The sequence below is a fragment of the Saccharicrinis fermentans DSM 9555 = JCM 21142 genome (genome assembly GCF_000517085.1).
GTDB classification, from domain to species: domain Bacteria; phylum Bacteroidota; class Bacteroidia; order Bacteroidales; family Marinilabiliaceae; genus Saccharicrinis; species Saccharicrinis fermentans.
The window spans coordinates 1,565,553-1,623,223 of record NZ_KI912107.1 but is presented as its reverse complement, the minus strand read 5'-3'; the positions used below and the strand labels follow the sequence as shown (position 1 = coordinate 1,623,223).

Annotated in this window: 46 protein-coding genes (2 of these 46 cut by a window edge); 27 read left to right on the top strand and 19 right to left on the bottom strand. The window is 34.9% G+C overall.

Annotated features, from left to right (window positions below):
* Positions 1 to 1,074 carry the 5' portion of an ABC transporter permease gene (locus CYTFE_RS25325; RefSeq protein ID WP_262505575.1) on the bottom strand. 306 nt of this gene lie to the left of the window's left edge, so the window shows 1,074 of its 1,380 coding nt (coding positions 1–1,074); it begins with the start codon at positions 1,072 to 1,074; the stop codon falls past the left edge of the window.
* Between the two features lie 212 nt (positions 1,075 to 1,286).
* Between CYTFE_RS25325 and CYTFE_RS25320 the strand changes: the two genes are divergently transcribed.
* On the top strand, positions 1,287 to 2,594 hold the full coding sequence (locus tag CYTFE_RS25320) for an IS701 family transposase (RefSeq protein WP_027470370.1): 1,308 nt from the start codon (positions 1,287 to 1,289) through the stop codon (positions 2,592 to 2,594).
* Here CYTFE_RS25320 and CYTFE_RS25315 read toward each other — a convergent pair.
* The gene (locus CYTFE_RS25315) at positions 2,583 to 4,313 is read right to left on the bottom strand and encodes an ATP-binding cassette domain-containing protein (protein ID WP_044263104.1); all 1,731 of its coding nucleotides are present in this window, start codon (positions 4,311 to 4,313) and stop codon (positions 2,583 to 2,585) included. The genes CYTFE_RS25320 and CYTFE_RS25315 overlap by 12 nt on opposite strands.
* Before the next feature lie 48 nt (positions 4,314 to 4,361).
* Positions 4,362 to 4,796, bottom strand: coding sequence for a hypothetical protein (locus CYTFE_RS0106515; protein WP_027471158.1), 435 nt, complete (start codon positions 4,794 to 4,796; stop codon positions 4,362 to 4,364).
* A 253-nt stretch (positions 4,797 to 5,049) separates the two neighbouring features.
* Between CYTFE_RS0106515 and CYTFE_RS0106510 the strand changes: the two genes are divergently transcribed.
* The gene (locus tag CYTFE_RS0106510) at positions 5,050 to 7,197 is read left to right on the top strand and encodes a S9 family peptidase (RefSeq protein ID WP_027471157.1); all 2,148 of its coding nucleotides are present in this window, start codon (positions 5,050 to 5,052) and stop codon (positions 7,195 to 7,197) included.
* A gap of 318 nt (positions 7,198 to 7,515) precedes the next feature.
* On the opposite strand, the gene CYTFE_RS0106505 is transcribed toward CYTFE_RS0106510, so the two are convergent.
* The gene (locus CYTFE_RS0106505; RefSeq protein WP_152541812.1) at positions 7,516 to 9,330 is read right to left on the bottom strand and encodes a BamA/TamA family outer membrane protein; all 1,815 of its coding nucleotides are present in this window, start codon (positions 9,328 to 9,330) and stop codon (positions 7,516 to 7,518) included.
* Between the two features lie 279 nt (positions 9,331 to 9,609).
* On the opposite strand from CYTFE_RS0106505, the gene hemN reads away from it, so the two are divergent.
* The 3 genes from hemN to hemH all read left to right on the top strand — a co-directional run bounded on the left by hemN (position 9,610) and on the right by hemH (position 13,657).
* Complete coding sequence (hemN, locus tag CYTFE_RS0106500; protein ID WP_027471155.1) at positions 9,610 to 10,989, top strand: oxygen-independent coproporphyrinogen III oxidase; 1,380 nt, start codon at positions 9,610 to 9,612, stop codon at positions 10,987 to 10,989.
* A gap of 2 nt (positions 10,990 to 10,991) precedes the next feature.
* Entirely contained in the window at positions 10,992 to 12,359 is a 1,368-nt protein-coding gene (hemG, locus tag CYTFE_RS0106495; RefSeq protein ID WP_027471154.1) for a protoporphyrinogen oxidase, read from the top strand.
* Between the two features lie 293 nt (positions 12,360 to 12,652).
* The gene (gene hemH / locus CYTFE_RS0106490) at positions 12,653 to 13,657 is read left to right on the top strand and encodes a ferrochelatase (protein WP_027471153.1); all 1,005 of its coding nucleotides are present in this window, start codon (positions 12,653 to 12,655) and stop codon (positions 13,655 to 13,657) included.
* Between the two features lie 105 nt (positions 13,658 to 13,762).
* Here hemH and CYTFE_RS0106485 read toward each other — a convergent pair whose 3' ends face one another.
* The 3 genes from CYTFE_RS0106485 to CYTFE_RS0106475 form a co-directional block, all read right to left on the bottom strand.
* Entirely contained in the window at positions 13,763 to 15,337 is a 1,575-nt protein-coding gene (locus tag CYTFE_RS0106485; protein WP_154665624.1) for a hypothetical protein, read from the bottom strand.
* Between the two features lie 69 nt (positions 15,338 to 15,406).
* Complete coding sequence (locus tag CYTFE_RS0106480) at positions 15,407 to 16,168, bottom strand: glycosyltransferase family 2 protein (protein ID WP_027471151.1); 762 nt, start codon at positions 16,166 to 16,168, stop codon at positions 15,407 to 15,409.
* Positions 16,169 to 16,327: 159 nt separating this feature from the next.
* Positions 16,328 to 17,539, bottom strand: coding sequence for a hypothetical protein (locus CYTFE_RS0106475; RefSeq protein ID WP_027471150.1), 1,212 nt, complete (start codon positions 17,537 to 17,539; stop codon positions 16,328 to 16,330).
* 235 nt (positions 17,540 to 17,774) lie between these two features.
* On the opposite strand from CYTFE_RS0106475, the gene ald reads away from it, so the two are divergent.
* On the top strand, positions 17,775 to 18,887 hold the full coding sequence (gene ald / locus CYTFE_RS0106470) for an alanine dehydrogenase (RefSeq protein WP_027471149.1): 1,113 nt from the start codon (positions 17,775 to 17,777) through the stop codon (positions 18,885 to 18,887).
* A 274-nt stretch (positions 18,888 to 19,161) separates the two neighbouring features.
* Here ald and CYTFE_RS25310 read toward each other — a convergent pair whose 3' ends face one another.
* The 4 genes from CYTFE_RS25310 to CYTFE_RS0106445 all read right to left on the bottom strand — a co-directional run bounded on the left by CYTFE_RS25310 (position 19,162) and on the right by CYTFE_RS0106445 (position 23,819).
* Positions 19,162 to 19,530, bottom strand: a complete 369-nt coding sequence (locus CYTFE_RS25310) for a response regulator (protein WP_044213599.1) — start codon at positions 19,528 to 19,530, stop codon at positions 19,162 to 19,164.
* On the bottom strand, positions 19,517 to 21,526 hold the full coding sequence (locus tag CYTFE_RS28490; protein WP_052343042.1) for an ATP-binding protein: 2,010 nt from the start codon (positions 21,524 to 21,526) through the stop codon (positions 19,517 to 19,519). The genes CYTFE_RS25310 and CYTFE_RS28490 overlap by 14 nt, the downstream gene beginning before the upstream one ends.
* 34 nt (positions 21,527 to 21,560) lie before the next feature.
* Positions 21,561 to 22,727 carry a ligand-binding sensor domain-containing protein gene (locus CYTFE_RS0106450; RefSeq protein ID WP_027471147.1) on the bottom strand — a complete coding sequence of 389 codons (1,167 nt, stop codon included), beginning with the start codon at positions 22,725 to 22,727 and terminating at the stop codon, positions 21,561 to 21,563.
* A 117-nt stretch (positions 22,728 to 22,844) separates the two neighbouring features.
* Positions 22,845 to 23,819, bottom strand: a complete 975-nt coding sequence (locus CYTFE_RS0106445; protein WP_027471146.1) for a Gfo/Idh/MocA family protein — start codon at positions 23,817 to 23,819, stop codon at positions 22,845 to 22,847.
* 72 nt (positions 23,820 to 23,891) lie between these two features.
* Here CYTFE_RS0106445 and CYTFE_RS0106440 point away from each other — a divergent pair, with 72 nt between their 5' ends.
* From CYTFE_RS0106440 to CYTFE_RS0106430, 3 genes are all read left to right on the top strand, one after another.
* The gene (locus CYTFE_RS0106440; RefSeq protein ID WP_235208255.1) at positions 23,892 to 24,896 is read left to right on the top strand and encodes a metallophosphoesterase; all 1,005 of its coding nucleotides are present in this window, start codon (positions 23,892 to 23,894) and stop codon (positions 24,894 to 24,896) included.
* A 132-nt stretch (positions 24,897 to 25,028) separates the two neighbouring features.
* Complete coding sequence (locus tag CYTFE_RS0106435; protein ID WP_027471144.1) at positions 25,029 to 27,143, top strand: tetratricopeptide repeat protein; 2,115 nt, start codon at positions 25,029 to 25,031, stop codon at positions 27,141 to 27,143.
* Positions 27,144 to 29,150: an ATP-dependent DNA helicase gene (locus CYTFE_RS0106430; RefSeq protein WP_027471143.1), complete on the top strand. Its 2,007-nt coding sequence runs from the start codon at positions 27,144 to 27,146 to the stop codon at positions 29,148 to 29,150. It abuts the gene before it with no gap.
* Between the two features lie 45 nt (positions 29,151 to 29,195).
* Here CYTFE_RS0106430 and CYTFE_RS25300 read toward each other — a convergent pair whose 3' ends face one another.
* The gene (locus CYTFE_RS25300; protein ID WP_052522265.1) at positions 29,196 to 29,813 is read right to left on the bottom strand and encodes an ankyrin repeat domain-containing protein; all 618 of its coding nucleotides are present in this window, start codon (positions 29,811 to 29,813) and stop codon (positions 29,196 to 29,198) included.
* 88 nt (positions 29,814 to 29,901) lie between these two features.
* Between CYTFE_RS25300 and CYTFE_RS0106420 the strand changes: the two genes are divergently transcribed.
* Genes CYTFE_RS0106420 through CYTFE_RS31820 form a run of 4 tightly spaced genes read left to right on the top strand, consistent with a single transcriptional unit; the run spans position 29,902 to position 35,601 of the window.
* Positions 29,902 to 32,373, top strand: a complete 2,472-nt coding sequence (locus CYTFE_RS0106420; protein ID WP_154665623.1) for a GAF domain-containing protein — start codon at positions 29,902 to 29,904, stop codon at positions 32,371 to 32,373.
* 5 nt (positions 32,374 to 32,378) lie between these two features.
* Positions 32,379 to 34,385, top strand: coding sequence for a polyphosphate kinase 1 (gene ppk1 / locus CYTFE_RS0106415; protein WP_161636288.1), 2,007 nt, complete (start codon positions 32,379 to 32,381; stop codon positions 34,383 to 34,385).
* An 11-nt stretch (positions 34,386 to 34,396) separates the two neighbouring features.
* Positions 34,397 to 35,134, top strand: a complete 738-nt coding sequence (locus CYTFE_RS28485; protein ID WP_161636287.1) for an HD domain-containing protein — start codon at positions 34,397 to 34,399, stop codon at positions 35,132 to 35,134.
* 5 nt (positions 35,135 to 35,139) lie between these two features.
* The gene (locus CYTFE_RS31820; protein WP_407689939.1) at positions 35,140 to 35,601 is read left to right on the top strand and encodes a Pycsar system effector family protein; all 462 of its coding nucleotides are present in this window, start codon (positions 35,140 to 35,142) and stop codon (positions 35,599 to 35,601) included.
* An 80-nt stretch (positions 35,602 to 35,681) separates the two neighbouring features.
* On the opposite strand, the gene CYTFE_RS0106405 is transcribed toward CYTFE_RS31820, so the two are convergent.
* From CYTFE_RS0106405 to CYTFE_RS0106385, 5 genes are all read right to left on the bottom strand, one after another.
* Positions 35,682 to 36,260: a YceI family protein gene (locus CYTFE_RS0106405; protein WP_244880314.1), complete on the bottom strand. Its 579-nt coding sequence runs from the start codon at positions 36,258 to 36,260 to the stop codon at positions 35,682 to 35,684.
* 21 nt (positions 36,261 to 36,281) lie between these two features.
* Positions 36,282 to 36,554, bottom strand: a complete 273-nt coding sequence (locus CYTFE_RS28475; RefSeq protein WP_262505051.1) for a pirin family protein — start codon at positions 36,552 to 36,554, stop codon at positions 36,282 to 36,284.
* Between the two features lie 124 nt (positions 36,555 to 36,678).
* A complete protein-coding gene (locus CYTFE_RS31815) occupies positions 36,679 to 36,810 on the bottom strand; it encodes a pirin family protein (protein WP_152541806.1) in 132 nt (43 codons plus the stop codon).
* A gap of 494 nt (positions 36,811 to 37,304) precedes the next feature.
* A complete protein-coding gene (locus CYTFE_RS0106390) occupies positions 37,305 to 37,616 on the bottom strand; it encodes a DUF4907 domain-containing protein (RefSeq protein WP_027471138.1) in 312 nt (103 codons plus the stop codon).
* A complete protein-coding gene (locus tag CYTFE_RS0106385; RefSeq protein ID WP_235208254.1) occupies positions 37,600 to 38,643 on the bottom strand; it encodes a Kelch repeat-containing protein in 1,044 nt (347 codons plus the stop codon). Before CYTFE_RS0106385 ends, CYTFE_RS0106390 begins: the two co-directional genes overlap by 17 nt.
* 342 nt (positions 38,644 to 38,985) lie before the next feature.
* Between CYTFE_RS0106385 and CYTFE_RS0106380 the strand changes: the two genes are divergently transcribed.
* Positions 38,986 to 40,302, top strand: a complete 1,317-nt coding sequence (locus tag CYTFE_RS0106380) for a DUF4270 family protein (protein ID WP_044262623.1) — start codon at positions 38,986 to 38,988, stop codon at positions 40,300 to 40,302.
* 64 nt (positions 40,303 to 40,366) lie between these two features.
* Positions 40,367 to 41,605: a hypothetical protein gene (locus tag CYTFE_RS0106375; protein WP_027471135.1), complete on the top strand. Its 1,239-nt coding sequence runs from the start codon at positions 40,367 to 40,369 to the stop codon at positions 41,603 to 41,605.
* Between the two features lie 100 nt (positions 41,606 to 41,705).
* Here CYTFE_RS0106375 and CYTFE_RS0106370 read toward each other — a convergent pair whose 3' ends face one another.
* Positions 41,706 to 42,989, bottom strand: coding sequence for a replication-associated recombination protein A (locus tag CYTFE_RS0106370; RefSeq protein WP_027471134.1), 1,284 nt, complete (start codon positions 42,987 to 42,989; stop codon positions 41,706 to 41,708).
* 381 nt (positions 42,990 to 43,370) lie between these two features.
* Between CYTFE_RS0106370 and CYTFE_RS31055 the strand changes: the two genes are divergently transcribed.
* From CYTFE_RS31055 to CYTFE_RS0106325, 10 genes are all read left to right on the top strand, one after another.
* Positions 43,371 to 43,544, top strand: coding sequence for a peptide-methionine (S)-S-oxide reductase (locus CYTFE_RS31055; protein ID WP_244880313.1), 174 nt, complete (start codon positions 43,371 to 43,373; stop codon positions 43,542 to 43,544).
* A 19-nt stretch (positions 43,545 to 43,563) separates the two neighbouring features.
* Complete coding sequence (msrA, locus tag CYTFE_RS25285; RefSeq protein ID WP_244880312.1) at positions 43,564 to 43,965, top strand: peptide-methionine (S)-S-oxide reductase MsrA; 402 nt, start codon at positions 43,564 to 43,566, stop codon at positions 43,963 to 43,965.
* A gap of 136 nt (positions 43,966 to 44,101) precedes the next feature.
* The gene (locus CYTFE_RS0106360) at positions 44,102 to 44,575 is read left to right on the top strand and encodes a superoxide dismutase [Ni] (RefSeq protein ID WP_052343038.1); all 474 of its coding nucleotides are present in this window, start codon (positions 44,102 to 44,104) and stop codon (positions 44,573 to 44,575) included.
* A gap of 269 nt (positions 44,576 to 44,844) precedes the next feature.
* Positions 44,845 to 46,845 (top strand): OmpA family protein, encoded by a 2,001-nt coding sequence (locus CYTFE_RS0106355; protein ID WP_044213592.1) that lies wholly within the window; start codon positions 44,845 to 44,847, stop codon positions 46,843 to 46,845.
* Between the two features lie 454 nt (positions 46,846 to 47,299).
* Positions 47,300 to 48,958: a 2-oxoglutarate dehydrogenase, E2 component, dihydrolipoamide succinyltransferase gene (gene sucB, locus CYTFE_RS0106350; RefSeq protein WP_081735923.1), complete on the top strand. Its 1,659-nt coding sequence runs from the start codon at positions 47,300 to 47,302 to the stop codon at positions 48,956 to 48,958.
* 35 nt (positions 48,959 to 48,993) lie between these two features.
* Entirely contained in the window at positions 48,994 to 51,042 is a 2,049-nt protein-coding gene (locus tag CYTFE_RS0106345; RefSeq protein ID WP_027471130.1) for an alpha-ketoacid dehydrogenase subunit alpha/beta, read from the top strand.
* 15 nt (positions 51,043 to 51,057) lie between these two features.
* Positions 51,058 to 51,564 (top strand): flavodoxin, encoded by a 507-nt coding sequence (locus CYTFE_RS0106340; protein WP_027471129.1) that lies wholly within the window; start codon positions 51,058 to 51,060, stop codon positions 51,562 to 51,564.
* Between the two features lie 185 nt (positions 51,565 to 51,749).
* Entirely contained in the window at positions 51,750 to 52,058 is a 309-nt protein-coding gene (locus CYTFE_RS30700; protein ID WP_200871373.1) for a transposase, read from the top strand.
* 1,248 nt (positions 52,059 to 53,306) lie between these two features.
* A complete protein-coding gene (locus CYTFE_RS28470) occupies positions 53,307 to 53,795 on the top strand; it encodes a helix-turn-helix domain-containing protein (protein WP_052343037.1) in 489 nt (162 codons plus the stop codon).
* Between the two features lie 459 nt (positions 53,796 to 54,254).
* The gene (locus tag CYTFE_RS0106325) at positions 54,255 to 55,283 is read left to right on the top strand and encodes a quinone-dependent dihydroorotate dehydrogenase (RefSeq protein WP_027471128.1); all 1,029 of its coding nucleotides are present in this window, start codon (positions 54,255 to 54,257) and stop codon (positions 55,281 to 55,283) included.
* An 80-nt stretch (positions 55,284 to 55,363) separates the two neighbouring features.
* On the opposite strand, the gene CYTFE_RS0106320 is transcribed toward CYTFE_RS0106325, so the two are convergent.
* A complete protein-coding gene (locus CYTFE_RS0106320; protein ID WP_027471127.1) occupies positions 55,364 to 56,524 on the bottom strand; it encodes a hypothetical protein in 1,161 nt (386 codons plus the stop codon).
* 191 nt (positions 56,525 to 56,715) lie between these two features.
* On the opposite strand from CYTFE_RS0106320, the gene CYTFE_RS0106315 reads away from it, so the two are divergent.
* Both CYTFE_RS0106315 and CYTFE_RS25270 read left to right on the top strand, forming a co-directional pair.
* Positions 56,716 to 57,123 carry a hypothetical protein gene (locus tag CYTFE_RS0106315; RefSeq protein ID WP_027471126.1) on the top strand — a complete coding sequence of 136 codons (408 nt, stop codon included), beginning with the start codon at positions 56,716 to 56,718 and terminating at the stop codon, positions 57,121 to 57,123.
* A 52-nt stretch (positions 57,124 to 57,175) separates the two neighbouring features.
* Positions 57,176 to 57,671 carry the start of a lipoprotein N-acyltransferase Lnb domain-containing protein gene (locus tag CYTFE_RS25270; RefSeq protein ID WP_044212304.1) on the top strand. Its footprint extends 668 nt past the window's final position, so 496 of the gene's 1,164 nt are visible here — the first part of the coding sequence; its start codon is at positions 57,176 to 57,178; its stop codon lies beyond the right edge, outside the window.

Below are 57,671 nucleotides of genomic sequence, written 5' to 3'. Positions count from 1 at the left end.
GTGGTAATTCTTTTTTTGTTGATTGAACTGCTGTCTTTTGTGGCTTGTACTGGTTAGTGCTTTCTTTTTTGCGTCCAGCTTGTGATCTATATCGTTGAAAAGCTTACGATAAATAGTTTTTTTCTTGTTAAGATATGCCTTCACTTCATCTAGCGTAGCTTGATTAATTTTATCGTAGCTTAAGTTTTTTGTGAAAGGAATGTCTAATTTTAATAAACCAAAGGTATTTTCATCTGTAATTTCGTGCTTTAGTAATTCAAGGTTATATTTAATTTTTTGCTTTGAGGCTTTTGATTCTAATAATTTTTCGCACATATTTAATTTTACCTGCAGCGCAGGAACCCAATATTCCTTTTTAAAATGAGCTTCACTTTTAATCTTATCATATATATAAAAGTTCTTTTCAAAATCATTGTTTTTAAACTGATGAACTGTTAGGGCTTCAAAGGCCCAGCGGGCAGTTATGATTTCACCATACCAAGGAATTGTATCTGGATTGGAATATTTTGGATTAAGGTGATCGTAACTGATAAATACACCTGATAAAATAATTTGTGGAATAATTAAAAATGGTATGAGTATATAGATATTTACAGCTTGTTTAAAGCTGTCTGATATGTTAAGCCCTAGTATGTTAGCAAAGGTCGAGACGCTAAATAAAACAAGCCAGTACTCAAAAAACATTCCCTTGAGCTCAATAATATAGTTTCCAATGCTAACCAATAAAAAGGTCTGAATGGCAGATATAATAGATAAAATAAAAACTTTTGAAATTAAATAACTGAATCTGCTTAAGTTGAGAAACTCTTCTCGCTTTAGTATTTTACGATCACTGATGATCTCTTCTGAACTAACCGTTAATCCAACAAATAAAGCAATGATCACACACATAATAATGTAAACAACAATATTAGGGTTGTTCTGAAATATATAACCCTCGTTGTTGGTCGCATCTACATTGTAAAACTTGATAATGGAAGCCAATAATAGTGACAATATTGGGGTTTCAAGTAGATTGATTATTAAATACTGACGATTTGATAATTTGGATAGCAAATCGCGCTTTACAAAAATATTAAATTGTCTAATTCTACTTTAACAGATTAAAATGATCACTGAAAAAACGATAATTTAGTATTGTTTTTCTTTCGTAATAAACAGTAAATTAGTATATTGCAATTGAAACAAAGAACAAAACTCAAGTTTGCAATGGGTAACGGGCGAAAAACTTAAAAAAATATACGAATAATGGTAAAACACTGCTAGCGGTCAACAACCGACTTGAAGTGTATTTATCTGAATTTCAGCACCATTTTAAAAATAGAACAAAATCCAACTTCGACAAAGCTACTCAATACGTCGAAGGTCTAGCTTTAAGCGATTTGAAAAACATCGAACGCATCACTGAGACATTAAACGCAGACTACCATAAGATGCAGCATTTTATCACCGAATCCAATTGGGATGCAAGAGCTGTCATCGACCAAATAGCAAATCAGGTAGACCAATCACTCCCAAACCAAAAATTAAAAGGATTACTCATAGACGAAAGCGGATGGGTGAAAAAAGGTGACAAAAGCATTGGTGTTGATCACCAGTATTGCGGGAACGTTGGGAAGACTGCAAACTCGCAGGTTGCAGTTTTTGGTTGCTTGTGCACGGACAAATATGCAGCGTTGGTCGACACGAGACTGTACCTTCCAAGGTCATGGTGTACTAACAACGCCAGGTGTGAAACTGCTGGCATCCCCAAAGAGGACAGGGTTTTCAAGACAAAACCGGAGCTGGCTACAGATATTGTGAAGCACCAACTGGAAATGGGTATCGAGTTCGATTACGTTGGGGGGGATGGACTTTATGGCAATGACCTTGCGTTTACCCGTTCGGTTGAGGATATGGGTTTGGTGTACATGCTTGACATTCATAGCGATCAAAAAATCCACCTTGAAAAACCAGAACTACATATTCCAGAGCGAAAGAGCAATCGTGGGCGCCCACCCAAAAGGCCGAAGGCAAGCACCCCATCGGTAAACGCTAACGAATATATAGAAACGCTTACAAACAAGGACTGGAAAAAGCTTGACATTCGTGATTCTGCCAAGGGAAAGCTGAAGGGATTGTTCCATTTTAAGACAGTTTACATTTGGGATAAGGTTCAGAACATTGTTGAGAAACGGTTGCTGGTCATTTCGAAAAGAAAGACAAAGCAGGGAGTAGAAATAAAATATTCGTTCACTAACGCAGAACTTGCTCAATACACGCATCAGGCGCTGGCATACATGCAGGCACAACGCTTTTTCATTGAGCATAGCTTCAAAGAGCAAAAACAGATAGTAGGCTTGGATCAGTTCCAAACCCGCAAATGGCTGTCATGGCATCACCAAGTAGCCCTCAACTTAATGGTGGGCAGCTTTATGCTGAAAGAAAAACTATTGAATCAAGACGAAGTCCCATTGTTGTCGGCAAGAGACATTATGGATTTTATGGTATACAAATTTTATCGTGAAATGACCGATGAACGGATGCTGGAAAAACTGCAGCAGCGACATGAAAAGCGACAGCGTGACATAGACCTCTGTTATTCAAAGCAATAAATCTGTTAAAGTAGAACTAAGCTTATTGGGGATATTAAAGTTGACCTTAGGAAGGTCCTTATGTTGTTTGGGACTTGCTAATAATTCCTTCTTCTTTTGAGAGTGGAAGCGTTCGTTCCATTCGCGTGGCGATATTTTTCTATTGCTTGTAAATGAACCGTACTCGTCTATTACCTGGGATGTGACAATGTTGAGAATTTGTTCCGGATTTACATTTCCACAGGTATTGCATTCGCTTTCATGACTGTTGGCCTGTTTTATACTTGACTTAAAATAAGTGATGCTTTCCACAGGATCGCCATCATAAATCAGATAACCTCCATGATCTAATACCAGTAGTTGATTAAACATTTTGAATATGTCACTAGAAGGCTGATGAATGATCACAAATACCAGCTTGCCCTTTTGTGCCAATTCTTTCAGTAGATCCATGATGTTGGCCGAATCGCGTGAAGATAAGCCAGAGGTTGGCTCGTCCAGAAATAAGACTGCGGGTTCTCTTATCAGTTCTAAAGCAATATTTAGCCTTTTCCTTTGTCCACCACTGATTTTTTTATTAAGGGGTGATCCAACTCTCATGTCCTTGATGTCACTAAGCCCTAAGGATGATAGCAAATCTAGTACCAGTCGCTTGATTCTAAATTCACTATAATCACCAAAACACAACTTGGCGTTATAGAGCAAGTTTTGATAGACTGTGAGATTTTCCATTAGCAAGTCGTCCTGTGAGACGTAGCCAATAAGTCCTTCTATTTTCTGAGGATTCTTGTGAATATTAATATCGTTGATGAGTACTTCTCCGGAATAAGGTTTATATATTCCACTTAATATATTGGTTAGTGTTGTTTTTCCGGCTCCACTTGAGCCCATAATTCCCACAAGCTTGCCTGATTCGCTATTGAAAGACATGGGTTGAACCCCTATAGCTTTGTTTTTGAATTTGTACGAAATGTTTTTAACCGTAAATGATAGGGGAGCTGTTATATTATCGCTCGTGAATGTTCCAACAATATCACTGTAATAAAGCGGATTAATGCGACTATTACGAATGGAACATCCTGGTGTTAATACATGAATTCGGTCGGGATTCAATAACTGCCCATTTATGCTGATGTCGTTTTTGTTATTAATTTTTAATAAAAATAAACCACCTGATTTAATGCGCAGTATGCAAATTTCATTATCAACGTGCTCCCATCTTAAATGACGTGTTTTGCTGTTTGTGTTTTCTGGTTTACTATCAACTAATAATATATTTTCGTTGTCAATAATATCTTGTGCGCCATTAATCATGAATTGTTCCATTAACACGTACTCCAGATCGTCTATATGAAAAGTTTGTGCAATGGTACTTACAAAATCTCTTTCGAAGTGGCTAATCTCAATCCCGGATTTTAAAAATTCTATTAACTGAATGATTACTATCAGTTTTTGATAGTGCGTCAGTTCTTTGTTGATGGCATTGGAGATACGTAAAGCCTTAACAGAGTTGGCACTGAGGGTCGACCTGGATATTTCACTTTGTTGAAGCTTTGCAAGTTTTGATACGTGTTCTTGGTAATAAGACTCGTATATATCAAGGTACTCATCTACCATCTGTTGATTTAACTGATGGTTCAAAAAGTTCCTGACGATTTGCCTGCGCGATTTATTATCCTTATGAGGAAAGGCTATTAGAGCAAAAAGTTGTATTAAGGCTTTTAATATTCCTTCGCTCATGTTCTTTTTTAGTTAAAGTAACCAGTATAGAATTAATCTTATGTGTCTTTAATTTTCTTCAAGACTTTTAAAGCCAATATACATCATGGCCATCCCAGAGGCTGCTTGTTTGTTATCCAGTTTGGCTTCAATAATGCATTCAACTGATCCTGCAATTTTAAAGTCCCACATGCTGGTTTTATTGTACTCATCATTGGTGAAGAGTAGATTTCTATTGGTATCGTAAACCGAGAATATGATGGATTCATTGTTTGCTGAACATGCAGCAAGCCTATATATACTGCCATTTAAAAATGTAGTATGGAATTCTGCAACTTCATCTCCGGTTAAAAAGGCTCTTAGTGGTTGACCATTGGGTATAAATGGAGCTTTAATTAAACTTGAACAATCTTTTGGCTTTTCATCTTGCGAAGCAATGGATGATGGAGCTAATAAACCACAGGTTATAATAATAATAAAGGTTAAAATAAGTCCTTTTTTCATGAGTTTGAATGTTTTTTATCTATCGAATCTAATGATAGTTCATGTGATTACAAATCTTTTTTATAAACTATTAAACGTCCGGTAGAAATTATATATTGCATGTGATGCACATTTATTTCGATGTATAAAAATAGCTAATTTTATTAAAAAACAGCACAAAATTCGATGTTCCGCTGGAATATTATTCTTTTTTTAGAAAAAAATCACACATATTTAATCAAAAATAATTATTTAATATAGTAAAATAATACTTATGAAAAGGTGTGTCTTTTTGTTGTCAGTAATTATGACAGTGTTTTTGGTTCAAGCTCAAGGACTTAAGGAGTTGAGTTTGGAGGATGTGATTGCCGGTGGCAAAAATTACAGGAATTTTTTGCCTTCGTATGAAAGTTATAAATTTTTAGGAAATTCTGACAATATTGTACAAAATCAATCAGATAGTTTATTTCTGATATCCGGTAAGGGTGAAAAATCATTCTTTTTAGACTTGGATGCTGTTAATAAAAGTTTTGATCGGCAGCATTTACAAGCATTAACTTCATTGTATAATATCAAATGGATCAATAACCACACTTTCTGGGTGGATAATAAAGAGGCAATTGTTGTATACAATATCGATTCTAAAAAAATTGAGTATTTTTTGTCTTATCCTAAAAATGCAAAGCATATTCATTTTAATGACAAAGCATCTGCGATTGTATATTTAGAGGGGTATGATTTATATATTTCGCAGTTAAATAGGGAACCGGTGAAAATAGAAAATGGTTCAAAAGAAGGTATTGTATTGGGGCAGGCTGTTCATAGAAGCGAGTTTGGAATCGTGGATGGCATATTTTGGTCGCCCACAGGTAATTCAGTTGCTTTTTACCGAATGGATGAAACCATGGTTACAGATTATCCATTGGTTAATATCAACAGGAGAGTGGCACAAACGGAAAATATCAAATATCCTATGGCCGGAATGAAAAGTCATGAGGTAACAGTGGGTGTATATGACTTGGATACAGGTGATTTGGTGTATATGCAAACAGGTGAACCCAAAGAAAAATATTTGACAAATGTTGCGTGGAGTGGTGATGAGCAAAATATCTTAATTGCAGTCTTAAATAGAGCACAGAATCATATGAAGATGGAGGTATATGATTCTAAAACCGGACATTTTGTGAAAGAGCTGTTTGAGGAAAAAAGTGATACTTGGGTAGAGCCAGAAAATCCTGCTTTGTTTTTACCTGCTTCACCCAATCAATTTGTTTGGCAAAGTGAAAGAGATGGATATAATCATTTGTATTTGTATGATATCAATAAAGGTTTGAAAAAACAATTGACAGCAGGGCAATGGGTGGTAACCAGTGTGTTAGGATTGGATATAAAAAGTAAATATCTGTTTTTTGAAGCTACTAAAGATGGTGGAGTTCTAAACCGCCACTTATATAAAGTTTCCTTGAGTAACGGACGAATAAGCAGAATTACCTCTGAAATGGGTACGCACGTTACCAGTGTTAGTAAATCAGGAAATAGAGTAATTGATATGTACTCTAACCTAGAAACCCCAAGAATTATTCAGTTGCTGGATGTGAAAAAACGCTCCTCAGTTCAATTACATGAAGCTAAAGATCCTTTTCTTGGTTATAGGATGGGGCGAATAGTGATGGATACCATAAAAGCTGCAGATGGTAAAACAGATTTATACAGCCGTATGATTTTGCCTCCTGATTTTGATGCCTCAAAAAAATATCCTGTAGTGGTTTATGTTTATGGTGGACCTCATGCACAACTTGTTAAAAATAGTTGGCTGGGTGCGGCGAGAATGTGGCAACTTTATATGGCACAGCAAGGTTATATTGCATTCACAATGGATAATAGGGGTACTCCGGATAGAGGATGTGAATTTGAAAAGGTAATTCATCGACAGTTGGGAGAGGTAGAAGCAGCTGATCAGATGCAAGGTGTTAAGTATTTACAATCATTGCCTTATGTGGATGAAAATAGAATTGGTGTGCATGGATGGAGCTTTGGTGGATTTATGACCATTAACTTAATGGAAAAATATCCGGATGTTTTTAAAGTAGGTGTTTCCGGAGGACCTGTAACTGATTGGAAATATTATGAAATTATGTACGGTGAAAGGTATATGGATTTACCGGAAGAGAATAAAAAAGGTTATGAAATGACCAACTTAAATATGCGGACAAAGAATTTAAAAGGTCGTTTATTGGTGATTCATGGAGCCATTGATCCAACAGTTGTTTGGCAACATAGTTTATACTTTATAGAACAATGTATAAAAAACAGAAAGCAGGTTGATTATTTTGTGTATCCAAGACATGAACATAATGTGAGGGGGGCAGACCGTGTACACCTGATGCAAAAAGTAACTAATTATTTTAACGATTTCTTGTAGGTGGATTTTTAAAAGTATGTAGGCTTGTCGTTGATAGTTGACAAGTAATTTTTTTCATAATGCTTCTCCTTGGTTTTATATTTTAACCCGGATAATGTATTAGAACTTCGTAATAGGTTTTCTAATACATTTTCCGGGTTTTTAAGTTAAGGGGAAGTTTGGATTGTACGAATTTTACTGGTGCTAACATCGTTCCAGCTGCAAAGATCTAATTAATCATGTAATATGAATGGGATAGAGATATACACCTTCTTGTTCTATTATTGCCAGATTATCCTTTCCGGAAGAAGCAATCTTTAAATATAATAGAAAGCATTTTTATTTGTAAATATCAACATATGGTTTTTGGGGAGCAAATTGATTAAAGCTATTGGTTTGTTCGCTGGTAAGTCTGTGAGCAAATTCTTTACCGTCTGTGGGTATTCGTGGAAAATAGGCCAGTTGTACCTGAATGGTATTGAATACTAAGTGATCATTGCGGATTCTAAAACCGCCACCTATAGAATAGAATGGTTTGTTGTTGAAATATTTACTGCGATTCGAAATCCAGGCCATATCAAAAAAGGAGAAAAAAGCCATTTTAAATCCCAGTAATTCTTTGCTCGAAAAAAGTATATTTTCATTACTAAAAACAATTTTTTGTGTACCTTTAAGAAGGTGACTGCTATATCCTCTTAAGCCATTGTTTGATTGGTTGATATATATATAGTTAGGATAGCTGTTGTGGTATCCATTGACATAGCTGGCCGAAAGAAAAGAACGTAAGCGATGTACTCCAATACGATTGAGCGAGGAGATAAATTTTGCTTGCAATTTGATGCGGGAATCTTCTGGTTGCCCTTTGTGAAAAAATGATTGTATATCACTACTTATGTACAAATAGCCTTTATTGGGAATGAGTGTTTTTCCGAAGGAAAAGTGTGCCGCAGAATAATACCTGTTTTTTTGGTCGTTTTGATTGTAGCCAAAACTTAAGGAGCCAAGAAAACCATAGGGTACATCCTCCGTTCTTCCATAGTTATAAATAAGTTGATTCTTATAGAAATCTCGCTTGGAAAAGGCAACGGAACCAAAAATGGAGAAGTTAGGCTTATAATGGGGGAATTCCATTAGTGTATCAACCATGTTGTAATAATCCGAAAACATAGTCTGTCCTAGTATGGTAAGATTTGATCTATTGAAGAAATTTTCAGCATTTATTAAATATGATCTGCCAATCCAATAGTCTTGAATAAGATGATCGTGGTTGTTTAAATATTCATTGCCAGTGGATTTGTTTAAGTGATTGATTTTAAAATTCTTAGATATCTTAAAGCCTCCTGCATATTTTATTTCCGGAATAAAAAAATCTTTTTGGGCTCCAATACTTTGTGAATTTGAGTTGTATGTATTGTTGAATTCTGTATCTAAGGTGATAAAACTTCCGTATATATTCTCCCATCTCAAGTGTTCATAAAGACCAATACGACCATCTTCTGTTTTTTGTGTATTGATCTTATGCTCTACTTCTAATCCATATCCCAAGGCATTTTTACTATAAAGTCCAAATTGTGCATTGTTACCAGAAATGGACAGTCGAACACCATAGGGATAGCTATCCTGTGTTATTACTAATACATTTACTAATGAAGTATCAATAATGGCTGGCTCCACAATTATTAAGGCATCTGTAATAAAATTTAGTGAACGTAAAATACGTTCGCTATCCTTGAGTTTCCTCATATTAACAAATTCACCTCTTTTGAAAGTTAAATTACTTTTAATGATACTGGGTTTTGTCTCAAAGCGTAAATCATCCAAATGCTTGCCAACTTTGCTGGTTGAAATTCCAATGGTATCAAGAATACTCTTGGCAAATGGAGATATCTGTTTTATTTTAATGGATCGTATTATTTTATTAGTATACTTTTCATTTTCTTTTTCTAAAGCCGCAAAAATTTCATTTTTGGATATGTTTGAATCCTTTGATACAACAAGCCATTCGTAGAGTTTCTTATGTATGAAGCTATTGTTGGATTGTTGTTTTAGATATTTTTGAATCGAAATCTCTTTTTGTGCGCTTGTGTCTTTTTTGGTGCTGGTGTTTTGTGATTTAATTTTGTGATATGGTAAAAAAAGACCAAATGCTGCCAATAAAAATAATCTTTTACTGTAAAAAAAATAATGTGAATATGTATTGAGTTTTCCCAAAGTAAAAATATTTTTTTTGTTATTGTAGGCAACACTAATATATAAAGAAAATAATAAGCGATACTATGAAACTGCGAACAAATATTACTATTTTTGTCTGTTGGGTGTTCTTGCATGAACGAATGTAATGTACCAATCTATCCTATCTAAGTGAAATGAATGTAGTTATACTAATTTGAACCTTATAACTTCGTATCTGAAGGTTCATAAGTCCTTTACAAAATGAAAGTAGATAAGCAATTACTCAATAAATATAATGTTCCTGTTCCTCGGTATACCAGTTATCCTCCTGCGAATCATTTTACAGATGATTTTAAGGAGAGTGATTTTAAGCATCTTCTGGTAAAGTCAAATGAAGAGCATCCTCATAATATAGCCTTTTATATACATATACCTTTTTGTGCGCAAATTTGCCATTATTGTGGATGTAATGCATTAAAAATGGGTAGAGCTGAAGAAATAAAAAATTATATCGCCGCACTAAAAAAGGAGATTTCTCTTATTATCAGCCATATTAATAAGGATCGTAAGATTTCTCAGATTCATTATGGTGGAGGCACTCCTAATGCCATAAAGGCCAATTATTTAAAAGAGATTAATGATATTTTATTCGAAGCTTTTGATGTAATTGATAATGCGGAAATCGCGATAGAATGTAACCCTGCTCATTTGTCTTATTCGTATCTCGATGAGCTGTTTGAAGCAGGTTTTAATCGTTTTAGTTTTGGAATACAGGATTTTGATGAATGTGTTTTGAAGGATGTTAATCGCAAACCGTCTGCGTTGCCTGTTGGTGATCTGGTTAGGTATGTCAAGACTAAAAATAAGGGTTTTGCAGTGAATCTAGATTTTATCTATGGTTTGCCAGGTCAAACAGCAGAGAGTTTTTGTAAGTCGATACAACAGGCCATTGAAATAAGACCGGATAGATTGGTGACCTTTTCCTATGCACATGTGCCTTGGTTTAAGGAACATCAGAAAATATTGGATGCAAAAGGATTGCCTACGGCAGATGATAAGTTGGATATGTTTTTGTCTGCCTATGACTTACTTTTGAAGGCTGGTTATGTGTCTATTGGTCTCGATCATTATGCCTTACCTGAAGATGAACTTTGTTTGGCTCTTAATAAACATCAGTTGCATAGAAACTTTCAAGGGTATTGTACAAAGCGAACCACCGGACAAGTTTATGCAGTAGGTGTTTCGTCCATTAGTCAACTCTCTGGAGGATATGCCCAAAATACCAAAAGTGTGAAGGAGTATGTTCGATTGATCAATGAAAATATTATTCCAGTAGAAAAGGGAGTGCTGGTTAGTAATGAGCAAAAAATAATTAGAACGGTGATCAATGAACTAATGTGTAATAAATTTATTGATTGGAATATTGTTGCAGAAAATCTTCGGACTAATGTTGCCAGTATTAAAAAACTAATTGCTTATGACCAGTCTCTTTTAGAGCAGTTTAAAGAGGATGGATTCATAGATTATACCGAACAGTCTATAGGAATCACTGAATTAGGTACTATGTTTATTCGAAATATAGTTGCTTCATTTGATCCAGCTCTGCGTACAGGTAATAAAAGATATTCAAATTCACTTTAAGAATGACGGATAAAAAAGTTGATATTGTTGTTATAGGAGCCGGGTTAACTGGATTAACGCTGGCTTTTTATTTAGAGAAAGCAGGTAAGAAAGTGATTCTGCTGGAGAAAAACGAGCGGGTAGGTGGTGTTATCCATACAGAAGAAGAAGATGGTTTTGTATATGAAAAGGGACCTAATACTGGCGTAATTAGTTCCGAAGCCATTGTTCAGTTATTTGATGATTTAAAAGAAAAATGTGAACTGGTAACGCCCAAACCCCAGGCAAAGGAGAGGTGGATCTTGAAAAATGGTAAGTGGGAGCCTATATCATCAGGCCTGATACAAGCTATTACTACACCATTATTTAGGTGGAGAGATAAGGTGAAGATACTTGGTGAGCCTTGGAGAAAAAAAGGTACCAATCCTGACGAATCATTGGCTGAACTTGTGAAACGTAGAATGGGAAAAAGCTTCTTAGATTATGCTGTTGATCCTTTTATTTCAGGTATATATGCTGGCGATGCCACAAAGTTAATTACGCGGTATGCCATGCCAAAACTTTATAATTTAGAGCAAAATTATGGGAGTTTTGTAAAGGGATCCATCAAAAAGAAAAAAGAATCCAAGACAGCTTTACAGAAGCGTGTGAGTCGAGAGATATTCTCAGCTAAAGGAGGGTTGAATAAACTTATTTCTGCACTGGAACAAAGTATTTCGGATGACGCTATTTTTTGTGGGTGTCAACAGATTAAAGTGAAGAAAGAGGAACTTGGCTTTACAACAGAGTTTCATAGTAGGGAGGGAGAACAATTCAGGGTGAGTTCTTCTAGCGTGGTGACTACTTTTGGAGGAAAAGGATTGTTGGATATTTTGCCCTTTGTTCAGAAAAAATGCTTAAACCCCGTGGCAAATATTACATATGCAAAAGTGGTGCAGGTGGTACTGGGTTATAAAAAATGGAATGGAAAAAAAATAAATGCTTTTGGCGGATTGGTACCAAGTGTAGAAAAAAGAAATATTTTGGGGGTGCTGTTTCCTGGTGCATTGTTTGATGGGCGAAATCCTGAACAAGGAGCAATATTGTCGGTCTTTGTTGGAGGAGTGAAAAAACCTGAGATGATTGAAAAATCGGATGATGAAATTCGAAGTATGGTTCTAGATGAAATTAGCTCTACCTTAGAATCTGAAGATCAACCTGACTTGTTTAAAGTGTTCCGGTATGAGAATGCAATTCCTCAGTATGATATAACAACAAAAGAACGATATGAGGCTATATCGCAAATTGAAAATGAGTTTGAAGGTTTGTTTTTATCTGGTAATATTAAGGATGGTATAGGAATGGCAGATAGGGTGAAACAAGCCAGAGAACTTTCTGATAGGTTGTTGTAAAATAATATTATTAATAGGTATGGTCGCGGAATAGATCTTTTTTTTGTGATTTTGCTTACAATGTGGACAACTAGACAGACTTTTACTAAATTATAGGTGGAAACGAGCTATAAGAATTATTTTACACACACGTAGGGCGGATGGTTAGTATCGGCAAACTCCATATGACCATTGAAAAATAAATTTAAACAGATGAAACTGGCATGGCCAGCGCAAATAATTGAACACACAGGTGAATGATTAAAATTTGCACTGGTAGCGAAGTTTTGCTAATTTTTAATTAATTAGAGTATATGAAACGAGCGTTGTTAATAATTAATATTGGTACACCTGATAAGCCTGAAAAAAAAGCTGTGCGAAGGTTCTTATTTGAGTTTTTAAACGATAGATTGGTGATTGATATTCCGTGGCTTCTACAAAAAATATTGGTTAATTTGGTTATCATACCCTTTCGTTTAAATAATTCTACGCAGTTATATCAGCGCCTTTGGACTAAAAAAGGTTCTCCTTTATTGTATTACCAATCTAGCTTGGTTAATAAACTCAACAATCAACTTAAAGGTGAGTTTGATGTGTATTCGGCTATGCGATATGGAAATCCTTCTATGAAATCTGTATTGAAGGAAATACGGAAAAAAAATTATGAAGAATTGATTGTTTTGCCACATTATCCGCAATATGCTACATCTACAACACTATCCACAATTAATAAAGTAAAAATGGAACTTAAGAGTTGGAAAAGTAAGCCAGATGTAAAATATGTAAAGCAGTTTTATGATCATCCAGCTTTTATTAATGCTTTTGTTCATAATATTAAAAAATATAATGTTGATGCTTATGATCATGTTGTGTTTTCATATCATGGATTGCCTGATCGTCAGGTAAATAAGCTGCATCCGGGTGTTAAGAGTGTAGATTGTTCCTGTCATATTGCTATGCCAACGCATGGTGGTAATTGCTATAAGGCTACTTGTTATCAAACAACGAGACTTATGGCAAAGGAATTGGGGCTTGAGAAAGCTAGATATACGGTTTCATTTCAAAGTCGACTGAGTAAAAATTGGCTGATGCCTTTTACTGATCATGTTTTGCGAGATCTTTTACGCCAGGGAAATAAGAAGGTATTAGTCGTATCTCCAGCATTTGTGACTGATTGTTTAGAAACGGAAGTGGAAATAGCTTATGAATACCATAAAGAATTTATGGAAAATGGAGGTGAAAAACTTCAATTGGTAGAAAGTCTGAATGATTCTGAGATCTGGGTAGAGGGACTAGCTGAAATTGTGAACGCATATTAATATGATAATCTAACGATATTGTTTTTTTAATGAATTTTAATTAGCGTATGTGTTTGGTTTAGAGTTGTTTATGTGTAAGACATCAATCTTTAGGTATGGATCTTTTTAGAAATCGGTATAAATACTTCTGATAGATGTTCTGACTGCAAACCATAACATCTGGGTGTTTTTAGTTTCCATGTCATTTGTTTCTTTTCTTATTCTTAACCCAGCAGCAATATTGAAGTTGTTTTGAGGATTGATCAAGTAGCTAATGCTTCCTTCTAAATATATTAAATTGGTTTTTAATCCCTGTCCAATAGTGTGATTGTAATCACCTGGACGGTAGTCATTGTCTTTAAATATATTTTGTCCATAACTAACGCTATTCTCAGTATCCGAAAAATCTTTGCCATACATAGCAACCATTAGTTCTCCATTAAAAATAAACCGTCGGTATTGATATTTTACCTTGGATACACTTTCTCTAAAATTGGCGCCCAAGGGATGTGCTAATTCTTGATTATAATGCGCGTAATTGGTGATGGTTTCACGATGGGAATAGGTGTAGGGTCTCACTTGATTGTATTCTGTCAAAAAATCAAGCTTATTAATACCTAAAAAATTGTAACTTTTAAAACCTAACTGAAAACCTTGTTTGTTAGCCCACCATTTGCTACCGTTAAAAACTTCATCAAATTTAAATTCGCCCATTACAAACTGACCATAGAATGCACTGCTATTACCTAGTATATATTTAGCGTTTATTCCCATAGTCATGTTGTCTGGCGATCCCAATGAATATTCCAGGGGTCGAAAAAAGATAATGGGATTAAGGTATGATAAATCGAAGTTTCGTTGTCCCATGGTATCTTGTGCAGCCCAAACAACACTTTCAAACATACCTACAGAAATACGATTTCCAATATTCATCGTAAGATAGTGTGAGGCAGAATATTTGTCAAGATATCTGGCGTCGTTGCTTTCTAACTCCTTGCTTATATTATTTAAATCACGGTGTTGAGCCCACATAACATGATAATGAACCTTGTTGAAATCTGCGGAAAATTTAAGATATGGATAGCTAAATGAATTGTCGGAAAGCAGTAATGAACGATGACCATCGCCAATAAAATGCTTGCCTTGACCTAATTGTATATTGAACCATTTTTCCGGATTGAATGAAATAAAACCAGTGGACTGAGCATAGTCATGTGCATTGTTTCCATAGCTCTTACTTTTTCCTTGTCCGGGGACTACTTTTCTTTGTTCCACAAAATCATCTATGTAATTGGGGAAAACACTTTGGTTTTCTACAAAATCGGTGTAAAAGTAAAATTTATTTCCCAATGTGCCTTCAATAAAAACGCCTCTGGTATTGTTCCAGGTGCCTTTTCCCTCATTCATTTCATTTCCAATACTGAAATTAAATAGGGGATTTATTTTAATGGATACATCTTTATTCTCCCATGCTAATAAATCATCGTGAAAAATGCGTTGCCAAAAATTCAAATCTCCACTTGGTGTTGCTAATCCGTCCTTTAGCAAGGAGTCAACATTCAGCATTGTGTTTAAGGCGTCCATATTAAAGGAACGTACTGATGTGTGGATATGTGTTCCTGGGCGATAAATTTCGCGTTCAAGGGGATTGAAATAGGTATTGTTATAGTGACTTATTTCCTGGGCCGATAATGGGTGCATGTGCATAATTATAGCGACCATGACTAATGTGTATATAAGCTTCATTATTTATTATCTTTGATGCACTACTTATTTTGGACTTCGGTTGTTATATATGAATTGAGGTAATTTAGAAATATTTTTCCATATTACAGAAAATATATTACCTGCTTTGTTTTTTCTTAATGCACGAATATCTTCTTTTGTTTTTAAAAGTATGTTTTTAATGTTTTTATTACTGGTGCCTCCCACGCGCATACGTGTAATAACCATGGGGGTGTATGTTGTCCTGTATTTGGAGTTGGAGAATAAACGTAGGATAAAATCGTAATCGGCAGCAATCTTATAATTCAAATTAAATGAGCCTATTTCATTGTAAATTTGTCTTTTTATGAACAGTGTGGGGTGAGGGGGCATCCAGCCCATTTTTAAAAGAGATGGTTTAAACGATTTGCTTTGCCAATACCTTATCACTTTGGTCGGATCATTTACTTGAACGTATTCTAAGTCTCCATATATCACATCCGCGTTGTTGTTTTTCAGTGCACCTACCATTGTCTCAATAGTTGTGTCATCGTCAAAAAGGTCATCTGCATGCAAAAAACCAACGATATCACCAGTGGACATTTGTATTCCTTTGTTGAGAGCGTCATATATTCCCTTGTCGGGCTCCGAAACAAACTGATGAATAAATGGACGATATTGATTAATAATATCAACCGTTTCATCACTTGATTTTCCATCCACAACAATAAACTCAATATGTGGATAGGTTTGATTAATCACCGATAGAATGGCGCTTTCAAGCGTTTTCCCGGCATTGTAGGTAGCTGTTATGATAGAAATGGTCATTGCAAGGTTTTAATTACAGTGCACAAAAATGAGTGCTTTAATTAATAAATACAACTTTTTTGTAAATCTTATATTCGAATTTCGCGTGCTTGCTAATTCTTTCTTTGGGATGGAGTTAAATATAAATGATCACAGTTTGTTGTTTTAATGTGTGTATATTTATCGTGGCCATACTTCCATCCATACTCCAAAAATAGCTTGTTCGTTAGGCGGAGTAAGATTGATAAAACCTTTTTTTATTTCGTGTTGTTGGTTGATAATGAGTGGTTTTTTTTGACTATTGTCGTCAATAAAGTGATTCCATTCGCCTATGGAAAAAGATGATACATTCCAAAAACCAATGGAACTTTTATCTATAAATTTTGGTAGTGAAATATTGACTAATCCCATATTATATCGCCAATTGATATCAATACAGGGATGAATTTTTAATTGTCCATCCGTATTTTTAAAAACGATGGCATCAATACCTATCGGTCCTTCATAATAGGAGTGAGGAGATAGGCATTTTAATGCTTCTATAAGGATAGAGGAAGCTTTATTAAGATCGGCCCTTTTGAGAAAACGACTGATGTCATCTTCTTTGTGAGGCCAATGAATGTGTCCGCCAATAAAATGCCCCTTTTTGTCATTAATAAAATAGGAGATGCCTTCAAAGTTAATTTCTCCACCTTTCCTAATTGTCAGTTGAAAAGAGAAATCGAATACCTTGTTCAGTAATGGCTCTGCCGTTATAAAGCCTTGTCGTTGAAGTGCGCCTTGTATCCAAGGGTAGTTAAGAGGCAGTTGCTTTTGAGGATCGATGACATGGATTCCTCTTCCTGATGAACTCCAGGGCATCTTTAAAATCGCTGATGTTTGTGTACGCATCCACTGCTTAAAATCTTCCAGTGTGCTAATGGATATGGCAGGGTGTGGTATTTCAATGAAAGGATGTATTCCATTGTTTTGGCTAATAATTGATTGTACTTTATTCGTCGTATTTCTACTAAAAAAGGCTTTACTGCCTTCTTTCCAGCTATAGTTGGGTGATGCTTTGAAGTCTGTTGCGCTTTGTTCTTTTAGGTGTTTTGTTTTATGATGTATAACTGGATTCCAACTCCAAGGTTTGACATAGTTGATATTATTAATTTTTTGATTGAGAGAACTAATATAGCGCATCTTTTCAAGTCCTAGAGAATGCCATAGTTCTAGGAATTGTGGATTAGGCAATTGGGGGCTTAGGATTATATCATTATCGGAAGCAAAAAATGAAGTAAGAAAAGCCAAGTCACTTTCAAAACTTCTTAGTTTTTTAGGAGGCATGTAACTAATCATACCATTGGCAATGGCTATTTCCCCTGTTGGGTTATAAATAAAAATATCTGACATAAATATATAGTCCTATGTTTTTAATGGGGTGTTGCTGTTAAAAAGTACTATTTTTTTAATGTTGATACTAGAAAATAAGGGGTGTTGTTCTTCTTTTGTTTGTATGTTTTGTAAAAACATGACAATAAACAGTATTTATGCGTGACAATATTCATTGTGAGAAAACAAAGTAATCCCTTATTTTGAAAATACAAAAGTACATAAATCTATTAATAATATTTTAAAGTCAAAAGCGATGATTATAGGTGTTCCAAAGGAAATTAAACCTGCTGAAAATAGGGTAGGTATGACTCCAGCTGGGGTGTTGGAGTGTGTTAAAGTAGGTCATACCGTGTATGTTCAAGCAACGGCGGGAGAAGGTACTGATTTTTATGATGATGATTACGTAAAGGCAGGAGCTACTATTTTACCCACAATAGAAGAGGTATATGCTATTGCAGAGATGATCGTTAAGGTTAAAGAGCCTATTGAACAAGAGTATAAATTGATCAAAGAAAATCAGTTATTGTTCACTTATTTTCATTTTGCGTCGTGTGAGCCATTAACAAAGGCCATGATTAATCAGAAAGCCATCTGTTTAAGCTATGAAACTGTTGAAACAGCGGATAAGAAATTGCCATTATTGATACCGATGTCGGAGGTAGCAGGTAGGATGGCTACTCAAGAGGGAGCTAAATACCTGGAAAGAACCTATAAAGGACGTGGATTATTGCTAGGTGGTGTTCCTGGAGTTCGTCCGGCAAAAGTACTTGTTATTGGAGGTGGAGTTGTTGGTACGCAAGCGGCTAAAATAGCCGCAGGTATGGGAGCTGATGTTACAATAATGGATAAAAACTTAGAACGTCTGCGTTATTTGGATGATGTGATGCCTGCTAATGTCAAAACACTTGCTGCCAATGAAATGTTGGTTCGAGAAATGGTTCGGAAAGTAGATTTGATTATAGGCGCCGTATTGATTCCCGGAGCAAAGGCTCCTAAACTGGTTACACGTGATATGTTACCTACTATGAAACAAGGTTGTGTATTGGTGGATGTTGCCATCGATCAAGGGGGATGTTTTGAGACATCAAAACCTACCACCCATAGTGAACCCACTTATATTATTGATGATATAATTCATTATACTGTGGCTAATATGCCAGGGGCCGTTCCTTTAACATCTACTTTAGCATTAACCAATGCCACATTGCCTTATGCTATAGAACTTGCAAATAAAGGTTGGAAAAAAGCTTGCCAAGACAATTCAGCATTAAAATTAGGGCTGAATATTGTGAAAGGAGATGTGGTTTATGAAGGTGTTTCAAGTGCATTTGATTTACCATACCGTCCGGTAGAAGAAGTATTGTAGTAAAAAAACATGTTTGAATTTATAATTAGTCTTTGCAAGAAAACTCCAAATACTGCGTTATTCTCAATTTTGAAACAGTCATTTACCATCAGTAAACTCCTTGGTTTCAAAAATATCGAAAGCCTTGTCTTTGATGCTTTCTTATCAAAGACAGAAAAAACAGTCGTTTTCTTGCAGCCACTAATTACTGAATAATATTCATACTTTATTTAAACAAACAGTTTTTTTAGCTAATAGAATATGCGAGAGGGGTTTCTTGATAGGAGAAATCCCTTTAATGCGATACTGCTTTTTCCAATTCTAAACCTATTTCTTTTAAGTTAAATGGCTTTCTGAAGTGCTTTTTTATGGTTCCTTTTTCTATAAACTCTTGAATTTTATCAGTGATATCAAAGCCTGACAAAATATAATAAACGATATTCGGGTATATTTCTTTGGCTTTACTTATGAATTCCTCTCCATTCATATATGGCATTCTCATATCGCTAACCACAATTTGTATATCACTCTCTTGGGCTAAAATTTCTAAGCCTTGTACACCGTTTTGTGCAGTGAAAATTTGGTATTTTTTTTCCAAATTAATTTTAAATAATCGAAGATTAATATCTTCATCGTCTATGTATAAAATCTTAATTTTTGGCATTTTTTGTGGGAATTAGTGGTAATGTTATAATAGCTGTAGTGCCTTTCTTTAATTCTGATTTAAACTGTAATTTTCCTTTGTGTTCTTCAATTATTCGATAGGTGATGGATAAACCAAGTCCTGATCCTTGACCTGGTTCTTTAGTGGTGAAAAACGGATCTGTAATTTTATCTAAAATATCACTTTGTATCCCTTCACCATTGTCTTTAATTTCGATGATTAATGATTGATCAAGTGTTGTTGTGGTAACAGTTATTATACCATCTTTTTTTATAGCTTGACATGCATTGGTAAGAATATTGATAAATACCTGATGCAGTTTTCCTACATTTCCTGAAACAATAGACGATTCTGCGGTGTAGTTTTTCACCATCTCAATGCGGTTTTTGAGCAAGTGCTTGATCATTAATATACTATTGTCTAATATGGAATGAAGATCGCATTTTTCATCGAAAGTATTTTGAGTTCTGCTAAACTGATTCAATCCTGATACAATATCGGCAGCCCTGTCAACGCCTGTTTTAATGCTATCCATTAGTAATTGAACATCTTCATCTTCAATTTTATTTTCCTGAAAATAAAAATCAAGCCCTGTATATCCTCCTAAAATATAATTTAAAGGATTGTTAATTTCATGTGCCACACCGGCCGTGAGAATACCAAGGGAAGCCATTTTTTCCTGCTGAATTAAAGTTGATTGGGTTTCTTTTAATTTTTCAATCGTTTCTTCCAACTCATGTGTTCGTTTTTTGACTACGGTTTCTAATCTCATATTTTTTATCATCAAATGATGACTGTACAATTTAGTGATAAGTGCAATGATTAATATACTAAGTAAGCAATATGAGATATAGGCCCATTTGGTTTGATACCATGCCGGCTTAACAATAAATGAATAGGTTTCGATATTGCTAATTGTACCAAATACATTTTTTGCCTTTACTTTAAATTTTAGTTTGCCATGCGGAATATTTGTATAAACTGCTGACGGTTCTGAAGACCAAGGGCTCCAATCGTTATCGAAACCTTCCATCATATAGCTATATTGGTTTTGGGAGGAAGATTCGAAATAGCAAGCGCTAAAATTTATCTTTAGGGAGTTGTATTTGTTATCCAAAGTTGGTACTAATGTTTGGGGTTGGCTATTAAATATCTTATGCTCTTCCTTTTTGAAAAAAGTTCCATCAAATAAAAGAGAATCATTGGAAGAAATAACCACTTTACGTATAAGTACATTGAATGGGCGATTGTAATCTTTTTCGATTTGCCGATCAAATATGCAAAAGGATTCAAATTGTCCGATGTTTAAATATCTTTTATTTTCTACCGAAATAGAGCTGATGGCTCCTAGTTTTAAAAACGGTTTCCAGTCAAAATACGCTTTGTTATTGTCAACACTCAATACCCCTGTTTTATTCCCAGTAATAAAATAAGAAGTGCTATCAATTTGTTTGATCATGCTAACAGCACTTGAATCCTTGGTAAATGTGTCACCCCAAAAACTGTCATGTGTAAAATGAATGAGTGAATCAGAGCCGCCCATAGGGGGTAATACCACTTTGTATATTCCCTTTTGTGTGCCAATATTTATTTTTTGATTAAAATTGGTTATAAATGGTTCTTGTATTTCTTTTGGTAAACCATTTTTTTCGGTGAAGCGCGTGATTTGATATTCTTTTAGATCCTTATCTTTGAATCGAATCAGAAATATCCCTTCATTATAGGAAGCTAACCATAAATTGCCATCTTTATCAAATGCCATGGATACAATCTGACTAATATTATTATTCTGAATATTCAAAGTGTCGGTTAGTTGCAGGTACCTACCAGAATCTGTTTCTTTAAATGAACAGATTACAACTGCCAGTTTTTGTCCCAATGCTATCTTGTTAGGATATTGCTTATCATAGGCGGCACAAAATACTCTTAACCCTCTGTAAAAGTGATTTACTTTATCTTTGATTACTTCATCAACACCATACCAATTGGCTACCAATAAATGCCCATTTACATCAAAAATTTGATTTGGTTCATGGGGGGGGCTTGATGCGTTTTATAACATGATTATCATTTGATACACTAAAATTATGCTCAGGCAAGTAGTAAAAATTTGTGTTTGTTCCAATATATTGTGTGTTGTTATGGTACTTTGAGCATACAACATTGGACTCAAGCCCTTGATTTTTATTGTAAAAAATGGCGGGATGACTAATGTCAATGCGAGATACACCCTTGAAGGAGGAAGCCCAAAGATTGTCTTCTGCATCAGAAAATACAGAGTAAATAAGATTAGTAGAGAGGCCTCTGTTGGTGTTAATGATCCTGATTGTTTCTCCCTTTTTGTTCATTAATAAAATACCACCTTTAGCAGTGCCTATCGCAAAATCACCTCTGGCCGTTTGGGTGCTGGTAAATTGAAAGTTTTCTTCGAGATACCTTTTGGTATCATCTGAAATTGTAAAAGGTTTTAATACATGGCTTACTGTATTATAAGTGAAAAATAAATTTTCCTTAATTAAGGAAAACAATAATTCGTTATCGGAGTATGAATTAATGAAAAAATAGCTTTTGGTCAAAGCATTGAATTCTTCACAACCTTCTAATGGAATTATTTGCGTTTCATCAATTTTACAAAGTCCTTTTGCTAAATCTTTTACATAAATGGTTCCATTCACGAAAAATGCACATGGGGCTTGTAAGTTAACATGTATGACTTCTATTGAATTGTTTTTGTATCTGAAAATTCTTTTTTTTGAAATGAAGTAGACACCTTGATCGGTAATAAAGGTTTTCATGATACTTTGAAAAAATGGAGCACCTTTAGGTGCAGGTAGATATAGAGAGTGGTATTCAAGTGAACCTGTTGCGTTTGGCATAAAAACACCAAAGTCATTGTTTCCTCCTGCATAAATAATACCTAAAGAATCTATGGCCAACGATTTAATAGATGTTTTGTTAGAAATGGGATAGTTTCTCCAGCTTGCTCCATCAAATTCATACAAACCATTTTTTCCTCCAAAATACATTATCCCTCTTTGGTCTTGAGCTATTGTTAAAATTTGTCCTCTTGTATTTTGACTGTTAGGGTTGAAATTTTCAATATATGGCGTTCCTTGATAAGGAATATTTTGCGAAATCAATAACTGTGGAGCTATTGAAAGTGTCAGTAATAATATAATGTCTAATTTTAAATTCATTTTGAGACTTTAATAGTTCGCAATAAATAATTAGAGAGGTGTACTATTTGCAAACTTTTTTTTCTTTGCGCAAGATAGTAAATAAATAAGGTAATGACCATAATTATTTTATATGTATTATCCATTGCGTGTAATTTCTTCTAGTATTTTATTGGTTCGTGCAGCGCTTAGTCCTGTACTGACACAGTCTTTTCCAAAAAGTAGGCTCTCTGTAACTTGCTTTATCAAATTATATTGTATGTTTTCAGGATTTAGATAGGGGAATTCAAGTACTCCTCCTTGTGTATGGAGCTCAATGGCTTGGTGATCAAAACCGCTAAATTTGACCACTCCATTTGATCCTATTATTTCCATGGTATCCTCTTTGGCTTCGTTGGCTGCCACAAAACTCCAAAGTCCGTTTCCTACTAAGCCATTAGAAAATTTATAGCAGGCACTTACCGTATCTTCAACTTCATACCAATGGTTGTTATTGGATGAGCATCCTTGAGCCTCTACGATAGGTCCAAAAAGAAAATCCAGAAAATCAAATTGATGTGATGCCAGATCATGAAAAATACCACCACCTGCAATGGATCTATCAACTCTCCAGCCTTTATTTTGCTCATCAATATTGGCGGGGCGGGTTAGTCGGATGTTAACCGCCAGTGGTTTACCAATACTGTCACTTTCAATTAGTTCTTTTACTTTTAAAAAGCCTGGTAGTGTTCTCCTGTAGTAGGCAACAAATAGCGGAACGCCTGTTTCCTTTGAAACACGATTCATTTCCTGACACTCTTTATATGAAGAGGCCATCGGTTTTTCAACATATACGGGTTTTCCGGCCATCATAGCTTGAATTGCATAATAGGCATGGGTAGAGGGTGGGGTAGCAATATATATGGCATCCACTTCGGGAGATGCTATTAAAGAGGCTGCGTCGTTGTAATAATAGGGGACATGGTGTCGTAGCGCATAATCCTTGGCTTTTAGTAAATTACGCCTCATGACCGCTATTAATTTAGAGTGGTCAACTTTATTAAATGCAGGTCCGCTTTTTTTCTCTGTAACATCGCCGCAACCTATGATTCCCCAATTAATTATTTTTGTCATGCAGATTTTGTTTTTATAATAAATTCAAATGTCCTATTTTTGAACGCTAACAATCATCAAATATATCGAATTTTGGAGCAGCTAAGAGGCGAAAAAAGAAATATAATTGTAGAAAGTTGTTTCTACGACATAATCGGAGATGTTCACGGTAATGCCGATGAATTGGAAGAATTGCTCTTAAAGCTTGACTATACAAAAATGTACGGAGTTTGGCGTCATACAAATCGGAAGGCAATATTTGTTGGAGATTTTATCGACAGAGGACCAAATTCCCGTAAAGTTTTGGAAATAGTGCGGGGGATGGTTGAGTATGGATTTGCCTATGCTGTATTGGGTAATCATGAGTTGAATGCGATCTATTATTTAACAAAAAATGGAGATGGGAAACCTTTTAAAAAGCTTTCTGACTCATCCAAAAAGCTTATCGAACAGGTAAAACAAGAGTTTTATGGTGAAGAAAAACTCTTGAAGGGCTATGTGAAATGGTTAAGGACCTTACCTTTACATTTGGATTTTGGTGCTTTCAAGGTAGTGCATGCCTATTGGAATGATGAATATGCTGATATAGTTGAGCAATATAGAGACAAAGGACGCTTCCGTAAATCTGTTTTAAAATTTATGACCGATCCTAACCATGTGCTTGGTAATGCAGTTATTAAGTCTACCAAAGGTATTGAGTTTAAATTGCCCGATGACTTGATTATAAAGGATTCAAATAATAACAGAAGAAGTAACTTTAGAATTAAATGGTGGGAGGAAGCTGAAAATAAAACCTTTTACAAATTGAGTTATGGTAATAAATTTAAATTACCTAATTATACCATTCCTAAAGAGTTACTTTTTCCTTATCAGCCTTATACCGAAGATAAACCATTGGTGTTTTTTGGTCATTATTGTATGAATAAAACAAATATGACTCCTCGGAAAAATGTGTGTTGTGTAGATTCTTGTATCGCTAGTGGGGGGGCGTTGTGCGCCTATAGATGGAAAGGGGAAAAGGAGGTAGATAGGGAGAATATGATTTTTGTACAAAAAAAGCCCGTTTTTTTACGAAAACTCTTTTATAATAAAAAGTAACACGGGTATTTACACCCAACTATCTGCTAATTTTGTGAAAGTATGGTACAGTTTTAGATGAATCCCTTAAACTTATTATATTTGTCTGATTGATTTGGGTAGATTCATTTATTACCGTACTAGTTATTATTTATGAGAAAGATATTTTTTTCGCTTCATATATTCTTTTTATTTGCTGTTACAACCAGTAGTTATGCCCAAATAGATACAGACCGAGTATTGATCATTGGTAGAAACGCCTTATACTACGAAGATTACGTATTGGCTATTTCATACTTTAATAAGGTAATACGTGTAAAACCTTATCTGGCCGATCCCTATTATTTCAGAGCATATGCAAAATATAGTCTTGATGACCTCAAGGGTGCGGAGAAAGATATGGATAAAGCCATCGAAATAAATCCCTTTCATGCCAGTTATTATCGTTTTAGGGCAGACATCAGAAATAAATTTGGATCTTATGAAAAAGCCTTGGAAGATTATGCCAAAGGATTGGAAATAAGTCCACAAGACCAAGGTATATATTTCAATAGGGGCTTGGTATATATGAATATAAAAGATTATAAAAAAAGTATTGATGATTTTACATCGGTATTAAAAATAGATAACGCACAGTATGGAGCTTATATTAATCGGGCTATTTCAAAACTTAATTTAAAAGATACTATTGGAGCTGTTCAAGATATGGACGAGGCCATCGAAGTGAATCCTCTGGTAGCTGATGCTTATCGCTTTAGTGCTTTTATTTATTACGATATCAATGATTTTGAAAAGGCCATCGCTCGTATTAATGAGGCGATTAAATTGGATAGTCATGAGGCCTCTTACTATATGATGCGGGGCGTTATCCGTTACCAAATGGATAATTTAACAGGTACCATGCAAGACTTTGATAAGGTGATTGAACTGGAACCCAAAAATACAATGGCTTATGCGAACCGCGGATTGTTAAGGGTAGAAGTGGGAGATGTAAATAATGCAATTGACGATTTTTCTAGAGTATTGGCTTTAAACCCCAACGACCTGTTGACACTTTTTAATAGATCCTTACTTTATATCCGTATTGGTGAATATCATGATGCCATCGCCGATTTAAATCTTATTATTGATCATTATCCTGAATATTCAGGTGCTTACATGGCTAGAGCACAGGCTTATAGTGGCATAAATAATAGTGCTGCAGCCGGTAAAGATTATAATATGGCCTATAAGTTAGAACAAGATAATCGTAAAAAAGCAGAAAGAAATACGGCAGACAATAAACCCAAAGAAACAAGAGCTGAGAAAGATGATGACATCAGAAATCATGACAAAATTGCTGTCCTGGATGACTTTGGAATTGATGAAAATGAGGTGGAAGAAATTGATAACCTAAGGGGTAAAATTCAAAATAGAAATATCATTATTGACTTGGAAACGGTGTATGGCCTTACTTTTTTCTCGGTGGATTCTTTGATCAATAGAACACGGTATTTTAAACCCGAAGTGACTCAGTTTAACCAACGAATAAAATTCGGTAGACCACTTATCTTCTCCAATAGGGAAGCGGAAACAGATGGTGATAAGGAAATAGAATACTTTACTAGTATTAAAAAAATAGGAGATGAGCTCCAAAAAACGCCCGATAATAATGATTTGCGTTTTACCAGAGCTATATTGTATGGAGTGGTACTTAATTACACAAGTGCCATCGGAGAATATGATTATATCATCGAAAACAGTAAGGATGAAAACTTTAATTTATTCCCTTATTTTAACCGCGCTTATATTCGTTATAAAATGGTTGAAATGATGCAGCAATTTAATGAAGAAGAGCTTCCTGTGAATCTGTTAAGCCAAAATACAAGTGCAGGACTTAAAAAAGATGATGGGGTAAAAAGTGGAGCTGTTGTTAAACAAATGCTCGATTATCAATTGATTGAACGTGATTTGCGAAAAGTACTGGAGATAGATCCTGGTTTTGAATTTGCTTATTATAACTTGGGTATCTTGCAATGTATACGTAAAGACTATGAGGCAGCGATTCTTAACTTTAACAAAGCAATTGAATTAAATCCTTTCTTTGCAGAAGCATACTTTAATCGCGGTCTGACACAAATTTATCTTAAAAATGATGAGCAGGGTACTTTAGATCTTAGTAAGGCTGGTGAACTAGGTTTATATAAAGCATATAATGTGATTAAGCGCTATGGAATGCAACGGATATTAAAGAATACGGAACAAAATGAGGAGGAGAAAGATAAATAAATGGAGCATTGGCTTGAACATATTGATACAGACAATAGTGAATTTCAGGATGCATTAAAGCTGGTAGAATATACCAATCGTTCGGTATTTTTAACGGGAAAGGCCGGAACGGGAAAAAGTACGTTTTTGAAATATATTTGTGCTAAAACAAATAAAAAGCATGTAGTGGTGGCTCCAACAGGTATTGCTGCTATTAATGCAGGTGGTCAAACGATGCATTCTTTTTTTAAAATACCCTTTAGACCGATATTGCCTGACGACCCGGATTTAAGTACCCAAAATGGTCGTATTTATGATTTCTTAAAGTACAGAAAAAATCACCAGAAACTGATCAAAGAAATGGAACTCCTAATTATTGACGAGGTTTCTATGTTACGGGTAGATATACTGGATTTTATAGATCGTGTACTTCGCGTGTTTTCGGGTAATATGCAGGTACCATTTGGAGGAAAACAGCTTTTGATGGTGGGTGATGTATTTCAGTTGGAGCCGGTGGTCAAAAGAGAAGAATGGGGAATTCTAAAACGCTTTTATCAAACGCCGTTCTTTTTTTCGGCCAGGGTGTTCCGTAATTTACCTATGATTCAAATCGAACTTAAAAAAGTATATCGTCAAAGTAATCCTGAGTTTGTGAACCTATTGGATAGGGTTAGGGTGAATGCGGTTAAACAGGAGGATATCAAAACTATCAATCATCGCTTTAATCCCACTTATAATGCTCCTTTGGATGAACTCTTTATCACCCTGGCAACACGTAGAGATACTGTCGATTATATTAATGATCATAAGCTAAAGGAATTGCAAGAGGAAGAAATTGCCTTTGAAGGATATATTTCAGGTGAGTTTCCGGAATCGGCTTTGCCAACTCCACAGCATTTAATTTTAAAAGAAAATGCGCAGGTAATGTTTATTAAAAATGATTCGCCTGAGCGTAGATGGTATAATGGTAGTCTTGGAAGAATCGACGAAATCAATGAGGAAGGAATATATGTTCGGCTTGAGAATGAAGAGGTACATCTGGTTGAAAAAGAAGTGTGGCGAAATGTACGATATAAATATGATGAAAAGAATAACCGTATCGTAGAAGAAGAGATAGGATCTTACCAACAATATCCCCTAAAGTTAGCTTGGGCAATTACAGTACATAAAAGTCAAGGCTTAACATTCGATAAAGTCATGATCGATTTTTCTGGTGGTGCATTTGCGGGTGGACAGTTGTATGTGGCCTTGAGTCGTTGTCGTTCGTTGCAAGGAATTATTATGAAATCGCAAATTACTCCTCGTGATGTAATTGTAAAACGAGAATGTGTTGATTTCTCCCGTAGATCCAATAATAAACTGCAAATAAAGGAAAGTCTTGATTCTGCAAAGGCCGATGATTATTACAAAAAAGCCTTGACCGCCTTTCGGAAAAATGAGTTTCAGAAGTCAATGGAGTTATTAGGGCAGGCAATGAGCAAAAGAAATGACCTGACTAAGCCGATAATACTTCGTTATATTTCACGTCAGTTAAATATAATTCATCAATTAAAAAAGAAGATAAGACTTCTGGAAAATCGTGATCGCAAAAGAAATAAACAACTGGAGGAGTTTGCCAGAGAATATTTCTTGATGGCCAACGAATGCTTGGTAAAAGCAAAGGATAAGCGTGCTGCCATTGCCAATTTAAACAAGGCCATTTTGTTAAATCCAGATTTCTTTGATGCTATTTTTAAACGAGCAGGGTTAAAGGTTGAAGTAGATGATCTGGATGGGGCAGAGGCTGATTATTCGTTGGCACGAAAGTTAAAACCACGTCTTTTTAAGGTCTATTATAACAGAGGTAGAACTCGTATGTTGCTAAGAAATTTCAATGGAGCTTATAATGATTTTAAAAAGGCTATCCAACTAAAGGATGATCATGCGGATGCTTATTTTTATTTATCTAAGGTGTGTGATAAATTGGGTGAGAAAGATGAAGCAGAACGCTTTAGAAATATATCAGATAACTTGGGTTATCAAGATTAGCCAATAGCATTGCTTGTGCTCATTGACTAATCTTATGTGTAAAATTTATTTGATCTGCGTTTTTATGTACTCAGCTACCTGTGTATGTCCTTTAGAATTAGCAAAATCCAATGAGGATTCACCATCTACATCCACCATGGTTAAATCCGCACCATGGGCAACTAATGTTTTTACGACTTCCAGCTGACCTTCTGCAGCTGCCATCATCACAGCAGTCCAATTTTCCTCATTATCAATTAGGTTAGGTTGAGCTCCTGCTTGTAATAGTGTGAGCACCGTTGTAGTAAATGGACCGGTAGAAGCATACATTAATGCAGTTCTGTTAATGTTATCCGTTAAGTTAACATCAGCTCCGTTATTTAATAATAATGAAACAATTTCTGTGTGTCCATTAAACGCTGCCATCATTAGCGTTGTGCGCTTGTTGGCATCGGTTGAATTGGCGTCGAAACCGTTTTCTAAAGCATTTTTTATGGTTTCTATTTTTCCATCCAATGCACTTTGATTTAATAAGTCAATATCAAAAGATTTATTAGAATCTACAGTCGTAGGTTTTTTTGTTGAAATCTCGGAGGTATCAGTTGTTTTCTTTGTTTTAGTATCACAACTGTATACAATGCTTGCAATAATTGTGATAGCTACTAATAGTGATAGTTTGTTCATGATCGTATTTTTATTTTTTTTCAATTGAAGTGGTAAAAGTAACATTTACATTATATAAAATTGGTATATTCATCTAAAATACGCTTTGTTGCGTTTCATTAACTATTTATTAAGGTTTGTCGTATATACTGAAAAAAATATTGATCTATTTAATACATTTGTACCAAATCGTTTTGCCATGGGAAGTGTGGAGCAATCCAATGTGAAAAAAGAAATAAAATGTCATTTTTGTGATATTCCATTCAAAAAAACCTTGAGTTTTGAATATCTGATTCGTGATATTGAAAATATAGCTGAGGATGCCAATAGTATATTGAATAGCTCGGCAAAGGACTTGCTCAAAAAACTGGAAGATGTTCCAGAGCTTAGAGGCGAGATAAAAGATAATTCTGTCATGGAGAAACATGACACCCTGCTGAAACAGTTGATGTCTTTTGTATTTAATCCACTGAACTGCAAGGAAGAAATTACGGCAGCTTTTAAGCCTTTTGAAATGGAACCTTTTTTTAGTTCTCAGCGTTATAAAAAAACGATAGGAGCCGAAAATAAAAGAGTAGACATACTGGGTGAAGATACGAGCAATGCCAATATAATCCCTATTATATACCAGGCTTATTGCATCATATTAGATAAGGTTTACAATTACAAACTACCGGTAGAGATTCCATTTACCTTTAAGCTAACCGATAGCCAGAATCAATCGGTGAAATATTATAATAAAAATTTTGATATTAGTTATCTGCAGGTTAAACCCATCGCTAAGCTAAAGGAGTTGAAACATGAAGATATTACCGCTCTTTTTGATAGAGATCATGATTTGGATTTTTGGAATGAAATAATTCCTTTGGATAAATTTGAGTTTAGAGGTTTTATGCGTTTTAAATACAACAATATCACACGTGAACATGTTGTATCGGAACTGAAATCGGACTTGCTGGATAAAAATACAATCGTTTCTGTGGAGGGGTATAAGCGCATTCAAGAAAAAATACGATCGCTGATGGACAATCCCCTGGTCAGGTTTGGACTTGTGTCTTTTTCTAATGATATTGAAAGTGGTGGAAAAAAAAGTTATTTATGGAAACCAATCGTTGCGGATTCTAAACTGAGGTACAAAGACTATGAGGGATCTATATATCAACAAGCGTTTGAGGAAAAACGTATTATTTTAACGCGAGATTTAAAGGAAGGAAAACAAACCAGCGTAAAAAAGGAGTTGTTGGACAATGGTATCAGTAGCCATGCTGTGGTTCCGTTAATTATTGATGACAAAGTCGTGGGTATGCTTGAATTTGGCTGTCCTTTACTAAATTCCTTAACCTTGATACAAGTTAAAATGTTATACGATTTGTTTCCTGTTTTTGCTTTGGCCATTAAACGTTCTCAAGAGGAATGGAACGACAAGGTGAGGGCACTGATTCAGGAAAAGTTTACAGCCATACATCCAACGGTAGAGTGGCGTTTTAAAGAGGCTGCTTCAAAAATTTTAAATAGTAGAGAAGATACGGCCAGTGTTGATCGTATTGTATTTTCTGATATTGTTCCTATTTATGGGGCTTCCGATATTAGGGGCTCATCATTGGCGCGTAATCATGCTATTCAGGCTGATTTAAGCGAACAATTGGAGTGGGCCTATGAAATACTGAAAATAGAAAAAGTTATTCGGGATATTCCCCTATTAAGTGATGTTAGCTATAAAATTCAGAAACATTTAAGAACGTTAAAGTTAGGACTGAAAGCGGGTGACGAGGTGAGTATCGTGGAGTTTTTGAAAAATGAAATTGATCCTTTTTTACGCTTGATAAAGGATAGAGATCCGGAATTGACCGGACCTGTAGATAAATATTTTGAAATGCTTGACCCTGAATTGGGGGTGCTTTATAAGAAGAGAAAAGATTTTGAAGACAGCCTTACACTCATCAATGATCATGTAAGCGACATTATTGATAAGGAACAGGAGAAAGCACAGGATGTTTTTCCACATTATTTTGAAAAATACCGTACCGATGGAATTGAATATAATGGTTATCTGGGGCAATCGTTGGTAAAGGATTTAAAGTACAATGAAATGTACTTGAAAAATATTCGTCTGTGGCAGTTGTTGGTGAAAGTGAAGATAGCTCGTAAAATTAACCAGATACAGTCCGAGCTGAGGACTAAATTGGATATTACACAATTGATATTGGTTCATTCCAATCCCTTAAGTATCGAATTTAGACAAGACGAGAAGAAATTTGATGTGGCGGGAGCTTATAATATACGCTATGAAATAACAAAAAAACGTATTGATAAGGCTCTGGTTAAAGGAACCAACGAAAGAGTAACACAAGTAGGTAAAATCGCTATAATTTATTCTTATGTCGAAGAAATTGCCGAATATAAAAGGTATATTGATTACATGATGGCCCAAGGTTATCTTACCGGCGACTTGGAAGAGCTTGAACTGGAAGATCTAAAAGGAGCATCCGGTTTAAAGGCTCTGCGTGTGCAAGTGAATTTTAAAAATGAGAAAAGCTGCCATATAAACCAGCAAGTACTTCAAGAAGTGACTGACGAATAATGAATATGAAATATATCGACCGAGATCTGAGTTGGTTATCTTTTAATGCCCGTGTTCTTCAGGAAGTTGAAAGTGAAACGGTACCCTTGTTAGAAAGGCTGAAGTTTGTAGCTATTTACTCTTCTAATTTGGAAGAATTTTATAAAGTTAGAGTCGCTGGCCACCGGTTTGAACAAAAATATAACGGGGATAAAAAAAATAAGTTCGGATTCCGACCTTCCTATATTTTACAGCAAATTAATGCGATTGTAAGTGAACAGCAGGAAAAACTGGGACAATTGTTTTATCACGAGTTAGTTCCTGCTATGGCTCGTGAAGGAATTCACTTTCTGTATGAGAACATCGATAAAGAAAACCTAAAACTGGTCTCTGATTATTTTGATCAACATTTAAAAAATAATTTTGTATTACGAAAGATTGATGATGATGCCAGCATCGATCTGGTGCATCAAACTGTTTATCTCTATTTTATTTCATTAAAAGGTAAATACCTGTTGGAACTGGACTATGATAAGTGGGGTAGATTTATTACCCTATATCATGATGAGAAGGAAACAAGGATAATTCAACTAGACGATATTTTTAGATACAATGTGGAGAAATACCTTAGCAAAGAAACAGAAGTATATGCTGTAAAAATATCAAGAGATGCAGAATTGTATATTGATGAAGAACAGGAAGATAGTATTGTAAGAAAAATTAAAAGAAGCCTTAAAAAGAGAGAGACTGGACTCCCTAGTCGATTATTGTTTAACGAAGATATCCCTTTTAAACATATTAATTATCTGAGAAAGAAAATTGATGTGGACATGACTGGACTATTGCCTGGAGGAAAGTATCATAATTACTATGACTTTTTTAAATTCCCGTTTTTTAGTCATAAACCTCATTTGTATAATAAAAAATTCAGTACAGTTGCCTGTTCAAAACTCGACAATGCAGCAGATTATTTTGAACAACTTAAAATATCTGATGTGTTTTTAAGTTATCCATATCAAGATTTTAGCTATGTCGCAAATGTGCTACATAAGGCAGCGTTGGATGCCCAAGTGCAAGAGATAAATATTACCCTTTACAGGGTCAATAAAACATCAGAAATATGCAAGGCGCTTGAGAAAGCCGCACATAAGGGGAAAAAGGTATTTGTGTTGGTTGAAGTATTGGCTCGATTTGATGAAGAATCAAATATTTATTGGGGAGAAAGGCTTGAAAAAGCTGGTGCTTCTGTTAAATATGGAGTGAAAGAATTGAAGGTACACGCCAAAATATTTACCATTAAACGCAAAGAAGATAAGGAAATTATAACTTATGCTTATCTGGGGACAGGTAACCTGAACGAAAAGACAGCAAAAATATATGCTGATCATGGTATCTTAACCGTAGATAAAAGATATACCCATGACCTGGATGAAGTGTTTTCTTTTTTAAAAGATGAGACTTATAGACCAGAATTTAAATATTTATTGGTGGCACCTTTCGTTCTACGAAAAGGGATATATGATTTGATAGATCAGGAAATTGAATGGGCCAAGTCGGGAAAAAAAGCTGAAATGAATATTAAGCTTAACAGCTTTGAGGATCCTAAAATGATTCATAAAATCAGACAGGCTGCCGATGAAGGAGTAACTATAAACATGGTCGTTAGAGGAATTTGTTGTTATTTTCCGCTCACAAAACAGCAACAAAACAATATTAAAATCGTTAGTATAGTTGACCAGTTTCTTGAACATACCAGGATTTATCATTTTCATCACAATGGATCTCCTATTACTTATTTAGCTTCTGCTGATTGGATGACACGCAACCTTTCCAACCGAATTGAAGTTGCTTTTCCTGTTTTTGATAAAGAAAATCAGCAGTTATTAGTGGAAGAAATATATTGCCAGTTGTCGGATTCGTTAAAAGGACGTTATCTTACGCAGGATGCAAAAAATGCTTATGTAGATGGTAAAAACAAAAGAACATCACAGCAGCTTATGTTCGATTTGGTTAAAAAATATGTGAGGTATTAATGATAGAGAGTATGACAGATACGGTATATAGTAAATTGGTTAATGACTGTTTAACCATTGCCAGGGAGGAAATTACAGCCAATAAAAATGAAAAATTATATCATCATAATCTAGAACATACCATTAATGTGTTAGAGGTTGTATCTACTTTTGCAATAAACATCCCAGAGGTATCTCCCCGAGAAATGGAGTTATTGCAAATCGCAGCGATTTTTCATGATGTCTGCTTTTATAAAGGTGTAATGGGGCATGAGAAAAAATCGGCTGATTTTGCCCGTGAATTTCTGGAGTCAAGAAATATGGACAATCGTGATATCATTACTGTAGAACGTATTATTATGGCTACTCGATTGGCATATGAACCTACAGATATATTGGAGGAAATTATTAGGGATGCGGATATAGCCCACGTGGGGTATAAAGATTATCTAAGAAATCCTTTTATTAATCTGTTTAAGGAAATAAATTGTTTTAGGAAAAAAACACCCAATCAGTGGATAAACGATTGCATTGTTTTTTTTGAACAACATCCATTTTATACCAATTTTGCGAAGCAAATTTTAAACAAACAAAAGGAAAAAAACAAAGAAAAACTGACTGATCTATTAAAGATGGACATAAAGACTGAGGATGAGCTACTGGAAAAAACAGCTGGTAAAAAAAAGAAGAAAAAGGAAGATGGAAATAAAAAGCCAGATAAAGGGATAGAAACGATGTTTAGAGTTAATCTTCGTAATCATGTAATTTAAGCCGTATTGCAGATGATAAAGCCAATACTTTAATTAGTGTAAATGGTATTATTATTTCCATCGTTCTGTCAACTCTTTTTCCTAAATTAGATAACAATGCTTTTTTAATTTGGCCCGCATTAAATCTTGTGGCCTTTAGTATTATTACCATTATTATTTGTATTATATCGACCATACCTCGCACTACACATGGATTTATATCAAAGGAGGATATTAGCCATAAACGTGGCAATCTTACTTTTTTTGGTAATTTTCATAAAATGAGTCTAGAGGATTTCGAATGGGGTATAGGTGAATTGATGAAAGATAGAGAATATCTGTATAATAGCATGAGCCGGGATTTGTATTTTTTAGGGAAAGTACTTACTAAAAAATATACTTTTTTAAGGTGGGCTTATATAATTTTTGTGGTGGGCCTAATTTCATCCATCTTCTTTTTTGTGCTCGGGATTAATGATATATTATAACAACTTTAAATTAAATATTTAACAAAAAAGGCTATCTCAGTAGAGGTAGCCTTTTTTGTTAAAAAAATGATCGCTTTTTGTTATTTGGTAACGATGCTAATATCTAAAGTGAAATCATCATAAATAACTTTGTCACCCAGATTATCAAAGAATGATTTTGAACCATATCTAATATCATATTGTGCACGATCTACGGTAAGTTGGGTGGTGAAAATATGACCATTTTTGCTTACTTCAAAGTCAATGGGATGTGTTTGTCCCTTGATTGTTAAGTCACCTGTTACTTTAGCTATATCGTTTTTAAAAGCAGTGCTGCCAGTAACTTTTAATGTTGCTGTGGGATATTTTTCTACGCTAAAAAAATCATCTGATTTTAAATGTCCTATTAATTTTGCTTTATAGTCTTTATCTTCAATGTCGGCATTGCTTATGCTGGCCATATCAATAATAAAGGTGCCTTCGGTAATTTTACTTCCCTTTAAGGTAAATGAACCTTCTTTTAATAGTATGGCTCCATTGTGAGAACCGCCTATCTTTTTACCTTCCCATTTTACACTACTCTTGTCGGTATCTACTTGGTTGGTTTGCGAATAAGTATGGGTTGTTGCCAATAAAATCGCAACAGCGAATAATAATTTCAGTGTTTTCATCATCTTCATTTTTATATTTGTTTTTGTTTATTACCAATTCATTGGTGTCTCCATCAATAATAGCCTACATTCACTTTGGGCTTTTATTTGTATATTTTGTGCTTGCGTTATGCCAATAGCGTCTCGTTTATACAGAACTTCACCTGCAATTTGAATACTACCTTCTATAACCATAAGGTATACACCATTGTTCTGTTTATGTGTCAAATAATTTATTTTCACACCTTTGTCAAAGTATCCCTGATTAAACCAGGCATCCTGATATATCCACACACCTGCATCATTTTTATCAGGACTTAATATTTGAAAAAAAAAACATTCTTATTTTGTAGGTTTTTTAGTAAGATTTGATCATAGTGGGGCTCTACGTTTTGGTATGGGGAAAAGCCATATCTGAAATAAACGTAGTTCTTCTTTTGTACTGTTTTTATATTCGGCAGTGAAATATGCTTGAACCAGCACTCATTACCTGTATATCTCCCGCTTTGATTAGAGATTCATTGCCCATACTGTGGGTCAGTGCCAAAAGTTGGGTGTAAATGTTGTTTATAGTTGTCATGCAAATATTTTTGTTAATCTGAAAAGAAGAACTTTACATCAACAACACCTCTGAATTGTCTTCTGAGGTCCTATACTTTTGTATTGAAAGATTCTGTTGCAGCATTGGTACTTTCGTTATCTAATTGAGAGCAATGTTTCTACCTTATATGATATTTTCTTTGCTTTTAAAACTTCCGTTAATCTTCTTTTTACTCGGGGAGGCATATTTCCAAAGGCCCTCATGATAACTTCGTTATTGTCATTGCCACAAAAAGAATTGGTCAAATATAACTCCAGTATCCTTAATGATAAAATCAGCTTTTTCGCCAGTAGAAATGGTGAGTCCATATGTTATTAAATCCTCCATTTACCAGTTACTAATCGCTTGTTGTCAAGCTATAAAATATGTATAATATCTGTATTCTCCTGATATTGTTGGCCGCCTATTCTAAGATACAAAAAAAGCCGGTTACGTATCTTATACGAACCGGCTTACCATATCCCACACTTCAGTTAAGAAGTACCTTTAATCCCCAGCTGTCGCAACTCCCCAGTGTTGACAGCCGGCGTTTCTTTATTTAAAATTTTTTGTTTTATTAAATTACCAACTAATTCAGCTTCCTTTTTATTGGCAAAAGGTTTGTTACCTTCCAGTGTAGGTACACAATCCTGATGGATAAATATTTTATCATTTACGGTTATTTCGTAAACCCAAACTCCGTTTTCTTTAAAAGTTTTTACTTTAACTTTGTTTTTGGGTGACTGACAAGAAACAAGGGTTGTTAATATAATAAATAACAAATAGTATTTAATCTTTACTTTCATATTCTTCAAATGGATTGAATTGCCAAACATCATCTAAAGAATAATTACCATTACCCCCAGTGGCAACATAACCTATATCATTAATGGTAAACGCAACTGCACCATAACGAGAAGTGCCTTCAAAATCAGTCTTTTGTTCCCATCTATCTGTTGAAGGTTCATATTCCCATGTTTCAATGCTATTACCTCCTTGTATCCCTGTAGTAACATAGCCTTTTCCTCCAGCTACAAAGGTAACAGCACTGTATCTGGCAATGGTATAATCATCATCATAACTGTCATCTTCATAATCACTAATATGTGCCAATTCAGTCCACTGGTCGTTTACTGCGTCATACTTGTACATATCATCCAGATATTCATTGTCGTATCCGCTGAGTACATATGCTACATCGTTCAACACGAAACTCATGGCATTTCTTCGCTTAGATCCATTAAAAGAAGATACTTGTTCCCAACTATCTGTTGCAATATCGTAACTCCAGAAATCACTTAAATTGTTAGGGATTGTTTCATCAGAATCAACTTCAACATCTCCATATCCTGTTCCGATAAAACCTTTACCATTCACATAAAAAGCAGTGGCTCCATACCGTCCTTCACCTGCAAAATCATTTTTCTGAGTCCAGGTATTGTTACTTGGATCGTATTCGTAAAAATCTTTCAATTTATTCTCTCCATCATAACCCGTACCAACATAACCTTTGGTGCTGGAACTAAAAGCAACCGCACCGTTTCTGGCTACACCAGGTAAACTGGCTATTTGTTTCCAATAACCGCTCTCTGCGCTATAGCTCCAAAAATCTTTTAATCTTATTTCTTCATCTAAATAATATCCAGTACCAACATAGGCTGTGTTTTCAATCGTAAAACATACAGCTTCTGTTCTTGGCACTTTCCCGACATCTCCCATTTCAACCCAGTTTCCCAGATAATCGTCGTCATCGTCGTTACTACAACTCACAAATGAAATACCACAAAGTATCATAGCCGACAGTATAATCAGTGAATGTTTTATCATCGCCATTAAATATTGATTTTATAATTTTATTTAGTTATACTGCAAACTTACACTACCCATCTTCAGAATGTGTCATAGCTTAGACACGAGACGTAATATTATCGACGAATCATATAATTTCTTCTATGAAATGTAGAGTAATTATTTTCTTTGAAAAATATAATTCAGTTTAAGGTAGAGTAATGTACAGAAAAACTAATGTTTATGTGATTTACTTTAAAATTAATTTTATGTCGAAATATAAATGAACGAAGAAAACCTTGTTTTCGTCTATAAATTAGTCCAGTTAGCCTTACTTGTTCGTATTTTAGGCTATCTATCCTTTTTTTTGTGTTTAAAATGTATAAAATGTATAAAATATCATTGCTGTTATTTGTTGTTATTGCCTTTGGAATCTATTCCTGCGACGATCAAAGTGTTGATGAACTTAAAATGGGACAAGGATACGTGGATGATGAATCCGGAGTTGTGCTAATTGATACCTTTTCTCTGGAATTAAGCACGGTTGTTGTTGACTCCATCCAGACATCAGAACTTTCTTCAGTTCTAGTAGGTAATTTTTCTGATGAAGTATTTGGTAAAATATCATCGGAGCCTGCTTATCGATTAAAAATACCTGATAGAAATAGTTTTGATGAAGATGATATTTTTGATTCTGTTACTATTAGTATGTATTATAACAATTACTATATTGGAGATACAACTGAGGTATTTAGTATGAATGTCATGGAATTGGCTACCAATTGGGAAGACTTGGATCAAACAAGCTTTTATAATGTTACAGAACTGGATGTGAAGGAGGATAGCTTGGGACAGGTAAAATTTTCGCCACGTCCTAATAAAGGTCAAAAATTAGAAAGTCGTTTAAGTGATGTTTTTGGACAAAGAATTTTTGATTTATTCATTGATGATGCTGATGAAATTCAGTCGACGGATGATTTTCAGGATTACTTTTATGGGCTTGCTCTGCAAGGAAGAAGTGAAAATAAAGCTGCATTGGGATTTGCTTATAATGACACATCTTTGTGTTTAAACATGTATTATCATAGAGATGGTATTAAAAAAGAGGAATTGGAAGCTACTTTTAGTATTGAAAATTCTACTTATATGTTTAATCAAATTAAAGCAGATAGGAGTGGAACTCTTTTTGCACCATTGGTTGAACAAAAGAAGCATATAAGATCTACAAGTACTGATGATGTTACGCTTGTTCAGGGGAGTAGTGGTTTGATGACCAAAGTTAGGTTCCCTAGTCTTAATAAAATATTTCAGTTGGTTGAGTTAGATCAGATTATTAAGATAGAGTTAATTCTAGTACCTACTGACGAAGCTGATGATATAAATGATTTGCCTACGGAGCTTTTGATGTATGAATCCAATAGGGTTAATCAACTTTCATCAGTATATGCAGATAATTCTAATAATGTAGTTTATCTTTCATTTAATCAATCTATTGATAATTATGAAAGTCATCCTTATTATAGTGCTGATATCACAGATTATATGATAAAGAATCTAATAGGAGGAGACTTTGACACTGATAATTCAATTTTAGTTGGATTGCCAACAGACTATGAAAACCAAACTTTTTCTACCATTATATTTGGAGGAGAAAAGAATCGGGAGTATGAGCCTAAGTTAAACATCTATACTTATTATTATTAAAATTGATACAGGCATCAATTGTTCAAATTAATTTGTTTATTGGGCTTTAATAAATATTCAATTCATGAAACAACGCATATTACACGCGATATCAATTATTTGTATTTTACTGTTACTCGCAATAAGCTCTAATGCACAAAATGGAGCTTCGTCCGCATATACTACTTTTGGTGTGGGACGAATTGAAAGTGCATCTACCATTAAGTACCAAGGTATGGGAGGCGTCGGAGTTGCCTTGCCTACGTACTATTCAATCAATACACTGAATCCCGCATCCTTGGGGAGCGTTGAGGGAGAGCAGATGTTAATTGATCTGGGAATTCGTTCCAGTTTTACCACTTATGAGCATAATACCGAATCTGGAAATGGCTTATCGGGTGGCTTGAATAATATTAGCTTGGCTTTTCGATCAGGTAAAAGATTGGTTACTTCATTTAATATTGTTCAGTATTCTTCTATCGGATATAATGTTGCATCTTCTGATTACATTGAGGGAACAAGTACACAAATTGCAAAAAATTATGAAGGAAATGGTGGCTTGAATAAGGTGGCTATGAGTAATGCATTGGTATTAGGTAAAAATCTGTCGCTAGGACTAGAATTATCTTATATCTTTGGTAAGTTGATTAAACAAGAAAATTATGCATCCAGTATTATTGGTGGTGAATTAAATGTACAATATTCCGACTTCTTACAACAAGTATGTCTTCAGGCTGGTTTTCAATATAAAATACCAGTGGGACAAAGCAATTTATTTGTGGGGGCTGTTTATAGCCCGGAAATCGATTTCAAAACAAGTCGTGAGGTAGAAACATCTAGTTCTAGTGGTGCTGGAATTTATGAGGATTTGGACAGAGAGCCATATAATATTCCAATGGGTTATGGTGCAGGATTGGGATGGATAGACGAGCATGGTATTAAAATTGGATTTGATTATAAATTCCAAAATTGGGCCGGCGTTGATTATACCAATAACTTGTCAGAATATAAGGATAGCCATCGTTTTAGTGGTGGTGTGGAATATCAAAGTCGTAAAAGTAGAAGAGTTAATCCTTTTACCTGGAGGCTTGGAGGATATTATGAGGATTCTTATTTGGAGGTTAAAGGTAAATCTCTTTTAGATCGCGGTATCACTGCAGGAATTGGTGTACCCATGCGTTCTCCTCATTCATACTTGAATATTAGTATAAATTATGGACAGAGGGGTACTGCCAGCAATTCGCTTATTACTGAAAACTATTATGGAATGAGTGTTAGTATGTCCATTCTTGAAGCTTGGTTTAGAAAGAGAAAATTTGATTAAATAATATAGTTAAAGGGCTTATAAAAAGAGCTTATGCATTTGTTTAGCCACAATTGCATAAGCTCTTTTTGTTTTTAGATTTTCTAATGCAGTTTCGAGTCTAATGATTGTATTTTCTTTTCCACCATTTTTTTAATCTTTCTGCAATTTTATTTTCTTGGGCATTGTTTTGAGGTAAGTATAATCTTGCATTTTTTATTTCGTCTGGCATAAAATCTTGTTCTACAAAATTTTCTGGGTAGTCATGGGAATATTTGTATTCTTTCCCATATCCCAATTCTTTCATCAATTTGGTCGGTGCATTGCGTAAATGTAAAGGAACAGGTAAATTGCCAGTTTGTCTAACCAATTCCTGTGCTTTTTTTATGGCCAGATAGGATGCATTGCTTTTAGGACTTGTGGCCAAGTAAATGGTGGTCTGCGATAATATGATTCTACCTTCGGGCCACCCCACCATTTTAATGGCTTCAAAGCATTGATTTGCCAATAATAAGGCGTTGGGATTGGCCATTCCAATGTCTTCAGCTGCCGAAATAACAAGTCTACGAGCAATAAATTTAGGATCTTCGCCTCCTTCTACCATGCGTGCCAACCAATATACCGCAGCATCTGGATCACTGCCCCTGATGGATTTGATAAATGCAGAAATAATATCATAATGTATTTCTCCATTTTTGTCATAGGCAGTGGGGTTTGATTGAAGACATTCACTTACTTTCTCATTGGTTATTTCTACCTTACTTTCAGCATTGGCATTCACCACCAATTCTAAAATATTAAGCAGTTTACGGGCATCACCTCCCGAAAAACGAAATAAAGCCTCTTCCTCTTTGACTAGAATATTTTTGTTTTTCAATATTTCGTCCGTAGTAAGCGCTTTATTTACCAATTCTCTTAAATCATCTATTTCTAGTGATTTTAAAACGTAAACTTGGCTGCGAGATAGTAGTGGCGATATAACTTCAAATGAGGGGTTCTCTGTGGTAGCACCAATTAATGTAACAACACCTTGCTCCACAGCACCCAAAAGAGAATCTTGCTGCGACTTACTAAAACGGTGAATTTCATCAATAAATAAAATAGGATTCGGACTGTTGAAAAATTTGTTTTTTTTTGCTTTTTCTATTACTTCTCTAACATCTTTGACTCCCGAATTAATGGCAGATAAAATATAAAAAGGACGGTTAAGTTGTTGTGATATGATTTTAGCAAGGGTTGTTTTTCCAACACCAGGAGGACCCCATAAAATAATAGAAGATATCACACCTGAATCAATCATCTTGCGTAATACGGCGCCTTCGCCCACAAGATGTTTTTGTCCAATATAATCTTCTAATGACTTGGGGCGCTGACGCTCAGCCAATGGTGGATGTCCGTTACTCATATTTATTACTTTTTGCGGAACAAATTTAATAATACATGCTGATTTGTCTACGCTTTTGTAAAATTATCATGCAATTCTTTCTTACAACTTTAAATGTAATATTAACTCCGGAAAATTGTTGTTGTATATCTGTGTGAATATGGGAGAGAATTATCAGACGATGAACTCTTCGTCCATAAAGTTGTTTGTTTAAAAGGAGTAAAAAAGTTTTAATTTTTTAAACGAAAGCGTACTATTGTATTTTCTTAATTTTGTGGGAATCATTAAATCGTTTGTTATTTAATAGGCGATACAACAAATCTTGATAAAGTAATTCTCATATAGGAATATGATTAATTTTAGTGAGCAACACTTGACCATTAAGAGAAAAATGATAAACACATGAAAGAATTATTTTTAATTTTCATAGGATTATTTTTATTTATGAGTTCAGAAGCAAAAAATACAGAAAAAGCCACGCTGGGAGCGGGATGTTTTTGGTGCGTAGAAGCTATTTATGATCAATTAGAAGGTGTTATTTCGGTAGAGTCAGGCTATTCGGGGGGGACATGTTGACAAGCCCAGCTACAAACAAGTGTGTAATGGCAATACTGGGCATGCCGAAGTGTGCCAGATCACATATGATGCGGATATAATATCATTCGGAGAGTTGCTGACCGTATTTTGGTCGGTTCACGATCCAACAACATTGAATAGACAAGGAGCTGATGTTGGTACACAGTATCGTTCTGTAATTTTTTATCATAACGAAGATCAAAAACGTATTGCAGAAGAACAAATAAAGGTGGTGAATGAACAAAAGCTTTATAAGGATCCTATCGTTACAGAAGTAACTGCTTTTGCAAACTTTTTTGTGGCAGAGGATTATCACCAAGAGTATTTTGCCAATAATCCTAATCAAGGTTATTGCAGAATGGTTGTTGGTCCTAAGGTTGAAAAATTTCAAAAGCTCTTTACAGATCAATTAAAGAAATAATAAGTGCTTAATCAACATTTATAAGGGAATAGTGTTCCATAAACCGAAACATATTATAAGTTCATAATTTGTAGCTATTATATGAACAAATGGTTATTGCGTCGGTTTTGTATTTATTAATCATAAAAGAGATATAATGAATTTAATAAGTAAATTTTTCAGTGGATGTGTGCTAACAATAGCCCTTCTTAGTTTTTCGAATGAGGCCAAGGCTCATTGTGAAATTCCTTGTGGTATTTATGGTGATTCTACACGCATTGTTCTTATGTATGAACATATTGCAACCATCGAAAAGTCGATGAAAGAGATCGTGGAATTATCTGCAAAAGGAGATGTTGATTATAACCAAATGGTTCGTTGGGTTGTGAACAAAGAGGAGCATGCTACAAAGATTCAGGATATTGCCAGTCAGTATTTTATGTATCAAAGAATCAAAGTAAAAGATCCTTCAGATACAGAAGCATATGCCCAATACATTAAGCAGTTAACCTTAATGCATAAAATACAGGTGTATGCCATGAAAACAAAGCAGGGGACTGATTTGAAGAATATTCGCTTGCTTAGGGAGGCATTACACGATTTTGAACATGCCTATTTTGGTGGTCATTGAGAAAGTGTAAAAATACTTCATTTGCCTGTCTGGCAAAAAAAATATTCTGGGTGTCCATTTTGAGACACCCTTTTTTGATAATCGTATAAATAAAAAATAATCCGTTTATCCATTATTTATATTCGTTAACCAATGATAGAATTTGGTCTTTTATGCTATTTTTGCTTAAACAAATTAGCTTAGAACAGAGTGTGTGAAACAAGATATCAAAGAATACATAATATAAGCGTATTCCTTCGCATGCCCTGCAATGTTAAACTGATCATGAGATGCAATCAAGAGTGAATCAATATCCTATAACAAAACCTTTTATTAGTATGGTTTTGATCATTGTTATGGCTGGTACAGTGATAACCAATGCCCAAAAATTATCTACCCGATCGAAAAAAGCAGCAACGCTCTATCATAAAGGTTTGTCATTTTACAAGTCAGGAAATTATAATTCGGCCAAGATACCGCTGGCCCAAGCTTTGGAAAAGGATTCTCAGTTTATTGAGGCTCATTTGCTTATGTCGGAGGTTCATTTTGAACAAAAGAATTTTGTAAAACAAATAGAATATTTAGAAAATGTTGTGAATTTGGATTCTACCTTTTTTATATTCAGCTATTATAATTTAGGCGTTGCTCATTTTCATATCAAAAACTTTAAAAAAGCCGAAAGCTGGTTTAAAAAGTATTATAATCACACAAGAGATGATGGGCAAAAAAAGAAAGTGGAGGAATGGCTAACTAGGGTTGAGTTTGCCCATAAAGCAATACAAAAACCAGTGATAATGAATGCTAAGAATCTAGGTTCAGCTGTTAATACTCCAAATAACGAGTATTGGCCAAGTATCACTGCCGATGAACAAGTTTTGGTATATACAGTCATGGTAAAACGTGATTCTGTGCTTGATAAAGTACCTTATGCCAATGCCATGGCTAATCTTTATCATGAAGACTTTTTTAGGTCTGTTAAGGATGAATCTGGTGAATGGAGTAACAGAACCCAATTGTCGGCTCCTCTAAATACAATGAGTAATGAAGGGGCACAAACATTATCGTCAGATGGGAACTGGATGTTTTTTACGGCTTGTGGGAGAGGAGACAGTAAAGGCTCTTGTGATATTTATTTTAGTCAACGAACTGCCACAGGTTGGAGTGCCCCTAAAAATATAGGTGCGCCTGTTAATACTCCGTATTGGGAATCTCAGCCTTCCTTTTCATCCGATGGAAGAACCTTGTATTATACGAGTAACCGCTCTGGAGGCAAAGGAGGTAATGATATTTGGCGGGCTTCTTTGTTGGGAATTAAATCGGATGGGACACCCTTTTTTGGTAAACCAGAAAATCTGGGTAACAAAATTAATACTCCATCAAATGAAATATCTCCTTTTATTCATCCTGATAATAGAACCTTATATTTTGCTTCAGAGGGATGGCCTGGTATGGGAAAGGCTGATTTATTTATGTCGCGAATGAACAATGGTATTTTTGATACAGATCCTGTGAATTTAGGAGTTCCCATTAACACTGAGGATGATGAAGTAGGCCTCATAGTCACAGCCAGCGGAAAAACAGCATATTTTTCTTCCGATAGACTAGGAGATTCCTTTGGAGGAAGGGATATTTATAGTTTTGAAATGCCGGAGAAAATTAGACCTTTACCTGTGTCTTATGTAAAAGGAAGGATATTCGATATCAGAACCAAAGAAAAATTAAAAGCCTCCTTGGAATTGTCAGACCTGAACAAAGGCCAAATGGTCGTTCATACACTATCTTCGGGATTCACTGGTGAGTTTTTGGTTTGTCTTCCGGCAAATGGATCCTATGCCCTTAGTGTCTCTAAAAAAGGATATCTTTTTTATTCCGATCATTTTCAGATGGACTCAACCTCTACAGTCCAAGACCCTCAAATTCTTGATATTTATTTAAAGCCTTTGGAAATAGGAGAACAGGTGGTGCTTAATAATATTTTCTATGAAACAGATTCTTATGAACTGAAATCAGAATCGGAAGTTGAACTAAAAAAACTCTTGCTGTTTCTAGAAGAAAATAGTCATACCAAAATTCAGATATTAGGCTATACCGATAATGTAGGTGCTATTAGCTATAATCAAAAACTGAGTATGCTTAGAGCTAAACAAGTATACCAATATCTTGTGGATGAAGGTGTGGATGCCCAAAGATTATCCTACAAAGGTGAAGGCATGAACCATCCTATAGATAATAATGACACAGAAGAAGGACGAGCGAAGAATCGTAGGACTGAAATGAAAATTGTTGAGTAGTTTTTTTTATACTAACTTATTGGAGTACGAATATGTATGTATGTTATGGTTTCAATACATATTCGTAAAATGACTTATGCTGAATACCTTCTTGTAAATCAATTCATTTAATGTCTTAATTTTGTCAATCCCTTATAGTTAAGAGATAAACAAAATAATTAACTTTAATATAGCTTTGTCTGAATGGGATGGTATGACCTAACAAAGAAATCCGGCTCGATTGGGGAATAGAGCAGCATCCTACTCAAAAGATATTTCACAATCTTAGAACCATTTTTACAATTGCTTGTTTATGTATCGAATAAGCTAAACAAAAAGTTATATGATAACCAGAAGTGTTTGATTATTCCTTCAATACTTAAACAAAATACATTACTTATATAGATTTGGTTCAAATTAAAACAATACATACATTTGACCGATTCTTATTTAGAACAAATATAAATAAAGCAATATGTCAACATTTGAAATTCTTATGCCCAAAATGGGCGAGAGCGTTGAGGAAGCAACAATTACAAAATGGTTCGTGTCGGTAGGAGATAAAATAGAGGAGGATGATGTACTATTGGAAATAGCCACAGATAAAGTGGATTCTGAAATTCCTTCTCCGGTTACCGGAATCGTTAAAGAACTACTTTATGAAACGGATGCCTTGGTACCCGTAGGCAAAGCAGTTGCAATTATTGAGCTGGAAGGCAGTGATTCGGCTGAAGAGGAAAAAACGGAAGCCGTTGAAGTTAAAGACAAGAAGAAAGAAGTCGCCGGTACGCAAGTACAAGCATCTGATTCATCTGCTACAGTAGCATCCACATTCGAAATTATTATGCCCAAAATGGGAGAGAGTGTGGAAGAGGCAACAATTACAAAATGGTTTGTGTCGGTAGGAGATAAAATAGAAGAGGATGATGTATTATTGGAGATAGCGACAGACAAGGTGGACTCAGAGATTCCTTCTCCTGTTGCTGGAACTGTAAGTGAAATTTTATATGAAACAGATGCCTTGGTTCCAGTTGGAAAAGCCGTGGCGATAATTACAATGGAAGGCGCTGAAGGAACATCAAATGCTACGTCGCAACCTGCTGCCGTGAAAGAAGTTGAGAAAAGTGTCGAAAGTGCATCTCAAGTATCTGCTGCAGCACAAGATTTTAGTACATCTGATAAATTTTATTCGCCATTGGTTAAAAGCATTGCCAAAGCAGAGGGTGTTTCTGTCCAGGAACTGGACTCCATAAAAGGAACCGGGCAAAATAATAGAGTTACCAAAGTTGATATTCTAGATTATGTAAAAAATAGAAATGCAAGTTCTCCTGCAAAATCTTCAAGTAAACCTGCATCTTCACCTGCTGCTTCCTCTGCTCCTAAAGCAAAAGAAGCAATACAGCGTCCACCGGTTTCAGTTAATGCTGAAGACGAAATAGTAGAGATGGACCGTATGCGTAAGTTAATTGCTGATCATATGGTGATGTCTAAACAAGTATCACCCCACGTAACTGCAGTTATAGAAGTAGACATGACAAATATTGTGTTGTGGCGTAATAAAAGTAAAGCAGCATATCTGGATAAATATGGTGAGAAAATTACATTTACACCTATTTTCTTTGAAGCTACAGCAAGAGCACTTCGAGACTTCCCTGGAGTAAATGCCTCGGTGGATGGTCAGAATATTATCTATCGAAAAAATGTAAATATAGGAATGGCAGTAGCACTTCCTAGTGGTAACCTTATTGTTCCAGTGATTAAGCAGGCCGACCATAAAAATCTAGCGGGACTAACCTCTGATGTGAATAGAATGGCCAGTCTGGCTAGAAACAATAAACTTTCTCCAGATGATATACAAGGTGGAACATTTACCATTACCAATTTTGGTTCATTTAAAAATATCATAGGTACACCCATTATAAATCAACCTCAAGTGGCTATTCTGGCTGTAGGAGCAATCGAAAAGAAACCAGCTGTTATTGAAACACCAACAGGTGATGTAATTGGTATCAGACATAAAATGTTCTTATCACTGTCGTATGATCATCGAATAGTTGATGGTGCCTTAGGAGGCAACTTCCTTCGTAGAATAGGTGATTACTTGGAGCAGTTTGATATAGATAGAGCAATTTAATTCCCAGACAGACGTATAACAAAAAGTAATTCAGTATGAAATCAAATGTAAAAGAGATATATAAGATAAAAACAGCAGAAAAGGATACACTGTTAAAGTGGTACTACTTGCTAAAGTTAGGCAGGAGTCTTGATGATAGAGCTCCTAACTACCTTAAACAAGCAATAGGCTGGTCGTACCATGCGCCTGCAGCAGGACATGATGCTATACAATTGGCCATCGGTCAGAATTTTGATAGGAGTAAGGACCATCTTTTTCCGTATTATCGTGATTTACAAACCTGTGTTTCTGCGGGAATGACTGCTGAGGAAATTATTTACAATGGTATATCCAAAGATGCGGATGTGGCAGGCGGAGGTCGTCATATGTCAAACCACTTTGCAAAGCCAGCATGGAATATCCACAATGTTTCATCATGTACAGGTAACCATACCTTGCATGCAACAGGAATCGCCCGGGCTATTAAAAATTATAAATCAAAAGGAGTAGCTATTAGTTCGCAGGGCGAATCCTCTGTTTCAGAAGGATATGTATATGAGGCTATTAATGGAGCTTCGAACGAACAACTGCCAGTGGTATTTGTGTTTCAGGATAATGGATATGGAATATCAGTACCAAAGAAAGACCAGACAGCTAATAGAAAGGTAGCCCATAATTTTGAAGGCCTCAAAAATCTAAGAATTCTTTATTGTAATGGTAAGGATGTTTTTGATTCTATGAATACGATGGCAGAGGCTGTAAAATGGGCAGCAGAAGAACAAAAACCAGTTATTGTTCATGCCAATTGTGTACGGATACATTCACACTCTAATTCTGACAGACACGAATTATATCGCGATAAGGCAGAATTAAATTATGTGCAAGAATATGATCCTATTGCCAAATTCAGAAGAATGTTAATTCGGTACGAACGCGCCACTGAAGAAGAATTGAATGGGATTGATGAAGAAGTAAAAGCAGAAGTTAAAAAAGCCCATAAAGCTGGTTTGGCTGCTGCACAGCCAGCGCCGGAAAGTATCTATGATTTTGTTTATGCACCTGCTTATGTTCCTCAAAAATATCCCGATGGTTTACATAATGAACAAGGTGACCCCAAAAAACTGATTGAAGCCTTAAATAGTACCCTAAAAGAAGAGTTTCGGAGAAATCCGGATACCTATATTTGGGGGCAAGATATGGCCAATAAAGATAAAGGAGGTATTTTTAATGTGTCCAAGGGAATGCAACAAGAGTTTGGACATCAACGTGTTTTTAATGCTCCTATAGCCGAGGATTATATCATGGGTACTGCCAACGGAATGTCTCGTTTTAACAAAGATATTCGTATCGTTGTGGAGGGGGCAGAATTTGCTGATTATTTTTGGCCAGCCATGGAACAGTTTGTTGAAACTACGCATGAGTACTGGCGAACCAAAGGACAGTATTCTCCTAATATTACCGTACGACTAGCTTCTGGAGGTTATATAGGCGGGGGACTCTATCACTCACAAAATATAGAAGGTGCATTGACAACCTTTCCTGGTGTGCGTGTGGTATATCCATCCTATGCAGATGATGCAGCGGGCTTATTACGTACGGCTATACGCTCTGAAGGTATGACATTGTTCCTTGAGCCTAAAGCTTTGTATAATTCACCTAAAGCAGCAACTCCAATTCCAGAAGAATTTGAAGTGCCTTATGGTAAGGCAAGGACAAGACGCGAAGGAACAGACCTGACCATTGTTACTTATGGAAACACCACACATATGTGTGTGGAGGCTGCCGATGCATTATATAAGGAAGGTAAAGGTAATATTGAAGTAATCGATCTGAGATCATTAATTCCATTGGATAAAGAATCCATATTGGAGTCTATTAAAAAGACATCTAAATTAATGGTTGTGCATGAAGATAAAGTGTTTAGTGGTTTTGGAGGTGAAGTCGCTGCAACAATTGCTGAAGTAGGTTTTCAGTATCTGGATGCTCCGATTAAACGTATTGGATCGACTTTTACACCAGTGGGTTTTAATCGGATTTTAGAGGCTGCGACCTTACCTAATACACAGAAAATAAAAGATGCAGCAGTAGAATTATTGGCTTATTAATCAAACAGACTACTTATGAAGAAAATAGGATTATTTTATAGTTTTAATTCAGTTAAAACAAGACAGCAGGCTGAAAAAATGTGTAAAGCATTGGGAGAAGATAATGTGGAGAAAGTAAATGTAGAAGATGCTACACAACAAAAATTTATGGAATTCTCAAATTATATATTAGCGGTACCAACCTGGTTTGATGGAGAATTGCCTAACTACTGGGATGAGTTTTTGCCATCAGTGGAGGACGATTCTTTGAAAGGCAAGACATTTGCATTATATGGAGGTGGAGATCAAAAAGGCTATTCTGAAAATTTTGTAGATGGCATTGGTATTATGGCTGATTTTCTTGAAGCAAGAGGTGGAAAAGTGGTAGGATTTACTTCTACTGAAGGATATGAGTTTGAAAGTTCCAGGGCTCAACGAGGAAATGAATTTGTGGGATTGGCACTGGATATTGAAAATCAAGCTGCGCTTTCTGATGATAGAATCAAAAATTGGGTGGAAAAACTCAAAAAGGAATTTAAGTAATCGTAAGAAAAATTTTAAAAGGCCTTGTGTATGCACAAGGCCTTTTTTTGGTGTGCCGTGCATGGTAACTAACTAGTCTTTGCAAGGAAACTCCAAATACTGCGTTATTCTCATTTTTGAAACAGTCATTTACCATCAGTAAACTCCTTGGTTTCAAAAATATCGAAAGCCTTGTCTTTGAACTCATGAGTCGAAATTATAAATTCCATAATCCAGAAGGGGTATATTTTGTAAGCTTTGCCGTCGTAGAGTGCTTAGATGTTTTTACCAGAAACGAGTACAAAGATATTTTACTTGAGAATTTAGGCTATTGTCAGAAACATAAAGGTATGGAGATTTATGCTTGGTGTATCATGAGTAATCATATGCATTTAATATTTAGGAGTACGGATAGATTAAAACCAGAGCTTCTATTGGGTGATTTTAAGCGTTTTACAAGTAGAGTGTTGGTTAAAACTATACAAGAGAACCCAAGAGAGAGTGATAGTAATTAAATAGAAACCACACGTTGGGAGTTGGGACACGTGCGGTAGCGGGGAACAATCATCCAATGTAAAGCATTATCAGTTTTGGCGTCACGATAACAAGCCTATTGAATGGTGGAGTAATATAGTAATAGATGAGAAGATAAACTACATACATAATAATCCAGTAGAAGAAAGTTTAGTGTTTCAGCCAGAAGACTATGTATACCATCGTAACCAGTTTTGAAAACATCAACGGTTTTCTTATCAATAGCATTGGTGTACTCTTTCAAATAATACATTTATCTACGCTGGATATGATACTTGCACATATTAGAATGCACCATATGATCGATAAATAGAAGATATAGTTATCCCTCTAGGTGAATATTCATAGATAGCCATTAAATTAGGTGTAAAACTCAGTTGTATGCTAGTTACATATGTAAGCACACCATATCTATTGGATAAATTATACTCCGCTAACCATATTTCTTCCCTGTAATTACATATGTAAACTATCGAGTAGATATATAATCTCTCCTTATCATTTATGGGATACCTCTCTTTTCTATAATTTAAGCAAAAAATGAGATAAGGCAACAAAATAATGTTTGTTGTAAACTTTTATTCACCCCATAATACCATCCATTACACATGCAATAATTGTTTCGTTAACATATTTATACATTATATGTATAAATCAGATTATTAGTATTTTATACAATTTACTTAAATTACAGATACAATAAATTACCCTATAATGAGCACAACAATTGGGTAATAGGTTAAATATCGTCCAATAAATAAGTATAACTAATTATAAACCATTATATTATATATATTATATAAAGTATTAATTAATGATTTAAAAAATAGTAGCTTTATAGACAGATAACCAATAAGATAAGTCACTTATAAAAATAATATACTCCACTTATGGTTGAGTGAATAGGGGAGAATAATAGATTGTGTTATATCTTATAAAACATTGTATTTGTTGTATATTATCACCTTAATTAAAGTAATTATTGAATTATATAAAAGAAACTTAGTGCTTCTTGGGTAGCCAAATAGCTTTTTGTAAAGAATTGATTGATTTATGAAACATAGATATTTATGCATATTGTTTCTCAATTTATAAATTGTTGTTACATTTGTATCAAATAATAGATAAGTGGGTTTGTATACATTTGTATATAGTCTTTTGTCTAGAATGCGGATATCAAAAGTTTACAACACCCAATCTTTACAATTGTAATTTCAATTAAACGTGAAATGAAACAACGATTACAAACCTTATTGGCTACCGAAAAAATAGTATCTTCCAGATTTGCAGATATTGTTGGAGTCAACAGATCCAGTATTTCTCATTTACTCAATGGCAGAAATAACCCTAGTTTAGAATTTTTACAAAAGGTATTGGTAAAATTTCCCCATATTAATCCAGATTGGTTACTGCTGGGACAAGGTAGTATGTATAGAAACAACAAAGACAATAAGGCAAATACAGTGCTTCCTCCTAAAAATCTATTTGAAGACAAAGAGGTAGATAGAAATGAGGAAAAGAGTGAAGTTAGCAAGCCAGAAAAGGTGATAGAGAAGGATGAGCATGTACCTGTCACCACAGAGCCTGAAGAAAGAGCGCCGTATTCTATGCAGCATGAAAAAAAAGTCACCCCACCATCATCATCTCAACAGCAATTGGATCGGATTGTATTTTTTTATAGCGATGGAACTTTCGATACTTACAGACCCAATCGTTAAACCTTAAAGAATGTATTAGAAAATCCATTACGATTATAAATTATTATCAATCAGGTTATAATATAACATACGGGTTAAACGTAAGTGATGTATGCAGTCTTCGCAGGAAAACTCCAAATACTGCGTTATTCTCATTTTTGAAACAGTCATTTACAATCAGTAAACTCCTTGGTTTCAAAAAAATAGAAAACCTTGCCTTTGAAACTTTCTTATCAACGACAGAAAAAACAGTAGTTTTCTTGCTGACCTTATGTAGCGTTGAAAGGAGCTCCTATGGATAAATAATTTGTTTACTTCTGTAAAGAGGAGGAATTCAATAAGAGATGTTTACATGAGTAATCGTTGCCTTGTTTTACCTCACAAAAAGAAGAATAATTAACTTTCTTGCATCTAAGCGCCTCTTGGGATATCACCTGTAATTACTTACATTTGTGCGATTTTTAATTAACAGCGTAAATAATGTACAAACATATTATCCGACCCATTCTTTTTAAATTTGATCCAGAGAAAGTACATCATTTTATGGTTTCCTCCATAAAAGTGATTTTTAATTTACCAGGTGCAGGTGCTATGATTCGCAGTCTGCAGCAGGTAGAAGATAAAAGACTAGAGAGAGTGGTGATGGGATTAAAATTTAAAAATCCGGTTGGTTTAGCTGCTGGTTTAGACAAAAATGCAGATGTATACAACGAATTTGCAGACTTAGGTTTTGGATTTATTGAAATTGGAACGGTGACACCTAAAGCGCAAGATGGGAATCCACCCAAACGTTTATTCAGATTGATCGAAGATGAAGCTATTATTAATAGAATGGGATTTAATAATGGTGGTGCGCTCAAGGTGGTTAAAAAATTAAAAAAGAATAAAGGAAAGGTGATTATTGGCGGAAATATTGGAAAAAACACGGGCATACCGGAACAGCAAATCACCGATGATTATCTTACATGTTTTAGGACTTTATTTGATTATGTAGATTATTTTGTTGTAAATGTTAGCTGTCCTAATGTGGGGGTTACCGCTAAATTACAAGACAAAGCTTATTTAATAGAGTTGCTGAGCAAACTACAAAGCGATAAGCTTCAATGTGAGAATAGAAAACCAATCGTTTTAAAAATATCTCCGGATCTTAATGATCATCAATTGGATGAAATAATAGAAGTGGTGCGGGAAACGAAAATTGATGGTGTGATAGCTTGTAATACATCTACCAATAGAACTAACTTAAGTACTTCAAACGAAAAACTAAATAATATAGGAAATGGTGGTTTAAGTGGAAAACCCATTGCAGACAGGAGTAATAGGGTTATTAAATATTTAGCAGATCATTCCCAAAAAGCATTTGCTATTATAGGTGTAGGTGGTATTCATAGTGAAGAAGATGCTTTAAGAAAAATGAAGGCGGGCGCTGACCTGGTGCAGATTTATACTGGTTTTATTTACGAGGGACCAGGACTTATTAAGAGAATTAATAAAGCGCTACTGAAATAGAATTTGATTACATTTGTAATTGTTCCGTTATAAGGATAATTCCATATAAATTTGTTTCATGTTGTAACTATATTAAGTCTTTATATCAGTCTGGCAGATTGGCTATTATAACGGGATGTAACATTGATAATAGATTTAAAGTTATTACGAATAAAAGACCATTTATTGGGATATTTTTCAAATAGTTTGTTGATTCGTTCTTTGTTTTTACCCACGTAGTCAGAGATAGCTGCTGCTGTTATAGGCTTGTCTTCCATAGCACTGCCTATATTCGTTCCTGTTAAATTATTTCCCATACGATCCACATGAATAGCGGCTGCTTCTAAGCGATTTAAAAATTCAGATACACGTTGTAATCGTATTGAAAGATGTGTTTCATCCTGTAAACTTTCTTTGGAAACAATTGTGTTTACATCTATATTTAATTCAATGTATTCAGCTTGGATTTCTTTGTTTACTCCTGTAACTATTAGCTTCGTATATTCTACCGCTTCTTCAATGGCCTTTTGCAGTGTTATAAATTCTCCTTTAAAGTCTTTTATTTTTTTCTCTGCTTCTTGTGAATAAACATAATGAATACCATCAGAATCGCTGCATTTCCGTATGTATTGGTTAGCCCAAGACAGAACAAATGCTTCAAGCTCTTTTTTTCTTGTATCACTTTTATCTACAGTACGTTGTTGAGCTAATATTCTACTTGTTTTTTCTGTGAAACGGTTGAATTTATCTTTTTCTTGCCAGTATAATTTACAATATGAGTGAACTGAACCAGCAAGTAAATGTCCAATAATAGATTTATTGTCTGTACTTAGGGATGATTTTTGGTGTTGTATGCCAAAGGCATTGATGTCGTTTTTGAAATAAATCAGTAATACGTCTTTTTCGGATTTGCTTTCATTGGGAATGGTAATCAATAATATGAGATGGTTTAACTCGTCAAATATATTTAACTGATATTTTCCTTCAAAGTGTGTGTCAAATGGTATTTGTGAATGGTCTAGCCATCTGTATTTATTTTTTTCTTGCCTGAGTCCGTGTAGTCGATCCTGAACATTTGAAAGGTCAAGCTCATATTCTTGGAGCCGATTGTTTCGGTATTGTAAGGTAATGCCACATAGTTCTTCTGTTTCAGGATGTGTATAAATCCCAATTATTTTTTCCACACCTACTACCATCTCTGTAATATGGTTGATGATGGAAAAAATGATGTCTTCTGACAATATGTGAAGATCTCTGGACATAAACTAAACAATATAGTACAAATATAAATTTTTAAAGCAATATTTAAGTTTGTAATTAAGTTAAAATTAAGCAAATGTAAATGACTATAGATTGACTTATATTTTACTTAATATACTTAAAAAATTAGATATCAATACATAATGGCAATAGATTTGCAAAATATATTTTTACCATCTAAACTAATTAAGTTATGGAAGCATTAAAATTAAGTATGGAAGAGATTTTAGTTAAGTGGGCCACTTTCTGTGTGGATTGGTTTATGAATTTGTTTGCCGACCCGGATTACTATTGGGTAGAAGAAACGTATCCCAGCAAAAAAAGTGAATGTGCTGTTGCAAATATTAAAAAAACAGATTTAACAGCTAAGATTGTACATGCTAAAAAAGGTGTCAAAGAAATGATTGAGCAGACAGTTCAGCCTGTTATAATCAGAAAAAAGCGTTTCTTTTCCCTGGCATTTGCATTGCTTGCAAAAAGAAATATGTTTGATCAGAGAAATGTATTTAAAAATTTATTACGAAGTTTCAATACACTATTGGGGTTTAGAGATCTAATTGTAAAAGCTCGGTTAATAAGGTATTCAATCATTAATATTTAGATTTCTTTTCTGCACTATTCAATTTGTCTATATTTGAGACAAATTGAAAATAATGACAAAAATTGTATTTCTGTGCCTATTGCTAACGTTTATTTTGAATGGCGTTGATGGACAAATTAAATTATCACAACAATCAAAGATATCTGTCTTAACTTGTGCACAAGGTGATGAATTATATTCGGCTTTTGGACATTCGGCACTTAGGGTTTATGATGCTGAAAATAATATGGATCTGGTATTCAATTATGGGACCTTCGATTTTAATACACCTAATTTTTACCTAAAATTTGCCAATGGAAAACTTGATTACATACTCAGTGTTAGCCAATTCAAACGATTTTTAGCTGCATATTTTAAGGAGAATCGAAGTGTAAAGGAACAGGTTCTCAATTTATCGCTTGAGGATAAGCAAAGCGTCTTTGATGCCTTGATGGAAAATTATCGTCCTGAAAATCGTTATTATAAGTATGATTTCTTTTTTGATAACTGTGCTACACGTATTGTGGATATAATTGGAGATCATATAGATGGTGAAATTGTATTTGAAA

Bases quoted from the DNA above. Each gene is read 5' to 3' on its own strand.
- CYTFE_RS25315 (WP_044263104.1), bottom strand. From the start codon at position 4,313: ATGAGCGAAGGAATATTAAAAGCCTTAATACAACTTTTTGCTCTAATA.
- CYTFE_RS0106515 (WP_027471158.1), bottom strand. From the start codon at position 4,796: ATGAAAAAAGGACTTATTTTAACCTTTATTATTATTATAACCTGTGGT.
- CYTFE_RS0106510 (WP_027471157.1), top strand. From the start codon at position 5,050: ATGAAAAGGTGTGTCTTTTTGTTGTCAGTAATTATGACAGTGTTTTTG.
- hemN (WP_027471155.1), top strand. From the start codon at position 9,610: ATGAAAGTAGATAAGCAATTACTCAATAAATATAATGTTCCTGTTCCT.
- hemG (WP_027471154.1), top strand. From the start codon at position 10,992: ATGACGGATAAAAAAGTTGATATTGTTGTTATAGGAGCCGGGTTAACT.
- hemH (WP_027471153.1), top strand. From the start codon at position 12,653: ATGAAACGAGCGTTGTTAATAATTAATATTGGTACACCTGATAAGCCT.
- CYTFE_RS0106485 (WP_154665624.1), bottom strand. From the start codon at position 15,337: ATGCACCCATTATCGGCCCAGGAAATAAGTCACTATAACAATACCTAT.
- CYTFE_RS0106480 (WP_027471151.1), bottom strand. From the start codon at position 16,168: ATGACCATTTCTATCATAACAGCTACCTACAATGCCGGGAAAACGCTT.
- CYTFE_RS0106475 (WP_027471150.1), bottom strand. From the start codon at position 17,539: ATGTCAGATATTTTTATTTATAACCCAACAGGGGAAATAGCCATTGCC.
- ald (WP_027471149.1), top strand. From the start codon at position 17,775: ATGATTATAGGTGTTCCAAAGGAAATTAAACCTGCTGAAAATAGGGTA.
- CYTFE_RS25310 (WP_044213599.1), bottom strand. From the start codon at position 19,530: ATGCCAAAAATTAAGATTTTATACATAGACGATGAAGATATTAATCTT.
- CYTFE_RS0106450 (WP_027471147.1), bottom strand. From the start codon at position 22,727: ATGAATTTAAAATTAGACATTATATTATTACTGACACTTTCAATAGCT.
- CYTFE_RS0106445 (WP_027471146.1), bottom strand. From the start codon at position 23,819: ATGACAAAAATAATTAATTGGGGAATCATAGGTTGCGGCGATGTTACA.
- CYTFE_RS0106435 (WP_027471144.1), top strand. From the start codon at position 25,029: ATGAGAAAGATATTTTTTTCGCTTCATATATTCTTTTTATTTGCTGTT.
- CYTFE_RS0106430 (WP_027471143.1), top strand. From the start codon at position 27,144: ATGGAGCATTGGCTTGAACATATTGATACAGACAATAGTGAATTTCAG.
- CYTFE_RS25300 (WP_052522265.1), bottom strand. From the start codon at position 29,813: ATGAACAAACTATCACTATTAGTAGCTATCACAATTATTGCAAGCATT.
- ppk1 (WP_161636288.1), top strand. From the start codon at position 32,379: ATGAAATATATCGACCGAGATCTGAGTTGGTTATCTTTTAATGCCCGT.
- CYTFE_RS28485 (WP_161636287.1), top strand. From the start codon at position 34,397: ATGACAGATACGGTATATAGTAAATTGGTTAATGACTGTTTAACCATT.
- CYTFE_RS0106405 (WP_244880314.1), bottom strand. From the start codon at position 36,260: ATGAAGATGATGAAAACACTGAAATTATTATTCGCTGTTGCGATTTTA.
- CYTFE_RS31815 (WP_152541806.1), bottom strand. From the start codon at position 36,810: ATGACAACTATAAACAACATTTACACCCAACTTTTGGCACTGACCCAC.
- CYTFE_RS0106390 (WP_027471138.1), bottom strand. From the start codon at position 37,616: ATGAAAGTAAAGATTAAATACTATTTGTTATTTATTATATTAACAACC.
- CYTFE_RS0106385 (WP_235208254.1), bottom strand. From the start codon at position 38,643: ATGGCGATGATAAAACATTCACTGATTATACTGTCGGCTATGATACTT.
- CYTFE_RS0106380 (WP_044262623.1), top strand. From the start codon at position 38,986: ATGTATAAAATATCATTGCTGTTATTTGTTGTTATTGCCTTTGGAATC.
- CYTFE_RS0106375 (WP_027471135.1), top strand. From the start codon at position 40,367: ATGAAACAACGCATATTACACGCGATATCAATTATTTGTATTTTACTG.
- CYTFE_RS0106370 (WP_027471134.1), bottom strand. From the start codon at position 42,989: ATGAGTAACGGACATCCACCATTGGCTGAGCGTCAGCGCCCCAAGTCA.
- CYTFE_RS31055 (WP_244880313.1), top strand. From the start codon at position 43,371: ATGAAAGAATTATTTTTAATTTTCATAGGATTATTTTTATTTATGAGT.
- CYTFE_RS0106360 (WP_052343038.1), top strand. From the start codon at position 44,102: ATGAATTTAATAAGTAAATTTTTCAGTGGATGTGTGCTAACAATAGCC.
- CYTFE_RS0106355 (WP_044213592.1), top strand. From the start codon at position 44,845: ATGCAATCAAGAGTGAATCAATATCCTATAACAAAACCTTTTATTAGT.
- sucB (WP_081735923.1), top strand. From the start codon at position 47,300: ATGTCAACATTTGAAATTCTTATGCCCAAAATGGGCGAGAGCGTTGAG.
- CYTFE_RS0106345 (WP_027471130.1), top strand. From the start codon at position 48,994: ATGAAATCAAATGTAAAAGAGATATATAAGATAAAAACAGCAGAAAAG.
- CYTFE_RS0106340 (WP_027471129.1), top strand. From the start codon at position 51,058: ATGAAGAAAATAGGATTATTTTATAGTTTTAATTCAGTTAAAACAAGA.
- CYTFE_RS30700 (WP_200871373.1), top strand. From the start codon at position 51,750: ATGAGTCGAAATTATAAATTCCATAATCCAGAAGGGGTATATTTTGTA.
- CYTFE_RS28470 (WP_052343037.1), top strand. From the start codon at position 53,307: ATGAAACAACGATTACAAACCTTATTGGCTACCGAAAAAATAGTATCT.
- CYTFE_RS0106325 (WP_027471128.1), top strand. From the start codon at position 54,255: ATGTACAAACATATTATCCGACCCATTCTTTTTAAATTTGATCCAGAG.
- CYTFE_RS0106320 (WP_027471127.1), bottom strand. From the start codon at position 56,524: ATGTCCAGAGATCTTCACATATTGTCAGAAGACATCATTTTTTCCATC.
- CYTFE_RS0106315 (WP_027471126.1), top strand. From the start codon at position 56,716: ATGGAAGCATTAAAATTAAGTATGGAAGAGATTTTAGTTAAGTGGGCC.